Source organism: Pseudomonas sp. P7548 (assembly GCF_013386585.1).
GTDB lineage: Bacteria > Pseudomonadota > Gammaproteobacteria > Pseudomonadales > Pseudomonadaceae > Aquipseudomonas.
Genome location: NZ_JACARO010000075.1, coordinates 1 through 40,515, shown reverse-complemented (window position 1 = coordinate 40,515; position 40,515 = coordinate 1). Strand labels below are relative to the sequence as shown.

The following is a 40,515-nucleotide window of genomic DNA, read 5'->3' as shown; positions in this document are numbered from 1 at the left end:
GCAATACCTGGCCACCCTGCTCAGCCGCCCGATGGCCGGGCGCATGTCCGACAACGTCGGCACCAAGCGCGCCATCGTGCTGGGCCTGGCGGGCATTCTGCTCAGCGGTGTGCTGACGTTCCTGGCAACGCTGGTGCAAAGCGCACCGACCTTGAGCCTGGGTATCCTGATCGTCGCCCGCCTGTTGCTCGGCGTGGCCCAAGGCCTGATCGGCGTGGGCACCATCAGTTGGTGCATGGGTGCGGTCGGCGCCGAGCACACCGCGCGCTCGATTTCCTGGAATGGCATTGCCTCCTACGGCGCCATCGCCATTGGGGCGCCGCTGGGTGTTGTGATGGTGGCCGAGTACGGCTACACCAGCCTTGGCATCGCGTTGTCGGTGCTGGCAGCCTTGGGCCTGATGCTGATCCGCAACAAGCCGTCGGTGCCGGTGGTGCGTGGCGAGCGGTTGCCGTTCTGGGCCGTGTTCGGACGTATTGCGCCGTTCGGGGCCAGCCTGTGCCTGGCCTCCATCGGCTACGGCACCCTCACCACCTTTATCACGCTGTACTACCTCAACCGTGGCTGGGCGGGCGCGGCGTACTGCCTCACGGTGTTTGGCGTGTGTTTTATCCTGTCACGGCTGGTGTTTATCTCGGCCATCAGCCGTTTTGGCGGGTTCAGGGCGGCGATTGCCTGCATGACCATCGAAACCCTGGGCCTGACCCTGCTGTGGCTGGCGCCGTCCACCGGCGTCGCGCTGATCGGCGCCGGGCTGACAGGCTTTGGTTTGTCGCTGGTATACCCGGCGCTGGGCGTGGAAGCCATCAAGCAAGTGCCCAACAGCAGCCGGGGCGCGGGGTTGAGCGCCTATGCCGTGTTCTTCGACCTCGCCCTGGCGATTGCCGGGCCGTTGATGGGATTTGTGGCGCTGAACCTGGGTTACGGTTGGATCTTTTTCTGCGCTGCGTTGCTGTCGGTCACGGCATTGGCCGTGACCGTGCTGCTCAAGCGCCGCGCTTACTGATCGGCCGTCTGCAACCCAGCGCGGGTCGATTGACCCAAGGTGTGAGTGAAGAAGCGCCCGGCCTCTGATACCAGGTCGCGGTGGATGCCTTCGCGGTCAACCCCGTCGGCATCGGTGCAGATCGCCGGCATGGCGGCCAGTTGGTCGCTGTCACACGGCGCCATGAACACGAAGTGCCCTGCCCCGGCCAGCAGTTTGAAATCTGGCGGCTCCGGCAGTTTGCGCGCCAGGGCGGCGGCGTTTTTATCCACGGCAACCAATTTGTCGCCGTCGCCGCTGTAGAGCAGCACCGGCACGTGCACATCGGCCAGGGTGTGGCGGCCGAACATCAGGCTCAGCGGCGCCATCAGCATCAGTGCGTGAATGCGCGGGTCGGCTTGCGGTTGCAGGTCGTCACGGTCGACCACCAATTCGCCTTTGGTGGTGCAGGCATCTCGGTCTTCCGGGCGTTCCTGGCAATAGCGACGCAGGCGATCAAAGTCAGGCTTGGCCCCCGCCAGGATCAGCGCGGTTTCGCCACCGGCCGAATAGCCGATCACCCCCACCTGATCAACGTTGACGAAGGGTGAGAGCATCGGGTCGCCCAGGGTGGCGGTAATGGCTTCGGAAATCTGGATCGGCCGCCCGTACAGGTTGCTGACCGTGCCCAGGCGGCTGTGGTCCTTGTAGTTGTCGCCAGGATGCAGCACCGCCACCACCACAAACCCCTTGCGCGCCAGGGACGTGGCCAGGTCATGCAGGGCCAGCGGTGTACCGGTATTGCCGTGGGACAGCATCAGCATCGGGAAGCGCCCGATGGCGACCTTGGAGTCTTCAGTAGCCGCGACGTGGTAAGGGCCCAGTTGGGTGGAATGTTGATCGTCGGTGGACGGATAGAACGCGATGGCCTTCATCGGCTGCAAATCCAGCGGATCAAGGAACGTCATGCGGTGGAAGCCCACACTCCAATGCGGGTGCGGCGCTGGGGCGGCGTGCACTGAAATCAGGCCACCGAGCAAGGAAAGTACCAAAACAGCACAAAGACGCATCATGAGGATGTCCACCTTTGCTGCATTAAAACCGGCATGTCTGTTTGAAAAGTCCATGGTTCAAGGTGCTCGTACCGGGTGGTAAACCCATGACTGCATAACCTGGGCCAAAGTAGAGACAGCGGGTAAACGAAAAAACTCCGTACTCCGGTCGTGTTCAGGTGACCAGAATACAGAGTTTAGGCGCCCGGCTTCAGATTGAAACCGAGCAAAGGCGAAATTTACACAAGCCTTACGCGGCGGCGAACAATTGTTCGCTGATAAGTACGTTGGCGTCGCTCAGGGCTTTGCTGCGCACTTCATCACCGTAGGCTAGGCCTTGGGCGCGGACGAATTCGATGTCGGTGATGCCCAGGAAACCAAACACCAGCTTCAAGTACTCTTCATGGCCGACGTTGCTCGGCTGGCCAGCGTGCAGGCCACCGGCGGTGGACACGATGATCAGCTTTTTGCCACCGCACAGGCCTTCAGGGCCGGCTTCGGTGTAGCGGAAGGTCTGACCCGCCACCGCGATGCGGTCGATCCAGGCCTTGAGTTGCGAAGGCACCGAGAAGTTGTACATCGGCGCACCGATCACCACGGCGTCGGCGGCGATGAATTCGGCCAGGGACGAAGCGCTCAGTTCAGCCTCGTGCTTTTGCACGGCATCGCGCAGTTCGGCGGCAGTGCCCAGGGCGCCCAGGGTCAGACCGGAAAAGTGGCTGATACCTTCGTTTGCCAGGTCACGGTAAGTCACGCTCACACCTGGCTCTGCGGCTTGCCAGGCCTTGACCACGCCTGCGCTGAGCTGGCGGGACGCCGAGTTGTCGCCGAGGATGCTGGAATCGATGTGCAACAGTTTCATGCGGGATCTCCAAGTGAGGATCGCCACTGGGCGATCAATTGAGGTTGATCCTACACATGAACCCAATAAACGATTAGACCGCTCAAACGCGACTGTTTGTCCTGCCAGCAGGACAATCCGATTTCAACCCTGATTCAATCCCACCGGTTTATTGCCCAATCCTCTGCGGCGCTGGATTTCACTCGCGCCACGCGGCATTCTCGCCGCACATCTGCCAGCCACCGGGCCTGCCATGCACGCGAACTCCCCCGTCCTGACCAAGGGCCTGACCCTGCTGCTCGCCATCTGCTGCGGGTTTTCGGTCGCGACCATCTACTACAACCAGGCGATGCTGCCGTTGATTGCCACCAGCTTCGACGTCACCACCGCCCATGTCGGGCAGATCGCAATGCTCACCCAGCTCGGCTACGCCAGCGGCCTGCTGCTGTTTGTGCCGCTGGGCGACCGCATCAGCCGGCGCACGCTGATCCTGGCCGTACTGTGCCTGAACTTCATCAGCCTGCTGGCCTCGGCCTCGGCGCCCTCGTTTACCTGGCTGCTGGTGGCGAGCGGGCTGCTGGGCCTGTCAGGCATCAGCGCCCAAGTGATCATCCCCGCCGCGTCCGACCTCAGCGAGCCGGCGCAAAAAGGCGCGGTCCTCGGCTTGATGGTCAGCGGGCTGTCCGCCGGTGGTCTGCTGGCGCGGACCGTCAGTGGCGTGGTCAGTGGTTGGCTGGGCTGGCGCGGCATGTTTGCCCTGGCGGCAGCCTTGGACGTGCTGCTGTTTATCGCAATCCTGACGCGCATGCCGGTGTCCATCTCCACCAGCAAACTGGCCTACGGCGCCTTGCTCAAATCGTTGTGGGGCCTGGCCCGGCAGCACCCTACCCTGCGCCTGTCGGCCCTCAAGGCGGGCTTGGTGTTTGGCGCACTGAACGTGTTCTGGGGCTCGATGGCGGCACTGCTGGCCTTGCCGCCCTATGGCTTCTCCAGTGCGCAGGCGGGCTTGCTGGGGCTGTCGGCGATCGTCGGCATCCTCCTTGCCACCACCATCGGCCAACAGACCCGTCGCCACAGCCAGCTATTGGAATGGGTGGGCATCACCACCGTGCTGGTGGCCTTTGGACTGATCTACGCCTTCGGCCCCAGCGGCTGGTGGTGGCCGATCCTCATCGCGGCGACCTTCCTCGACCTGGGCAACCGCATCAACCAACTGGCCAACCAGACCCGCGTGCTGGCGCTGGAACCTTCGGCCACCAGTCGCCTGAACACCGTATTCATGGTGGTCTACTTCATCGGTGGCGCCCTGGGCTCCGCGGCCGGCGCCTTCGCGTCGCAGCACTACGGCTGGCAGGGCCAGGCGCTGACCGGCGCGGGGTTTGCCGGGCTGGCCCTGCTGATTACCCTTCTCAGTGGGACGACACGTAAATCGATGACGTCGTAGGCGCCGGCAGTGCGTAGGTGCGCTTCATCCACTGGATCTCGTCCAAGGGCGTTCGCCCGAAGAAGCGCTTGAACTCGCGACTGAACTGCGAGGCGCTTTCATAGCCGACCCTGGCACAGGCAGCGGCGGCCGTCATGTCGCTGCGCAGCATCAACAAACGCGCCTGGTGCAGGCGCGTGGACTTGAGGTACTGCATCGGCGACGTGTCGGTGACCGTGCGAAAGTGCGCGTGAAAGCTCGGCACGCTCATCATCGCCTCACCCGCCAGCGCTTCCACATCCAGGGGCTGGTGATAGCACGCATGGATCTTGCGGATCGCCCGCGCCACCTTACCGAACTGCCCCTGGCGATTGAGCGCAGCCCGCATCGAGCCGCCCTGCTCCCCCGTGAAAATCCGGTAGTAGATTTCGCGCATCAAGGTCGGCCCCAATATCTGCGCCTCCATGGGCACGCTCATCACCTCCAGAAAACGCAGCAATGACTCACTGAGTCGCTCATCCATGGGCGAGGAATACATGCCCCGGGGCTTGGCCTGCGGGAGTTCGGGGAAGTCATCCAGCGCCAGCATCAACTCGGCCGCCAGGGTGAAGTCCAGCCGCAGGTACACCGCCAGCATCGGTTCCGCTTCGCTGGCCTCGGTTTCCATGGTGAACGGCACCGGCACCGACACCACCAGGTAATGCTGGGCGTCGTAGCGGTAGATCTCTTCGCCCAGGTAGCCGCTCTTGCGCCCCTGGCACACGATCACGATGCCCGGGTCGTACAGCACCGGCACGCGGTGCAGCGGTCGATTTGAGCGTAGGAAACGCACGTCATCCAATACGGTCAGGTTATAGCCTTCAACAGGCGCCAGGGCGCCCATCAGTTCGACAATTCGCTGTGTACGGCCCACGGCGGCGGCTCCTCTGCAAAGCCACACAGTACTGCGCCAGAGGTGGCTGGCGCTACGCACTCATAGGAATAGGCAATCAGCACATTGGAATGGATATTCGCCCAGACCGCGCTTTTCCGTAGCCTGAAACAGCACTTTCAGCCCACGGAGATTCCCCCATGCTTATCGTCTACAACCCTGCAACCGGTGAAGAAATCGGCCGCGTGGCCAAGCACTCTGCGGCCGAGGTGAAGGCCGCCGTCGACCGCACCTGCGCCGCCTTCCCCGACTGGTCCGGCAAACTCGCCAAGGAGCGCAGCGACATCCTGCGCCGCTGGCACGACAGCGTGAAGGCCGACAAGGAAGCCTTCGCCGAACTGCTGTGCCGTGAAAACGGCAAATGCCTGAGCGAAGCCCGTGGCGAGATCGACTACGGCCTGGGTTTCATCGAGTGGTACGCCGAAGAAGCCAAACGCGTCTACGGCGACACTATCCCCACCCACGACCGCAACGCCCAAGTGATGGTCACCAAGGAAGCGGTCGGCCCGGTGGCGGCCATTACGCCCTGGAACTTCCCCTTCATGATGATCACCCGCAAGGTCGCCACGGCACTGGCGGCCGGATGCACCATGGTGATCAAGCCCGCCGAGGACACGCCGCTGACCGCCCTCAAGCTGCTGGAATACGCACGCAACGCCGGCATCGGCGAAGGCGTATTGGAAGTGGTGGTGGGCGACCCCAAGGAAATCGGCCCGATCCTCACCGGCGACCCGCGTATCCGCAAGATCACCTTCACCGGCTCCACCGCCGTGGGTAAGTTACTCGCCGCGCAATGCGCCGCCACCGTCAAGAAGATGACCCTGGAACTGGGCGGTAACGCACCCTTTATCGTGTTCGACGACGCCAACCTGGACGACGCCGTACACGGTTTGGTGAGCGCCAAGCTGCGTAACTCTGGCCAGGTGTGCATCTCGCCCAACCGCATCTTTGTGCAGCAGGGCATCTTTGAAGCGTTCACCGAGCGCCTGAAGCAGGCGGTCGCCGCGATTGAAGTGGATCAGGGCCTGCGCGAAGGCTTTGTGGTCGGGCCACTGGTCAATCAGCTGGGTTTTGACAAGGTGGTGCGCCTGGTGGAAGACGCCAAGGCTGCCGGCGCCACCGTACTCATGGGCGGCAAGCCTCACGCCAAAGGTGGCCTGTTCTACGCGCCGACGATCATCACCGGCCTGGGGGATGACTCGCCGCTGGCCACCCAGGAGATCTTTGGCCCGGTGTTCGCCCTCTATTCTTTCAACGAGGAAGAAGAAGTGATCGAGCGTGCCAACAGCACCGAGTTCGGCCTGGTGGCCTACGCCTACACCTGCGCGCTGGGCCGTTCATTGCGCCTGTCTCGCCGGCTCGAAGCGGGCATGGTGATTCTGAACTCGGGCTCCGTGGGCACCGCCTCGATTCCGTTCGGCGGCATCAAGCAGTCCGGTTATGGCCGCGAAGGCAGCTATTACGGGATCGAAGAGTACGTGCACGTGAAGTATGTGTTGATGGCCGGCATGTAGGGGCTGGATTTGCCCGTGCCACACGCGGATAGTTCGTCCCACTGACAGGACACTGGGTTGATCATGCAAGACCTCAACGACCTCTACTATTTCGCCAAAGTCGTGGAAGCCGGTGGCTTTGCCGCTGCCGGCCGCCTGCTGGGCATTCCCAAATCGCGGTTGTCGCGGCGCATTGCGGAACTGGAAGAACGCCTGGGCGCCCGCCTGCTGCAACGCACCACCCGTCAACTCACCCTCACGGCCGTCGGCGAACGCTACCTGCGCCACTGCCAGGCGATGTTGCTGGAAGCGGAGATGGCCGACGAGGCCGTGGCCAGCATGTCCAGCGAGCCCCGTGGACGGTTGCGGGTCAGTTGCCCGGTGGGTATGGCCCAGCACATGTTGCCGGAAATGGTCGCGGGTTTTCTCGCCGCCCATCCGCTGGTGCAGCTGGAAATGACCCTGGTCAACCGCCGCGTCGACCTGGTCGCCGAAGGCATCGACGTGGCTCTGCGGGTTCGCGAGCTGGGCGATGAAGACCCATTGCTGGTGACCAAGCGCCTGCGCCAGGCCCAAACCTTATTGGTCGCCAGCCCCGCGGTTCTAAAGGGACGGCAGATCAACACCCTGGAAGATCTCAAGCAACTGCCGGTGCTCGGCGCGCTGGAGGCCGACCGCCTGGTTCACCTGCGCCTGATCGACCCCCAAGGCAATGCCGAGGACTTGTCGATGGAGGCGCGCCTGGGCATCGACGACTTTATCGTGCGCAAGGCCTGCGCCCTCAAGGGCCTGGGGTTTACCGTGTTGCCGATGATGTACTGCGAAGAAGAATTGGCCAGCGGCGCGTTGGTACAACTGCTGCCCGAATGGTCGTCGCCGGGCGGCTGGCTGCAGGCGGTGTACCCACATCGCCGTGGCGTGCTGCCGGCCATTCGCGCGTGGATCGATTACCTGGAAGAGGCCTTCAAGGGCTGTGGAGATCGCTTGTTATGAAAATGACCGAGGCCCAAGTCGCGGCGTTCTGCCTGAGTTTGCCCGGTGCTCGGGAGGACTATAAATGGGGCGGTGTGCGGGTGTTTTCGATTGCTGGCAACAAGATGTTTGCCTTGCAGAACTTGCGGGGGGAGTCGTTGGCGTTCAAGGTGGACAAGGAGTTGTTTCTTGGGCATGTCGACCGGCCGGGGATTCATCCGGCGCCTTATTTGGCGCGGGCGCAGTGGGTGATTATGAATACGCCGTATCCGCTGGGGGCTGAGGAGTTGCGGGGGCTGTTGCAGCGGTCTCACCAACTGGTGGTGAGTAAGTTGCCCAAGCGGACGCAGGTGGGGTTGCGCCTGGAGTGAGGGGGGCTGACAGGCGATGGTTTTCCGACTGCCGCCCTGCGATCAAAAATGTGGGAGCGGGCTTGCTCGCGAAAGCGGGATGGCAGGCAATGTGGATTTTGGATCAGATTGAGTACATATCCGTTATTGGGGTAACGGCCGCTATTGGTTCCGCCCTTACGGCGGCTCACTTTTGAAAAGCCCAAAAGTAAGCAAAAGGCNNTTACCCCCCAAATCCCTGTCAGATTCCGGCCAGCGTGTTTGACGGGGCGCCTAAGATCAAAAGCCAGATCAAGAGCAAGAGCGGCTCGCTTCGCATCGTGGTTACGGTTGCGGTTGTGGTTGGGTGCTAGTGCCTAGAGGACTGACAGCAGCGTGCCGCCCAGGAACAGTTGGTCCAGCCAGAACACTTGGTGCAACAGCACGATCACCCAGAACAGCACTTGGTAAGACACTTTACGCGTCTTGTGCCGGAAGACTTGCTGGGCGAGCAGCGCGCCCGGCCAGCCGCCTGCTAGTTCGACGGCGTGCAGGATGTTTTCCGGGGTGCGGCGGCCTTCGGTCTGGGCCTTGCGCTTGTCGTTCCAGTACATCAGGAACGCCACCACGCTGACCACGCCGTAGGCCGCGAGCGGGATCAGCGTTTCGCCGCGATGCCAGAGCAAGGCTGAGCCCAGCAGCGGCGCGGCGCACAGCAGCACGAAGATCAGCGCCTTCAGGCGTGGGTGCTGGATGTTCATGGCTTGACCGCTGTCCAGTCGATCCAGCCGAACTGCCAGGTGGCCAGGATCACCAGGCCGAACGCGATGCGGTACCAGGCAAAGGCCGCGTAGCTGTGGCTGGCGATGAACTTGAGCAAGGCCTTGACGGCGATCATTGCGAAGATGAACGAGGTGACAAAACCAATGGCGAACACCGGCAGGTCATCGGGCTGGAACAGGTGGCGGTACTTGTAGCCCGAATACACGGCGGCACCGACCATGGTCGGCATGGCCAGGAAGAACGAGAACTCGGTGGCGGTCTTGCGCGACAGGCCGAACAGCAGGCCACCAATGATGGTCGCACCGGAACGCGAGGTGCCCGGGATCATGGCCAGGCACTGGGCAAAGCCCACCTTGACCGCGTCTTTCCAGGTGATGTCGTCCACGGTTTCGGCGTGTACCGCATGCTGGCGGCGCTCGGCCCACAGCATGATCACGCCGCCGACGACCAGCGCCGTTGCCACGGTGATCGGGTTGAACAGGTAGTGCTTGATCAGGTCGGCAAAAATCACCCCCAGTACCACCGCCGGCAGTACCGCGATGATCAGGTTGACCGTGAAGCGCTGGGCAGTGCGCTGGGTCGGCAAGCCGGTGACCACGTCGAAGATCTTGCGCCGGAACTCCCAGACTACGGCGAGGATCGCGCCCAACTGGATGATGATATTGAACGCTTCGAAGCGTTCGCCGCCGAAGCCGATCAGGTCGGCGACGATGATCTGGTGGCCGGTGCTGGAGATCGGCAGGAACTCGGTCAGCCCTTCCACAACGCCCAGTATCAATGCCTGTATGGCGGTCCAAATGTCCATGTTTCTCCCAAAGGTGGTGCGTATTTCTAATGATTCAAAGAGGCGAGCGCTTCTTCAGGCGCGGCGTTGATAATCAACGCCGGCGTGCAAAAATTGCGTGAAAAATCAGGCGGTACTCAGGTTTTCCGATTGCAGGCCGAAAGCCTATCAGACAAGCCGGAAATGTCGATGCAGCACCCACAATTATAAAAAGCACGGAGTGACAGGACCATGAACAGTTTGCGCAGCATGTCGATCAGCCGTCGTCTCTGGCTGATCCTGATCGTCGCCGTGTTGATGCTGTTGACCCTGGGCCTGCTGATGCTCAAGCAGATCCACGGCGACCTCTACCAGGCCAAGCGCCAGCAGACCCAGCACGTGGTGCAGACGGCCAGCGGCGTCCTCGCCTATTACCAGAACCTCGAAAAGACGGGCGTGCTCACGCGCGAAGCCGCGCAGAAACAGGCGTTGAGCGCCGTGCGCGGCCTGCGCTACGACCACGACGACTACTTTTGGATCAACGACCTCACCCCCGTGATGATCATGCACGCCGCCAACCCCAAGCTGGACGGCCAGAACCTCTCGGCCATCCGCGACCCGGACGGGTTTGCGGTGTTCAACGAGTTCGTGATCCTGGCCAAGGCCAAGGGCGCCGGCATCGTCAACTACCGCTGGCCGAAGCCGGGCGCCGAAGCGCCGGTGGAGAAAACCTCGTACATCCAGCTGTTCGAACCCTGGGGCTGGATCATCGGCTCTGGCGTGTACGTGGACGACGTGCAGGCCGAGTTCAAGGGCCAGGTGTGGAAAGCCTCACTGATTGGCCTGGGCATTGCGCTGGTCATGGCCTTGCTGGTGACAGTGATCGCCCGCAGTATCGTCAACCCGTTGCAGGCGGCGGTGAATGCCATGGGCAATATCGCCAGCGGCGAAAGCGACCTGACCCGCAGCCTGGACACCCACGGCAATGATGAGGTGACCCAGCTGTCCCGGCACTTCAACAGCTTCACCGCCAAGCTGCGCCAGGTGGTGGGCCAATTGCAGGTGTGCGCCAACGCCCTCGGGCAGTCCTCCACCGAGCTGGGCACCAACGCCAGCCAGGCCCACGACCGCAGCCAGCAGCAGTCGCAGCAGATGGAACTGGTGGCCACGGCCATCAATGAAGTGACCTACGGCGTGCAGGACGTGGCGAAAAACGCCGAGCACGCCGCCAGCGAAATGCGTGACGCCCAGGCCCAGGCGCAGCAAGGCCAGGTGAACATCGACGGCAGCCTGCAGCAGATCGACCAGCTCTCGGGCACCATCAGCCAGGCCGTAGAGGTAATCCGCACCCTGTCCAGCGAAAGCACACAGATTGGCGGCGTACTCGAAGTGATCCGCTCCATCGCCGACCAGACCAACCTGCTGGCCCTCAACGCCGCCATCGAAGCGGCTCGCGCCGGCGAGCAAGGCCGGGGGTTTGCGGTGGTGGCCGATGAAGTACGCCTGTTGGCCCAGCGCACGCAAAAGTCCACCGCCGAGATCCAGGTGATGATCGAGCGCCTGCAGGGCCACTCGGAAGCGGCGGTCAAGGTGATCAGCGACAGCCACAGCGCGTCGCAACTGACCATCGAACAAGCCGGCCAGGCCGGGGCCAGCCTCAATGCCATCGGCCAGGCGCTGCGCAACCTCAACGGCCTGAATGCCTCGATCGCCAGCGCCACCTTGCAACAGGCCCACGTGGTCGAAGACATCAACCAGAACGTCACCCAGGCGGCGGGCCTGTCCCACAGCACCGCGTTGGCGGCAGAACAATCGAGCGTCGCCAGCGCGCACCTGCGCGGCCTCAGCGAACAACTCGATGGCCTGCTGCGCCAATTCAAAATCTAATCTGCAGTGAGCGGGCTTGCCCGCGCTGGGCTGCGTAGCGGCCCCAAAAAAATGGGAGCGCTACGCACTCCAGCGCGGGCAAGCCCGCTCACTACAAAGCCAATGCCTAAGCCTATCTTCTTTGGTTACAATCAGCGCCCTCTTCGTCTCCCCTAAGGAACCGCCATGTCCGGGCTTGAACTGTTCGCCGCCGCCCTGGGGGTGATCGCTGTCTGGCTGACGGTCAAACAGAACCCCTGGTGCTGGCCTATCGGCCTGGTGATGGTGCTGCTCTACACCTGGATATTCTTCGACGTAAAACTCTATTCCGACATGCTGCTGCAAGTGGTCTATGCCGCGCTGCAGGTTTACGGCTGGTGGCAGTGGACCCGCGCCGGCGAGGTCAAGCAGGGTCGCCAGGTGACCAGCCTCGGCTGGCCGGCGATCATGACCAGCCTGGCCGTGGGTGCGGCCGGCAGCCTGTTGTTGGGCGCGGCCATGGCCCACTGGACCGACGCCGCTCAGCCCTGGCTCGACGCCGCCCTCACCGGTTTCAGCCTGGTCGCGCAGATGTGGATGGCGCAGAAACGCGTGCAATGCTGGCCGCTGTGGATCGCGGTGGATGTGATTTTCGTCGGCCTGTTCCTCTACAAAGGCCTGTACCTCACGGCCGCGCTCTACGCGCTGTTCACCGTGATCGCCGTGCAGGGCTGGCGTGAATGGCGCGCCGACCCGGCGCTGCGCGCATGAAGGTGGTGGTACTGGCCGGCCCCGAGTCCAGTGGTAAAAGCTGGCTGGCGGCGGAACTGCAAGCGCATTTTGGCGGCGTGATGGTCGGCGAATACGTGCGCCACTTCATCGATCAACATCAGCGCGACACCACCCTGGCCGACATCCCTGACATCGCCCACGGCCAACTGGCCTGGGAAGATGCCGCCCGCGCCAGGCAGCCCGGCCTGCTGATCCTCGACACGCACTTGCTGACCAACAAGCTGTGGAGCCAGACCCTGTTCGGTGACTACCCGAGCTGGCTCGACAGTGAGCTGCTGGCGCGGCACTACGACCTGCACCTGGTGCTGTCCCCCGAAGACGTGGAGTGGACCGCCGACGGCCAGCGCTGCCAACCGGAGCTGGCGGACCGCCAGGCGTTTTTCCAGGGCAGCCTGGACTGGATCGAGCAGCATCAGCAGCCAGCACTGGTCATTCGCGGCAGCTGGGAAGCGCGTCGCGCCACTGCGTTCAAAGCCGTTGAACAACTCCTTGCCGAGGCGCCTGCATGACTCACCCACTGCGTATCGCCATCGTCGGCGGCGGCCCTGGCGGCCTGACCCTGGCGCGTATCCTCAGCCGTCACGGTGTGGCCGTCTGCGTATTCGAACGTGAAAGCGGGCCGCTGGAGCGCCCGCAAGGTGGCACGCTGGATCTGCACGTGGAGTCCGGCCAGTTCGCGTTGCAACAAGCCGGCCTGGACGATGCCTTCAAGCGCATCGCCCGCTATGAAGACCAGGGATCACGGCTGATGGACCATCACGGCCAACTGCTGTTTGAAGACCCGAACCCCGAGGCGAAGGACCGCCCGGAAGTCGACCGCACGCAGCTGCGCCAGATCCTGCTGGATTCCCTGCCCGAGGGTTGCGCGAAGTGGGGCGTGAGCATCAACCATGCCAGCCAGGGCGATGACCAACGCTGGACGCTGCATCAAGGCGACCGCCATCACGGGCCTTTTGACTTGGTGGTGGGTGCCGACGGGGCCTGGTCGAAAATCCGCCCGTTGTTGTCGCCTTATCAACCGCAGTACAGCGGGTTGACCTTTATTGAATTCAACATCGATGACGCCGACCTGAGGCACCCACTCGCCGCTCGCCTGGTCGGTCGCGGCACGCTGCAGGTGGCCGGCGAAGCCCGCTCGATCATCGTGCAACGCAACGCCAACGCGCACCTGCGCGGCTATGCGATCTTCCGCGTGCCTACGGATTGGGCGGCAAACACAATTGATTTGTCCCACGCGCCTTCGCTGAAAATCCAATTCCAAGGCTGGCACCCAGACGTGCTGGCGCTGTTTGACGCCGCCAGCCCCACCCTGCTCGTCCGTCACATCCACGCCCTGCCCGTCGGCCATCGCTGGGCTCATCGGCCCGGGTTGACCTTGATCGGGGATGCGGCGCACTTGATGTCGCCGTTTGGCGGCGAAGGGGTGAATGCTGCGATGCTCGACGCTGCCGAACTGGCGCAGCACCTGCTGGAGACACCTGACGGCTCGAAAGCCGTGCAGGCGTATGAAAACCACATGTTCGAACGGGTGATGCCGGCAGCCCAGGGCAGCGCCGAGGGCGCCGCCCTGCAGCTATCCCATGACAGCGTGGCGCTGTCCCTGGCCCACCTGCATCAACACCTCACGCCTCAGTAACCCAGGGACAAGCCGGTGTTACGACGCGGGTCATTCGCACCGTAGAAACGGTTGTTACCCACCGGCTTGCCACCCAGGGACGGTGCGCCCACCAGGATCGCGGCCAAGTGGTTGGCGTCCTGCGGGCCGGCGAACTTGTGGCCCCAGCTTTCGAGGATCTTCTGGGTGTCCGGGCTGACCGCGAAGGTTTCCAGGTTGGTGGTTTCAGGCATCCACTGCTGGTGGAAACGCGGCGCGTCCACGGCTTCCTGGATGTTCATCTTGTAGTCGATGACATTGAGGATGGTCAGCAAAGTGGCTGTGATGATGCGGCTGCCACCCGGCGTACCCACCACCATCACGGCCTTGCCGTCCTTGGTCACGATGGTCGGGCTCATCGACGACAGCGGCGCCTTGCCCGGGGCGATGGCGTTGGCTTCGCCCTGGACCAGGCCGTACATGTTCGGCACGCCAACCTTGACGGTGAAGTCGTCCATTTCATCGTTGAGGATCACGCCGGTCTTGCTCGCCATCACGCCTGCACCGAACCAGTCGTTGAGGGTGTAGGTGACCGAGACCGCATTGCCCCACTTGTCGACGATGGAGTAGTGGGTGGTGTTGTTGCCTTCATGGGGCGACACGCCGGGCTTGATGGCTTGGGAATCGCCGGCCTTCTGCGGTTCGATGGCGGCGCGCAGCTTGGCGGCGTAGTCCTTGTCCAGCAGGTGGGCAATCGGGTTCTTCACGAAGTCCGGGTCGCCGAGGTAGCTGTTACGGTCCACGTAGGCGTGGCGCATCGCTTCGATCTGGTAGTGCAGGCCTTGGGCCGAGTGGTAGCCCAGGTCGGCCATCGGGTAGCCTTCGAGGATGTTCATGATCTGGCAGATCACTACGCCACCGGAGCTCGGAGGCGGCGCCGAAACCACGTGGTAGCCACGGTAATCGCACTCGATGGGCGCCAGCTCACGGGTCTTGTACTTGTCCAGGTCAGCCTGGGTGATGATGCCTTTGCCGGCTTGGCTGGAATCCACCAGCGCCTTCGCTACCCAGCCTTTATAGAAGCCATCAGTGCCCTTGGCAGAGATTTCCTTGAGGGTCTTGGCCAGGTCTTTCTGCACCAGCTTCTGGCCCACCTGCATCGGTTGGCCGTTGTGCAGGAAGATCCCGCGCATGTCCTTGTCTTTTTCGAACTCGCCGGTGGCGGTGTGCAGCAGGTCGATATCACCCTGCTCCAGGGCGAAGCCGTTTTCCGCCAGCTTGATCGCCGGGGCAATCACCTGGGCGCGCTTGAGGGTGCCGTATTTGCTCAGGGCCAGTTCCATACCGGACACGGTGCCAGGCACGCCCACGGCCAAATGGCCCTTGGCGCTCAGGCCGTCAATGACCTTGCCGTCCTTGTCCAGGTACATGTCGGCAGTCGCCGCCAGCGGGGCTTTTTCGCGGAAATCGAGGAAGGTCTTGCGCCCGTCGGCCAGTTGCACGGTCATAAACCCGCCACCGCCCAGGTTACCCGCCGCCGGGTACACCACGGCCAGCGCATAGCCCACAGCGACGGCCGCATCCACCGCGTTGCCGCCGGCCTTGAGCACGTCCACACCCACATGAGTGGCCAAATGCTGGGCAGTCACCACCATGCCATTTTCACCGGCCACCGGGGCCTGGGAAGCGGCTTGCACACCACTGACCGTCAACACCAGGGCAGTGGCAATCAAGGTACGGCTGAAGGGTTGGTATTTCATCCATGGCTACTCTATTTATTGAGGTGCACCAAAATAGCCCGTTCAGGATCCAATCCCCAGCGCAATGGCGTTTTTATTACAGAACTTGTCGGTCACAGAACGGCCGAAAAAATGCCCATGCTATATTTCGCGCCCTGACTGTCGCGCAAGGCGCTCCCCATGGTGATCAAGAAGACCGGCATTCGTGCCCAACAGGCGGACCAGACACGTGCACGCATCCTGCAGGCGGCAGTCAAGGTGTTCACCCGCGACGGGTATTCCGGCGGCCGTGTCGACAGCATTTCCAAGGCGGCCGACTCCAACGATCGCATGCTGTATTACTATTTCGGCAGCAAGGAACACCTGTTCGTCTGCGTGCTGGAACACATCTACGAGCAATTCAACAAAGCCGAAAGCAAGCTCAAGCTCGACCTCAATGCGCCAGTGCAGGCCTTGCGTGATCTGGTGGGGTTTATCTGGAACTACTACGTCAAGCACCCGGAATTCGTGGCGATCCTGAGCATCGAGAACCTGCACCAGGGCAAACATGCGCAGCAGTCCGGCGAGATGCGTCGGTTGTCAGGTGAGGCGGTTGGCGTGTTGCGGCCGATCATCGAGGCCGGCCAGGCGCAAGGTGTATTTCGCCAGGACGTGGACCTCAAGCACGTGTATCTGATGATTGCCTCGCTCTGCTACTTCTATAACTCCAACCGCCACACCCTCAGCTCGTTCCTCGGTGAGGACCTGACCGACAAGGGGCAGCAGCAGGATTGGCTGGCCTTCATCACCGACCTCGTGCTGCGCGGCGTCACCCCGATTTCCCTGTAGAAACCGAATCCAAATGTGGGAGCGGGCTTGCTCGCGAATGCGGTGTATCAGTCTCTGGAGCTGTTGACTGAACCGCCGCATTCGCGAGCAAGCCCGCTCCCACAGTATTAACCGCGGCGTGTCAGTGAGTGCCGGGATTGGCCCGCAGGTGCGCCACCTTCTGCTCCAACCCCTGCCACTGCGGCGCATTCGGCGCAAATTGCCCACGCAGGTACGCCGCCAGATCCGCCACCTGGCTGTTGGACAAGCTGTCCTTGAACCCCGGCATGTACCCCAGGTCCTTGGTCGCCGGGTTGCTGATGCCTTGCAGGATCACCTTGATCAAGTTGTCCGGCTGGTCGCTGTGCACGTTGGTGTTGGTGGCCAGTGACGGGCTCACCCCAAACAGTTTCGGCCCCAGGCCATCGGCGTGACAGGCCTTGCACGAACCTTCGAAAATGCGTCGGCCGCTGGGATTGGGCACAACCACCGCGGCGGCTTGCGCCTGGGCTGTCGCTTCGCCATTGAGCGACGCCAGATACACCGCCATCGCCCGGATATCCGCCTTGGGCAGTTTCGACAACTCACTCACCACTGGCCCCATCGGCCCGGCCGCCACGCCATGGGCGTCCGAGTACCCCGTACTCAGGTACGTGAACAACTGATCCTCGGTCCACGGCGTCGGCGCCTTGGACAACCCGGTCAAGGCCGGCGCCTCCCACCCATCGACCATGCCACCGGCAAGGAACGCCTTGCCGCCCTTCTCCGCGCCCATCAGGTTGCGCGGCGAGTGGCACGCCGCGCAGTGCCCCAGGCCATTGACCAGGTAATTGCCGCGATTCCATTGCTCACCGCGCTCCGGCTGCACGGTGATTTCGCCGCGCCTTAAATTCAACGCGTTCCACCCTGCCATCAACGGCCGGATATTGAACGGGAAGCGCATGGCATTCGGCGTCGGCGCCTGGCTCACTGGCGCTTGGCTCATGAGGTAGGCATACAGCGCCTGCATGTCGGCGTCGTTGATATTGCGAAACGCCGTGTAGGGAAACGCCGGGTACAGGTTGCGCCCATCGCGGCCAATGCCGTCACGCATGGCCCGCTCAAAGGCCGGGTACGACCAGGCACCAATACCGGTCTTTACGTCCGGGGTGATATTGCTGCTGTAAAGCGTACCAAACGGCGTTTCCATCGCCAGCCCGCCCGCATTGGTCGCACCACCCGGCGCCGTGTGGCACACCGCACAATCGCCAACGGCGGCGAGCAAGCGGCCGCGCTCCAGGGTGGCCTTGGACCAGGTGCCGGCAGCGGGCGGGGCAATCGGCGCGATCTCACTGTGAAAGGGCCAGGCCGTGGCCGCCAAGGCGCCCAAGGTGGCGAACAGCGCCCCAAACCACCACTTCTTGCGTTTCTCCGGCGACTTGGCCGGTTCGCCCAACGTGCCGGCATTCAGCGCCGCCAATACCCGTTCCGGGGTGATCGGCAACTCACGAAAACGAATGCCGGTGGCGTCATAGATCGCATTGGCAATCGCCGCCGCACTGGGCACCGACGCCGATTCGCCCGCGCCCATGGGCGGCTGGTCCTGGCGCGGCATCATCAGCACGTCGATCTTCGGCACTTCCGGAAAGGTCAGGATCGGGTAACCGCCCCACTCCTTGCTCGCCACCGTCGACTCTTCAAAGGTCACCCGTTCCTTCAGCACGCGGCTGGTGGACTGGATCACATTGCCGTGGATCTGATGCTGCACCCCTGCCGGGTTGATCATCATCCCCGAGTCATGCCCGATCACCACCCGCGTCACCGACACGTCGCCGGTGTGCTTGTCGATGGCCACGTCCGCCACCCAGGCCGCCCACGCCGCGCCAAACCCTGGGAACTTGCTGTGGATGTAGCGCGCATAGGCAAAGCCGCGACCGCGCAGCAGGTGGTCCTCGTTGGCGGTTTGCATCGGCGCGGTGCGCGGCGACCAGTTCGCACGCTCGGCGGTGGATTTCACCAGGTCGATGGCGCGCTCGTCCTTCAGATAGCGCAGGCGGTACTCCACCGGGTCGACGCCGGCGGCAAAGGCCAGTTCGTCGATATAGGATTCATGGGCAAAGGTATTGGGCAATGCCGACACCCCGCGCATCCACGACGCGCGCACGATGGGCGCCATGTCGTTGATGGTCACGCGCATGTTGTCGATGTCGTAGGGCGGGATCGAGGTGCGGTCGCCCATCTCGAACATCGCGGCCACGGGTTCGACGCGACCCGTGAGCAGCAACGCCAGGGTCGGCGCGCCGTTGGAGGGGTAGCTGGTTTCGAAGTCGTAGGCGGCGATGCTGCCGTCAGCATTCAGCCCGCCGTCCACCTCCATCAATTGCGCCGTGCCCTTGGGCTCCCACAGGTGTTCCTGTTCGCGGGTCAATTGCACGCGCACCGGTTTGCCGACGGCACGGGACAACAGCAAGGCATCGGCGCACACATCATCGGCGCAGTTGCGCCCATAGCAGCCGGCCGCTTCCATGCGGATCACGTCGATCAGCCCTTCCTCGCACTCCAGCAACCACGCCAGGTCGGCGCGCAACAGGTGCGGGTTCTGACTGCCCGACCATACCCGACTGCCCGCCGGCGAATAGTCCGCCACGCCGCAAGAGGGCCCGATCGAGCCGTGCATCTGATAGGGCCACAGGTAACTGCGCGGCATGCGCTGGCTGGCGCCGGCCAGTGCCTCGTCGACATTGCCCTGATCGAGCACCGTGCGGCGGACCCGTGGGTTGTCGCGGATCGCCTGCTCCACGTCGCTCATGTCCGGCAAGGCGTGGTTCCAGGGCTTCCAGTGCACCTGCAGTTCATGGGCCGCCTTGATCGCCTGCTCTTCACGCAAGGCCACCACCCCGACAAAGTCGCGGATCACCACCACGGCGACAATACCCGGAATATGCGCGATGGAGGCCTCGTCCACGCTCAGCAGGCTATTGCCGACAAACGCCCCGCAATCAAGCCCCGCATACGGCGGGCGCACCACGCGGCCGTGAAGCATGCCGGGCACGCGCATGTCGTGCACATAGGTCAGCTCGCCGGTGGCCTTGCCGGGGATGTCCACTCGCGCAGCGCCCTTGCCGACCAAGCGGTAATCCTCGATGGCCTTGAGTGGCGCATCACCGCTGATACGCAGTTGATCGTGCTGGCCGCCAACCAACTCGCCATAGGTGGTGGTGCGTCCGTCTGCGGCGTGGATCACACCGGCTTCAACCTTGAGACTGCCCGTGCTCACGCCCCAGCGCCCTGCCGCCCGTGCCAACAGAAAACGTCGTGCTTCGGCTGCGGCGTTGCGCAACGGGATGGCGGAAATCTGCAAGGTCGCACTGGCAATAGTTGCCCCCTGGTTGGGCACGCGCTCAGTGTCGCCGAGCACCATCTTGACCTGCTCCAGCGCCAGGTCGAGTTCTTCGGCAACGATTTGCGCCAGCGACGTACGAATACCGGTGCCCAGGTCCACATGACCGTTGAAGGCATAGACCAGGCCGTCATCGTTCACGGCGATAAACAGCCCCAGTTCCTTGGGCTTCACCGTCGGCGTGCCGCCCTTGGCCACCGGCCCCGACGGCGGCAACACGTCATCGACGATCAACAACACACCGGCCTTGGCCAGCCACTGGTCACGGGAAAGGGTCGTATCGGTCATGCTCATCAATCCACCGTCATGAGGCGAGCGGCACGCAGCACCGCACGCAGGATTTCGATATGGGTGCCGCAGCGGCAGAGGTTGCCCGAGAGTTCATTGCGCACCTCGGCCTCGCTGGGGTTGGGGTTGCGGTCGAGCAAGGCCTTGGCGGTCATGATCATGCCGTTGAGGCAGTAGCCGCATTGCGCGGCCTGCTCGTCGATAAAGGCCTGCTGCACCGGGTGCGGCGCGTGGCGTGTGCCCAAGCCTTCCAAGGTGACGATCTGGCGGCCCACCGCGCCCGACAACGGGAATACGCAAGCCCGTGCGGCTACGCCGTCGATGATCACGGTGCAGGCACCGCACTCGCCCAGGCCGCAGCCGTACTTGGGGCCGTTGAGTTCCAGGTCATTGCGCAGCACCAGTAACAGCGGGGTATCCGCCATGGCGCTGACTTCGCTTGTTTGGCCGTTGACCTCAAGCGCTACCGTGATGTGCTGGCTGATCATTCGCTTCGCCTGTGCCAATTGGTGAAGTGGTCACTACACGAAACAGCCAAAAAAAAGCGCCGCGGACCTGGGGCCTCGCGACACACTTGGCTGGTGAAGTGGCTACTACATCAACTCAGAGCAAAAACGGTGCCAGTACCGGCTTATTCCTGCGGGTCGTCGATCATTTTGCGCAGCAGGAACAGCATCGCCACCCGTTCGGCGGGGTTGAGGTTACTCAGGGTCAGTTCGCTGATCTGCGCGGCACGCGGCGCGGTCTGGCCCACCAGTTCGGCGCCGGACGCCGACAAGTCCACCACCACCTTGCGCTTGTCCTGGGGGTCAGGCTCCAGGGTAATCAGTTCCTTGGCCTTGAGCCGCTCGACGATGCCGCGAATGGTCGCCTGGTCGACGGCGGTGGCCTTGACCAGCTCGGTCAGCGAACTTGCACCGTGATCGCGCAGGGCACACAGGGTGACGAACTGCACGGCGGTGAGCTGGGAGTCACCGACATTCTGCTGGAAAATCGCCAGGTGGCGCTGGTAGGCCTTGCGCAGCAGGTGGCCAACTTGCTCGGAAAAGATGTAGGAATCAGGCACGGCGGGCTCGGAAGGTAGCGGGCGATGGGGAGGCATATTACCTCATACACCTGCCAGAACGCTTTTACTGTGGCGAGGGAGCTTGCTCCCGCTGGGCTGCGCAGCNNCGCTTCGCGCCCCAGCGGGAGCAAGCTCCCTCGCCACAGAAGCAGGGGGGATGTTTAGCGAGCCAGGGAGGCTGCGGGGGCGACGACGTCACCGGCGATTACCACGGCCTCGTCGTCCAGATACACATCGCAATGACGCAGCGGAATGTCCATATGGCACGGCGTCTTGCGTGTGCCGCCGACTTCAGTGTTCGGCCCGGTGGAGAACAGGAAGTTGCCATAGAACGCCCGCGCGTCCATGCACATGCCGTCGTTCTTGTCGTGCAGGCCCATGGCCGTCCACTGCGCCCGTGGCTGCAGGCCCCAGCCAATATGGGAGATGCCGTACACCTCGGGGTCGTTGAAGTACTTCATGTAGTCGCGCAGGTACTCAGCCTCGAAGCCGCCGTGGATCCTGGTGATAAAGCCCTTCTCGATCTCCAGGGTGATCTTCTCGCGGGTGTAGGTCTTGAACGGCAGCAGGATGTCGCCGATATCCAGCACCAGCACGCCCTCGGCGGTTTCTTCGTTGGGCCACGAGAACAGGAAGCCGCTGGGCCAGTGGTCCCAGCGCCCCGGCTCATCGGCAAAGCCGTACTCAGTTACCGACGGGTATTGCCCCAGGGCGGCGCGGAAATCACTGCCGGCGCGGGATTTGACGTGGATCGAGCGGGCCTTTTTCAGCAACTGCTCCGCCGCCAGAACGCGCACCTTGTCTTCCTCGGTGGGCAGCATGCGCGCCAGCACTTCCGGGGGCTCCACGGCCAGCAGGATGCGCGTGCCGGTCTTGAGGATCTGCTCCTGCTCCGGCGAGTGCAGCAACATCATGGTGTCGACGATCAGATCCGCCGCCTCCAGAGCACGTTGGGCGGCGAGGTTGCCGGTGAGCGCGGTGTCGCCGCAGTAAGCGGTCATGTCATTGCCCATCGCCTTGGGATGATTGAACGACGGCAGCTCCACCGCATACACCTTGGCCCCCAGCCGCTGGGCGGCGTCCATGGCGGCACGCACGGTGCGCGGGTCGGAGTAATGGCTCTTGAGCACGGCGACGCTCTGGGTCGGGTCGACCTTCGACAGCTTCAACACATGCTCGAACATCTGGGTCAGTTCGCAATCGCTTACCGGCATTTTCCTGTCTCCTGTGGGGCTGCACCAAGTTCAAGCACCGCGCTTCACTCTAGTGCACTTTTATAGCGTACACGCCAATTACTGACGATAAGACCTGAATTGCAGGCTGACTGCAAGCGCCGCGCCAAAACGTTACCAATCCACACAAACCCACTATTTAATGGCTACAACCCGTTACACAGGATAAATATGGCCAAAAAATAAATTTTCAGACGCGGGCTTCCCATTTCAAAAAATGAGCGTATACACTTTAAAAACCTTGCGGACAGACGCCGCCAAAAATCAAAAAGAGAGAGGATCACGCCCCATGGGAAGCACACAGAAAATCGCCATCGTCGGCGCCGGCCTTGGCGGTGCCGCAGCCGCCACCCTGTTGCAGCAAGCTGGCTTCGATGTGGACATCTACGAGCAGGCGCCAGAATTCTCCCGGCTGGGTGCGGGGATCCACATGGGTCCTAACATCATGAAAATCTTCCGCCGCATGGGCATCGAAAAGCAGCTGGACCTGATGGGCTCGCACCCCGAGCACTGGTTCAGCCGTTGCGGCGAAAGCGGTGATTACCTGTCACGCATCCCCCTCACCGGCTACGGTGCGTCCTACATCACCGTGCACCGCGGTGACCTGCATGCCCTGCAGATGTCCACCCTCAAGCCGGGCACCCTGCACTTCAACAAGCGCCTGGAAACCCTCGAAGAAACCGACACCCAGGTGCGCCTGACCTTCGCCGATGGCGAGGTGACCTACGCCGACATCGTGATCGGCGCCGACGGCATCAACTCCAAGATCCGCGAAGAACTGCTGGGCGTGGAAAAACCGCTGTACAGCGGCTGGGTCGCGCACCGGGCGCTGATCCGTGGCGACCAGTTGGCCAAGTACGACCTCAAGTTCGAAGACTGCATCAAGTGGTGGACCGAAGACCGCCACATGATGGTCTACTACACCACCGGCAAGCGCGACGAGTACTACTACGTGACCGGCGTGCCCCACGCCGAATGGGACTTCCAGGGCGCCTTCGTCGACAGCAGCCGCGAAGAGATGTTCGACGCCTTCAAGGGCTACCACCCCACCGTGCAGGCGCTGATCGAATCCACCGAAAGCGTGACCAAATGGCCGCTGCGCAACCGCAACCCATTGCCGCTGTGGAGCCGTGGTCGCCTGGTGCTGCTGGGCGACGCCTGCCACCCGATGAAACCGCACATGGCCCAGGGCGCCGGCATGGCCATCGAAGACGCTGCCATGCTCACTCGCTGCCTGCAGGAAACCGGCATCAGCGACTACCGCACCGCATTCCAGCTCTACGAAGCCAACCGCAAGGAACGTGCATCCCGCGTGCAGGCCGTGTCCAACGCCAACACCTGGCTGCGCACGCAAGAAGACCCGGCCTGGGTCTACGGCTATGACCTGTACGCCCAGGAGCTGAAATCGGGGGTGGCCGCGTGAGCACCTTCCTCTACGGCGGCAACGTCCAGGCCAATGGCATCCGCCAGCACTACCTGCGTTACGGCGGCAAGGGCCCGGCGCTGATCCTGATCCCGGGCATCACCAGCCCGGCGATCACCTGGGGTTTTGTGGCCGAGCGCCTCGGCGCGCACTACGACACCTACGTGCTCGACGTGCGTGGGCGCGGCCTGTCGTCCACCGGCCCCGAGCTGGATTACAGCGCTGAGACCTGTGCCGACGATATCGGCGCGTTTGCCCAAGCGCTCAACCTGGACAACTACCATCTGGTCGGCCACTCCATGGGCGCGCGCTTTGCCGTGCGCAGTGCGGTCAAGCACCCCCAAGGCGTGAACCGCGTGGTGCTGATCGACCCACCGGTGTCCGGTCCCGGCCGCCGTGAATACCCAAGCAAGTTGCCGTGGTACGTCGACTCCATCCGCCAGTCGCTGGTCGGCATGGATGCGGAGGCCATGCGCGCCTTCTGCGCCACCTGGACCGAGGAACAACTGCAATTGCGCGCCGAATGGCTGCACACCTGCTTCGAGCCGGCCATCGTGCGCGCCTTCAATGATTTTCACGACGTCGACTTCCATCAAGACCTGCCCCACCTCAAGGCCCCTGCCCTGTTGATGGTGGCCGGGCGTGGCGGCGTGATCCTCGATGAAGACGTCGCCGAGATTCAGGACCTGCAACCGGCGATCCACGTGGTTCGCGTGGCCAACGCCGGGCACATGATTCCGTGGGACGACCTCCAAGGCTTCTTCGACGCCCTGGGCGACTTCCTACCCACCGAACAATAAGGGAAACCATCATGCTCAAGCCTTACCGCATCGGCCAGATCGTGCCGAGCTCCAACACCACCATGGAAACCGAGATCCCGGCGATGCTCACCGCACGCCAGGCCATCCGCCCGGAGCGCTTTACCTTTCACTCCAGCCGCATGCGCATGAAGCAAGTGCGCAAGGAAGAGCTGGCGGCGATGGACGGCGAGTCCGACCGTTGCGCCGTCGAGCTGTCTGACGCCAAGGTCGACGTGCTGGGCTACGCCTGCCTGGTGGCAATCATGGCCATGGGCCTGGGTTATCACCGTAACTCCGAGCAACGCCTGCGCAAGGCCACCGCCGACAACGACGCCAACGCCCCGGTGATCACCAGTGCCGGTGCGTTGATTGAAGGCCTCAAGGTGATGGGCGCCAAGCGCATCGCCATCGTTGCGCCGTACATGAAGCCGCTCACCGAGCTGGTGGTGAACTACATCCGCGAAGAAGGCTTTGAGGTGGTGGACTGGCGCGCGCTGGAGATCCCCGACAACCTCGAAGTGGCCCGCCACGACCCGGCCAACCTGCCGGCCATCGTCGCTGGCATGAACCTGGAAGGCGTTGACGTGATCGTGCTGTCTGCCTGCGTGCAGATGCAATCGCTGCCGGTGGTGGCCAAGGTCGAGGCGCAAACCGGCAAACCGGTGCTGACCGCTGCCATCGCCACTACCTACGCCATGCTCAAGGCCCTGGACCTGGAGCCCATCGTGCCCGGCGCCGGCGCACTGCTCTCCGGCGCTTACTGAGGGGCTTTGTGATGAACGAACAATCCGCCGACGCCAACTACCAGGGCGTATGGGGTAATCGCATCGGCTTTGGCAAAAAGGCCGCGCTGCTGATGATCGACTTCATGCAGGGCTACACCACCGAAGGCGCACCGCTGTTTGCGCCAGGCGTGGTCAGTGCCGTGGCCGAAAGCGTGGAGCTGTTGGCCACCGCGCGTAAACATGGGATTGCGGTGGTGCACACCAATATCCGCTACCATCCCGGCCATTTCGTCGATGGCGGGATCTGGGTCAAGAAGGCCCCGGTCATGAAAGACATGGTCGAAGGCAACCCGCTCGCCGCGTTTTGCAGCGAGGTGTTGCCCCAGGCCGATGAAGTGGTGATCACCAAGCAGTATGCCAGCGCGTTTTTTGGCAGCAGCCTGGCCCCGATGCTGCACGCCCAAGGCATCGACACCGTGGTGCTGGCCGGCTGCTCCACCAGCGGCTGCATCCGCGCCACGGCGGTGGATGCCGTGCAACACGGGTTTCGCACCATCGTCGTGCGCGAGTGCGTCGGCGATCGACACCCGGCCCCCCATGAAGCCAACCTGTTCGATATCGACAGCAAGTATGGCGACGTGGTGAGCAAGCAGGAGGCGATGAGTAAGTTCAGGGAGCAATAAGACGCTATTAGGAACTGCGCCATAGAGCGTGGTCCTGAAAAAACTGAGGGCCCATTGGAATGCAATCTAATGTGGGAGCGGGCTTGCTCGCTCCCACACCGGATCACCTCCAGCAGGACCCCCTCAGTCTTCTGACACTGCCTTTGGAAGTCGCTTCTACAGCACTCCGAAGTGCTGGAACAAAGCGGCCGTATAAAAACCATAAGTCACCGCCAGGAGACACCCCAATGCCCATTGCGAATGCAGCGCCCGCGACCACCGTCGCCGACCCCGTCACCACGCTCTACCACAAGATCACCTGGAAGCTGATTCCGTTCCTGTGTTTCTGTTACCTCGCGGCCTACCTGGACCGTATCAACATCGGCTTCGCCAAGCTGCAGATGCTCGACCAACTGCACTTCAGCGAAACCGCGTTCGGCCTCGGCGCCGGGCTGTTCTTCGTGGGCTACATCATCTTTGAAGTGCCAAGCAACCTGGTGCTGGAGCGGGTGGGCGCGAAGATCTGGATCGCGCGCATCATGATCACCTGGGGCCTGCTGTCGGCCTGCACCATGCTGGTCACCTCCACCACCCAGTTCTACATCCTGCGCTTTTTGCTTGGCGCCGCCGAAGCGGGTTTCCTGCCGGGCGTGCTGTATTACCTGACCACCTGGTTCCCCACCCACCGGCGCGGGCGCATCATCGCGCTGTTCATGATCGGCCTGCCGCTGTCCAGCGTGATCGGCGGCCCGCTGTCCGGCTGGATCATGGGCCACTTCGACCAGATGGGCGGCCTGCGCGGCTGGCAGTGGTTGTTCCTGATCGAGGCTGTGCCCAGCGTGTTGCTCGGCGTGCTGACGTTCTGGGCCCTGCCCAACACCTACCAGCAGGCCAAATGGCTGTCGGATGAAGAAAAAGCCCTGCTGGAAAGCGAACTGCGCAAGGACGAGGCCGACGCCACCGGCAGCAAGCACAGTTTTCGCGACGGCTTCTTCAACCTCAAGGTGTGGATGCTCGGCGGGATCGACTTCTCGATCCTGCTCAGCGCCTACGCCATGGGTTTCTGGATGCCGACTTTCATCCGCAATGCCGGCGTGACCGACACCTTCCATATCGGCGTGCTCACCGCGCTGCCGAGCATCGCGGCCTTGCTGGGTATGCTGCTGATCGGCGCCAGCTCGGACAAACACCGCGAACGCCGCTGGCACATCATCGTGCCGTTCTTCATCGGCGCGGCGGCCATGGCCACCAGCACCTTCTTTACCCATAACGTGGCGGCCACCGTCGCGCTGTTCGCCATCGCCTCGGCCGCGATCATCGGCGCGGTGCCCGTGTTTTTCAGCCTGCCGGCCACCTTTCTCAAAGGCACCGCGGCTGCCACGGGCTTTGCCCTGGCCTGTTCGGTGGCGAACATTGCCGGCTTGGTGAGCAACTCGTTGATGGGCGTTGCGATCGACGTCACAGGCAGCAGCGCAGGTGCCTTGTGGTTTTTCGCGGGCTGCCTGATCCTCAGCAGCTTCCTGGTCATCGCCTTGCCGGCGAAACTGGTGAACCGTTGACAACAATAATTTTTCGGATGAATCACCATGCAAGGCTTCCTGAAACGCTGTGCGCTGCTCGTTGCGGTCGGTTTATGTGCCGGTACCGCGCAAGCTGCTGAAAAGGTCATCTTCGACACCGACTTCAACGTGCTCAACGATGACGGCCAGGCCTTCATCATGCTCGCCCAGCTGCATGCGCAAAAACGCATCGAGTTGTTGGGCATGACCCTGGTCAGCGGCAATGCCTGGGTCGACCAGGAGCAGGTTGACGCCCTCAAGGCCGTGGAACGCATGGGCGTGGAAAAAGAGGTGGGCGTCTATTCCGGCGCCGCCTACCCGCTGCTGCATGACTACGCCACCTACGAGGCAGAAAAAACTCTGTTCGGCGCGGGCTGGCCGGGGGCGTTCAAGAACCCTCGCCCTACCTCACCGTCGCAGTTGATCGCGCCACCGGACGGCCTGGCCACCCACACCCAACTGCGCAGTGAAACCGCCGCGCAGTTCATCGTGCAGAGCGTGCGGGCCAACCCGCACCAGGTGACGATCCTCGCGGTCGGCCCGCTGACCAACATCGCCCTGGCCATACGCTCGGCGCCGGACATCGTGCCGCTGATCAAACGCATCGTGTACATGGGCGGCGCGCTGGAGATCCCGGGCAACACCACGCCAGCGGCGGAGTTCAACTGGTGGTTTGACCCGGAGGCCGCGAAGATCGTGTTGCGCTCACCGATCGAACACGTGATTTTCCCCAACGACGTGTGCGAGAAAGTCACCTTCGACAAGGCGGTGTACCAGCGCGTGATCGCCAAGAAAGGCGCGATTGCCGACCTGTACAAGCATGAGTTCGGGCCACTGTTCGACAAAGACCCGGGCTACCACAGTTTCACCTGGGACAGCTTGCCCGCGCTGTATTTGGTCAACCCGCAGATCGTCACCGAATCCCGCGACCTGTGGGTAGACGTGGACGCCACCTTCGGCGCTGACTACGGCCGCGCACTGGGCTACAAGAAAGGCGCGCCGGTGGGCACGCAAAAAGCCAAAGTGGTGTTCGGCGTAGACCAAAAGCAATTCTGGGATGGCTACGTCAACCTCGTGACGCTGCCAACACCGGTCAAACACTGACCGGCCTGATCGCTCCCACCGGGCGTGGGAGCGATCTTTTTTTCAGCCTGCCGCCGCAAACCCGCGCTGCAAATCCTCGATCAATGCCGCCACGTCCTCCAGGCCGATGTGCAGGCGCACCACCGGGTTCAGCCCGCGATCGGCTGCACTGTCGCGGTCCTGGGTATCGGCCACGGTGACCAGGCTTTCATAGCCGCCCCATGATGCGCCCAACCCGAACAGCTGCAAGCCGTCGATCAACCGCTCGACGTACGCCGCGTCTGCATTGGCCAGCTCAAACGACAACAACCCATTGCTGCCGGTGAAATCCCGTCGCCACAACGCATGCCCTGGGTGCTCCGGCAACGCCGGATGGAACACTCGCTTGACCTGCGGTTGCGCCTGCAGCCACTGGGCGATCTCCACCGCGCCGCGCTCATGCACGTCCAGGCGTGACGCCAAGGTGCGCGCGCCCCGCAACACCAGGTAAGCATCGTCGGCACTCACCGCGTTGCCAAAGGTGTCACTCATCCGGCCCAACGCCGGCCAGGCCGCTGCGCTGGTGCACACGCTGCCCATCATCACATCGCTGTGGCCGCCGAGGTATTTGGTGAGGGCCATGATCGAGATGTCCGCGCCCAGCGCCAGCGGGCGATACAGGTAGCCCGAACCCCAGGTGTTGTCGACGGCCAGCAGGATATTGCGCGGTTTGCACAAGGCCGCAATGGCCGGCAGATCACACAGCTCATAGAGCAATGAGCCCGGCACTTCGGCGTAGACCAGCCTCGTGTTGGCTTGCAGTTGCGCTTCGAGCCCCTTGCCGTCCGGCGCAAAATAACTGACTTCAATGCCAAACGGCTGCAGGAACTCCCGGGCCAGCTTGCGCACCGGGGAGTACACCGCGTCGGTGATCAACACGTGATCGCCTGGGCGCAGATAAGCCAGGAATACCTGGGCTGCCGCAGCCAGGCCGGTGCCATAGAGACGCGTGCGATAGCCACCCTCCAACTCGGTGACCAGGTCTTCCAGGGCATGGGAGGTGGGGTTGCCCCGAGCACCGTAGGTCAGTACGCGTTCACTGTCGCGGCGGGCGCGGGCATCGCGCATCTGGGCGAAGTTGTCGAACAGCACCGTGCTGATACGCGTGACCGGCACGTTGACCGCACGGCCACCCTGGCCTTTTTCCGTGCGGGCGGCGTGGATCAACCGGGTACGCACACGGGACGTCGGCACCAGCGGCTTGAGGCTGGCGATTTCCGCCGGACTCATCTGTGCCAGCAAACCGATTTCCCAGGCCAGGTACTGGCGCGCGGCGTCCTTGTTGCCGCTGTGGCGGTCGTGGGTGAAAAACAGGAAGTCGATGCACTGCGCGTCCGGTGGGCTCTGCGGGTCTTCACTCACCGGCAGGCCGGCGGCAGCCCAGGCGGCAAAACCACCGTCGAGCAGTTTTGCGTCCAAGCCAAGGGCTGCAAACGCTGCCAGCGCCGGATCATCAGCCACCAGCACCAAAGGGCGCTGGTCGGCGTTGAGCAGTGAGCGGATCGACCAGCGCGAGCCTGGGATATGCCCCTTGCGGTACACCATGCTCGGGCGCAGGTCGATCAGGTTGACTTCACTCAGCTCAAAACCTTGTGCGCTGATCAGCGGCAAAGGTTCGTAAGCCACCGGCGCCTGCACCGGCAAGGCCAGGCCACTGTCGATCCCGCCGCTCAGCACATACGCCTCATGCCCCAACTGACGCAACCAACTGGCCACGATCGACGCGCGAATACCATCGCTGTCGAACAGCACCACCCGGGCCTGGCGCACGCCGATGTACAGGTCGGTGGACTGGACCAACTGCCCGCCCGGCGTGTGTTGTGCACCGGGCAAGGTGCCTGCGGCAAACTCCTCGGCGGTGCGCACGTCACACAGGAACAGGCTGCGCCCCGCGTCATCGGCCCATTGCCGCACCTGCTCCGCTGACACGCTCACCACCCCCGCCCGCTGTGCCAACTGCTGCGCGGCGTGGCGCTGTGCAGCCAGATCGCTGCTGACCGCGTCGGCGTAGCGTCGGGTGCTGCCGTGCTCCAGCTGGAAATCTTCCAGGTACCAGCCCTGGGTGCCGTTTTCCAAGGCGTAGACCGGGTTCTTCACGCCCAGGTTGATCAGCGTCTGCGCGCCGATGATGCTGCGGGTGCGCCCGGCGCAATTGACCACGATGGGTGTGCTGTCGTCCGGCACCAAGTCGTGCACGCGGTAGCCCAGCTCACCGTTCGGGCAGCAGATGGAGCCGGGGATGGTCATCTTGCGGTATTCATCGAACGGCCGCCCGTCCAGCACCACCAACGGCTCACCACGGGCCTGCCACTCGGCCAGTTGCCGCGCCGTGACGTGGGGCGTGTGGCTGGCCTCTTCCACCAACTCGCCAAACGCCTTGGACGGCACATGCACGCCCGCAAACAGCTGCAAACCCGCCGCCTGCCAACCGTCTGCGCCACCCTCCAGTACATGCACCCGGCGGTAGCCCAAGGCGTGCAGGCGCTGTGCGGTACGTGTGGCCACTTCGCCCTGGTCCTGATCGTAGATCACCAGGCGCACCTGGGGGTTCGGCGCCAAACGGCGCACTTCCAGTTCCAGGCGGCTATAGGGCAGGTTCACCCCGTGGAACAGATGGGCTTCGCCGTACTGCCCGTGTTCGCGCACGTCGAATACGGCGATTTCCTGCCCGTCGAACAGCCATTGCTGCAGTTGACTCGGGGTGATGGTCTGGCTCATGGAAGTCCCAACAAAGTATGAAATGAGTTACTGCAACGCCAACGAGCGCTCGCCCGCCGCCACGTCGCGGCCCTTGGCATAGGCGCGCTGCACCGCCGGCCGCACCTTGATGCGCTCACGCCAGGCCTGGATGTGCGGGTAGCTCGCCAGGTCCTGGCCTTGGCGCAGCGGCTGGATCCACGGGAAGATCGCCATGTCAGCCACCGAATACTCACCCGCCACGTAGGGCACTTCGCCCAGGCGCTGCTCCAGCACACGGTACAAGCGGGTGGCTTCGGCATTGAGCAGGTCGAGGGCGAACGGAATCGGCTCCGGCGCCTTCTCCTTGAACAGCTGCAACTGGCTCAGGTAGGGGGTGATGTGCCCCACCTGCCAGAACAGCCACTCCTGCACCTTCTGCCGCTCGGCAGTGCCGGCCGCAGGCAAGAACTGCCCGGCGCTGTCAGCCAGGTAATTGAGGATCGCGCCGGATTCGAACAGGCTCAGCGGCCCCTCGGGGCGATGGTCGACAATCGCCGGGATGCGCCCGTTGGCACTGATGCGCTGGAAGTCCGCGTGCTTCTGCTGGCCTTCACGGATGTTCACCGGCACCAGTCGGTACTCGACACCCAGCTCTTCCAGCAGGATGCCGACTTTCAAGCCGTTTCCCGTGGGCCAGTAATACAGATCAATCATAAAAACTCCCTCGGACGAACGCCGATCATGCTGTGGAAACGGGCTTTTGTGGCGAGGGAGCTTGCTCCCGCTGGGCTGCGCAGCAGCCCCAACACAGGCACCGCGTGTTTCCAGTTGAAAATCAATCGCAGGGTTCAGGGCCGCTACGCGCCCCAGCCGGAGCAAGCTCCCTCGCCACAGAAAGTGCTCCCACCGTTAATGGGTGGCATGCTTATCAATAGGCTTTGATGGACGGCGCCATTTGCGAGGCGTTGTAGTTGAGGATGCGTCCGTCCGCTTCCACGCCATACCGGCCGTTCAGCGATTCCAGCGGCAAGCCGTACAAGTGGAAATGCAGGGTCGCCTGCTCGCCTTCCACCTTGATGCCGTGCAGGTCTTCACCGAGGAACGAGATCGACGTACCGGGCTGCACGATCACTTCCTTCTCCAGGCTCAGGGTGGTGAAACCAGGCTCGCGACCTTCGTCACTGCGGGTGTAGACGTAGTTGATCTCCTGGCCTTCGATGGCACTGATGATCGCCCAGGTCTCGTGGTTGTGCGGGATCGTGCTTTTGCCCGGCAGCAACGAGTTGAGGTACAGGGTCGGCGTGTCGCCGTCGTCATTCAGGCGATAGCGAAAGGCCGTGCTGCCCTGCCCCGGCACCGGCGCGGGGAATTCGTCGAAGTTGAACAGGTCACGGCGTTCGGCCAGGGCTTCCAGCAGACTGACGATTTCCACCAGGGCCGCACGGTCTACGCCGCGCTGATTGATCACGCGGATCTGCTGCAAGAACGCTTCGATCACGTCGGCACGGTTTTCGGTACTCATCACGCATTTCCTCTTATCAGACAGACAGGCTGTATCGGCTCAAATTGGTCAACAGGTACGGGTCGTGGGCGATGGGGCCACGGCGCCCCGAATCGCCCAGGGCATGGCGCAGGAACGTCTGGGTGCGTTCGCTGGCCGGGTGCTGGAAGATCTGCTGCGCGCTGCCATGCTCGACGATCACGCCGTTTTCGGTGAAATACACCACGTCGCTGATCTCTTCGGCGAAGCGCATTTCATGGGTGACCAGCACGCAGGTCATGCCCTCTTCAGTCAGTTCGCGGATGACGGTCAGCACTTCGCCGACGGTTTCCGGGTCCAGGGCAGAGGTCACTTCGTCGAACAGGATCAGCTCCGGGCGCATCGCCAGGGCACGGGCAATCGCCACGCGCTGTTGCTGACCGCCGGAGAGCTGGCCCGGGTAGGCGTCGGCCTTGTGTTCCATGCGCACTTTGGCGAGCAACGCCCGTGCGTCTTTCTCGGCATCGGCACGGCTGCACCCCAGTACCTTGCGCGGGGCGATCACCAGGTTTTCCAGCACCGACAGGTGCGGGAACAGGTTGTACTGCTGGAACACAAAGCCCACGCGCTTGCGCAACTCGATGCGCTGGGCTTCCTGGGCCAGGGTGTCGACCTGGGTCTGACCCACGCGAATGCTGCCGCGCTGGGGCTGCAACAACCCGGTGATGCAACGCAGGATCGTGGATTTGCCCGAGCCCGACGGGCCGATGATCGACACCGCCTGGCCGCGCTGCACGTCCAGGTCGATGCCCTTGAGCACCGGGTTGGCGCCGAACGACAGGTGCACATCCCGCAGGCTCACCAAGGGTTCAATAGAAGGCATAACGGCGCTCCAGGTGTTGGGTCAGGCGGGAAATCGGGTAGCAGTAGGCAAAGAACAGCACCAGCAGGCTCAGGTAGATCACCACGGTGAAACCGGTCATGTTCACCGTGTTGCTGGCGATCTGCGCGGTGTCGATCACGTCATGCACGCCCACCAGCGAAGCCAGCGCGGTGCCCATGGTCACCACCGCATACAGGTTCATCCACGGCGGCAACATGCGCTTGAAGCACTGCGGCAGGATGATCGAACGGAACAGCTGGCCCCGGGTGAACGCCAGTGAACGCGCAGCCTCCCACTGGGTGCTGGGGATCGAGCCGATGGCGCCGCGAAAGATCTCCGCCACGTTGGCGCTCGCCGGCAAGGCCAGGCCGAGGGTGACCTTGACCCAATCGGGGAACGACACATAGCTGCTGCCAATGTGGATCTCGAACGGGAACACGTAAGTGGTGAAGTAGATCAGCACCAGCCAGGGCGCATTGCGAAACACCTGCACCCACAACCGCGCAACACCGCCCAACGGCGACAAGGCCAGCGCGCCGATCAACAGGCCGAGCACCGAGCCCAGCCCGATCGCCACCACGCTGATCAAGATGTTCTGGCCAAAACCGGCCACCAGTGCCGGCGACCATTGCAGCAATGCCGACAGCACCGGGAATGAATCAATGGCCATAGCCGGGCATCCTCAGGCGCGCTTCCAGCCAGCGCCCCACACAATTGACGGTAAAACTCAGCAAGCCGAAAAAGCTCAGGATCAGAATCATCAGCTCCAGCACGTTGTCACTCTGGGTCCAGATCATGATCGCCGCGTAGGTGATGTCGCCCACCGCAATCGCCGAGGCCACGGCGGTCATCTTCACCAGGTCGATCAGGTTGTTGATCAGCGACGGCAAGGCAAAACGCAGGGCCAGCGGTAACTGCACGTTCCATAGCAACTGGCGGTTGCTGAAGGCCAGGGAACTGGCGGCCTCCAGGGTTACGGCGGGCACCGCTTCAATACCGGCGCGCAAGGCTTCGGCATGGAACGCGCCCTTGTGCAGCGAGATCACGATGACCACCCAGGCGAACGGCGTGAGTGGGTTGGCGGCGCCGACGGCCTGGGTCAACAGCATGTTCAACACCAGGAACGCGCAGTACAGCTGCACCAGGGTCGGCGTATTGCGCGTCACCTCCACGAACACCCGCGCAGGCTTGGCCAGCCACGGGTTGCCCGACGTCAGCATCGCTGCCAGGCCGGTGCCCGCCAGCAGGCTGCCGATGATGGTGAACACACAGAGCAAGCCGGTGGTCCACGCGCCCTGTACCAGCGTACCGCGCTGGTAGACGTCGAGCAGGAAGTTGTAGTTCAGACCAATGCTTGCAGCCCAGTGGACGAACGCCTCCATCATTGCAATTTCCCGCAGGCAGCGGCGATGCGCCGCCCGGCTTCGGCCACGCTGTCGGTCGCGGTGGCAATGGACAGGCGAAACCACGGCGACAGGCCGTAGGCACTGCCCGCCACACCGGCCACGCCCTCTTCCAGCAGCCAGGCCACGACATCCTCATCGCTGTCGATGCGCACCCCGTCGGGACGATGGCGCCCCAGCAGCCCGGCGCAGCGCACGAACACAAAGAAGCCGCCCTGGGGTTCCAGCACCTCCAGACCTTCGACGGTTTCAAGGGTGTTGACCAAGATGTCACGGCGCAACTGGTAAGCCGCAACTTGCTCAGCGAGGAAACCCAGCCCACCGTTGTAGGCCGCCAACGCCGCCGCCTGCCCCACCGATGAAGCCCCGGAGGTGGATTGGGATTGCACCACGGCCATCGCGTCGGTGAGGTGCTTGGGCCCGGCACCGAAGCCAATGCGCCAGCCGGTCATGGCATAGGTCTTGGACACACCGCCCACCAACAAGCTGCGCGGCAGCAGGTCCGGCGCCACGTTCAACAGGCTTTGGGGTGGATGCCCGTCAAAGCGAATGTGCTCGTACAGCTCATCCAGCAGGACCAGCACCTGGGGATGGCGACGCAGTACCTGCGCCAACTCGCGCAACTCGGCTTCGCTGTACACCGCGCCGCTGGGGTTGCCGGGGCCGTTGAGGATCAGCCAGCGCGTGCGCCCGGTGATGTGCTGTTCCAACTGGGCCGGCCGCAATTTGCAGCCCTGCTCCAGCCCGCATTCGATGAACACCGGCTCGCCGCCGTTGAAGCGCACGCTGTCAGGGAACGACGGCCAGTACGGGGTGGGCACCAGCACTTCATCGCCGTCATCCAGAGTGGCGGCAAACGCATTGAAGATGATCTGTTTGGCGCCGTTGGCGATCACGATGGACGACAGCGGATAGTCCAGGTGGTTTTCCTGCGCCAGCTTGCGCTGCACCGCCAGGCGCAACGCCTTGACGCCCGGCGTGGGCGTGTATTTGGTCGCGCCCGCCGCGATGGCCGCATAGGCGGCCTGTTTGATGTGCTGCGGCGTATCGAAATCCGGCTCGCCGGTGGTGAGGTCGAGGATATCGCGCCCGGCCTCACGCAATTCGGTGGCACGGGACTTGGCGGCCGCGTTGGCCGACAGCGACACCCGCTGCACGCGCCGGGACAGGCGTACGGTCATGGCTGCACCTCAAGGACTTTGCCGGGATTGAGCAGGTTGTGCGGGTCGAGGGCCTGTTTGATGCGACGCATCAGATCCAGCTCCACCGGGCTTTTATAACGGCTGAGCATGCCGACCTTGCGCTGGCCGATGCCGTGCTCGGCGCTGATCGAACCACCATGGGCATGGGCGCTGTCGTGCACCAGGGCGCTCAGCTCGGCGTAGTGAGCCATGTGCGCCTCCACCGTCGAATCCAGCGGATGGGCCACGTTGTAGTGCAGGTTGCCGTCGCCCAAATGGCCGAACGTGAAGTTGCGCACACCGGGAAAATGTTGCTGCAGCAACGCGTCGGTATGCGCGACGAACGCCACCACCTGTGAAATCGGCACCGAGATGTCGTGCTTCATATTGCGCCCGGCGCGCTTCTGCGCCTCGCTCATGTTCTCACGCAACAGCCACAGGGCTTCGCTCTGGGCGAGGCTTTCGGCGATCAGTGCGTCGCTCAACAGGTTGTTTTCGAAGGCATCGCCCAGCACCCGCTCGAAGGCTTCCCGTGCCTGACTTTCGCCGTGGTTATCCGAGAGTTCGATCAAGGCGAACCAGGGTTGGCCGGCGTTTTTGAACGGTTGCGGGCCGTCGGGGAACTGCTCGCGCAGCAACGCCAGGCAGTCTGCCGTGAGCAATTCGAACGCCGTGAGGCTCGCGCCAAACCCCGCCCGGGCATGGGACAGGAACGCCACGGCCTGGGCCAGCTCATCAAAGGCCAGAAACGCCGTGGCCTGGGCCTTGGGCAGCGGGAACAGCTTGAGGGTGGCCGCCGTGATAATGCCCAGGGTGCCTTCGCTGCCGATGTACAGGTCACGCAGGTCGTAACCGGTGTTGTCCTTGCGCAAGCCACGCAGGCCGTGCCAGATCTCGCCTTCGGCGGTCACCACTTCCAGGCCCAGGGTCAACTCGCGGGTGTTGCCATAGCGCAGCACGCCGGTGCCACCCGCGTTGGTGCCAAGGTTGCCGCCCAGGGTGCAACTGCCCTCGGCGCCCAGGCTCAGCGGGAACAGGCGATCGGCATCACGGGCCACCTGCTGGACGTTTTGCAGGATGCAGCCGGCCTCCACGGTCAGGGTGTCGTTGTCGGTGTCGATGTTGCGCACGCGGTTCATGCGGTCGAGCAACAACAAGACCGAACGCCCGCTGGCATCCGGCGTGGCGCCGGCCATCAGCCCGGTATTGCCGCCCTGCACCACGATGGGCGCTTTCAACGCCACGCAGGCGCGCACCACCGCCGCGACTTCTTCGGTGTTGGCCGGATGCACCGCCGCGATCACCTGGCCGGTGTAGCGGCCTTGCTTGTCGGTGAGGTAATGCGCGGCCTCTTCAGAGGTTTGCACATGGGCCGCGCCGAGCAGGTGTTGCAAGGTGGCGAACAACGCGTCACTCATGGCTGTACTGCTCGTGCAAATCACGCAGGGCCTGGGACGGTGCCATGCCGGTACGCTCGCCCAGGGCGATCAGGAAACCGCTCTTGTGCCAGTCACGCACGATGGCATCGAGCTTGGCCTGGGTGTCGTGTTCGCCCTTGCGAATCCAGATCACCGATTTGGACGGAATCAGGTCCCCCGGCAGCGGGATCTCATAACCGGACCATTCGGCATCACTGAGCAACGCATGCAGGGTCGGGCTGACGTGCACCGCCGCCACGCACCCGTTGCCGCGCAACGACAGCAGCGATTCGGACTGGCTGCGGAACGCCTTGATCTGCGCGCCGTAGGTCTCTTGCAGCGGCTTAATGAAGTTGCTGCCCTGGGACACGCACACCGGCTTGTCCTTGAGGTCGGCCCACTGCGTGATCCCGGCGCCTTTGCGAATCAACGCCGCGCCGCCGACTTCTTCATAGGGCGTGGGCACGTAGTCGAGGATCTCGGCGCGCTCTTCGGTGAACTGCATGTTGGCGATCAGGATGTCGACCTTGCCCTGCTGCAGGAACTGCACGCGGTTGGGCGCCAGCACGGACACCGTCTTGGTCTCGACGCCCAGCGCCTGGCCGATACCCTTGGCCAACTCCACGTTGTAGCCCAGGTGTTCACCGGTCTTGGGGTCGAGGGTGCCAAACGGCGGGCCGCTGAGGATCACGCCCACGCTGATGGCGTGGCGCTGCTGAATCTTGTCGAGGGTGGCATCGGCGTGGGCGAAGCCGGCGCACAAGGCCAGGCCGAGTGCGGCGAAGGTTTTGAAGTGCATGTTCAGGCGCCCTTGAACTGTTTTTGCAATTCCACCAGCGCCGGCGACGCGGGGCTGATGCGGTTACGGGTCTGGGCTTCGATCAGCCAGCCGCTGCGGTGCAGTTCCTTGACGATCGGGTCGAGCCTGGCCTGGGTGTCGCTCTCCCCGCGACGGGTCCAGATCACCGACGGCGCCGGGTTCAGCTCCGGGCTGATGGCGCGGTAGTCCTTCCATTCCGGGCTGTCGTTGATCAGCGGGTTGACCAGGGTGGAGTCATGCACGGCGGCCACGCAGTTGTTGCCACGCAGGGCCAACAGCGATTCGGACGAACTCTTGAAGGCTTTGATCTGGGCGCCGAATTCGGTCAACGGCTTCACGTAGCTGCTGCCCTGGGACGTGCACACCGGCTGGTCCTTGAGGTCTTCCCAGCGAGTGATCTTGCTGTCCTTGAGCACCGCGGCGGTGCCCCCGATGCGGTAGAACGGCGTGGGCACAAAGCCGAGAATTTCACCGCGCTCGGCGGTCCATTCCATGTTGGCGATCAGCAGGTCGACCTTGCCCTGTTGCAGGAACTGCACGCGGTTGGCCGGCAGTACCGGCACCAGTTGCACCTGCGCCTTGAGCTGACGCCCCAATTCATTGGCCAGGTCGACGTTCAAGCCCTTGGGTTGCTGGGTGCTCGGGTCGATGCTGCCGAACGGGCCACCAGACAGCAGCACGCCAACCACCAACACATGGCGTTGCTCGATCTTGTCCAGGGTCGCATCGGCCTGCGCCGCCACACTCGCCCCCAAGGCCACTGCCGTGCCCAGGACCCTCGGCAACCATTTCTTGAACATCATTGGACTTCCCCCAGGCTAATGATCGGCGTACCCCGACCTGATGGAGGGGCATGCTAGGGAGAGTGCGGGGGCAACGGAAATGCAAATATCTCATATCGTTATAACTTGCCGTGTATGGGCAACCTCGTATTCAGGCATAACCCATGTTTTATTGGACGCTATAAAAAACCGCTTCAACAACACATTAAAATCTGTAATGTTTAACTTCACGCCCTTGATATAAAAACGCCTCTGGAAATGGCCATGTCGACCCTCGATCTCGAACTCCTGCGCACCTTTATCGCCGTGGTCGACCACCACAGCTTCGCCGAAGCCGGCACGCACTTGGCGCGCACCCAGTCCTCCGTGACCCAGCACATGCAACGCCTGGAACAGCAAGTGGGCGTGAGCCTGTTTGAAAAACGCGGCCGGCAGAAACAACTGACCGAACCGGGTTTGCAGCTGTTGCGGCATGCGCGGCAGATGTTGTCGCTCAATGACGACGCGTTGAATTCGTTGCGTGAGAGCAGCTTGAGTGGGGTGCTGCGTATTGGTTCGCCCCATGACATTGCCGACACGATTTTGCCGCCGATCCTCAGCCACATCGCCCGCTCGGCACCGCGCTTGCGGCTGGAGATTGATGTGGGGCGCAGTCCGTTTTTGATGGATGACTTGCACCGGGGCAAGGTGGACATGGTGATTTCTACGCGCTCGGATCCAAACCTTGAGGGGTTTGCGTTGAGGACCTCGCCGGTGTGGTGGATTTGTTCGGCGCAGTACATTCACCAGCCGAGTGAACCGTTGCCGCTGATTCTGGTGGATGAGCCGAGTATTTATCGGCGGTATGCGTTGGAGGCGCTGGAGCGGGCGAATATCCCGTGGCGCCAGGCCTATCTGGCGTCGAATTTGATTGGGATTAAAGCGGCGACTCGGGCGGGGTTGGGGGTGACGCCGCGGAGTATGGAGATGCTGGGGCCGGATATGCGGGTGTTGGGGGAGACGGATGGGTTGCCGCGGTTGCCGGAGGTCACGTATTACCTTTGGATTCGGCCGAATACGGCGAATCCGATTGCGCGTAAGGCTTATGATTTGATTCGGGGGAGTCAGGGGTTGTGATTGGGGGTATATCCGTTTCTTCGGTAACGGCTACTTATGGTTCCGCCCTTACGGCGGGTCACTTTGGAAAAGAGCCCCAAAGTAACCAAAGGGCTCTTGCCCCAACACTCGGCACCTCGCCTAGGCTCGGTGTGCCCGTAATCCGACAGTGATTTGGGGGGCCACCGCC

37 protein-coding genes are annotated in these 40,515 nt (G+C 63.1%); 17 read left to right on the top strand and 20 right to left on the bottom strand.

Going from position 1 to position 40,515, the window contains the following annotated elements; all coding sequences use genetic code 11:
• The coding region (locus HX803_RS25735) for an MFS transporter (protein ID WP_178924557.1) at positions 1 to 1,006 on the top strand (1,006 nt) is incomplete at its 5' end.
• On the opposite strand, the gene HX803_RS25730 is transcribed toward HX803_RS25735, so the two are convergent.
• Both HX803_RS25730 and HX803_RS25725 read right to left on the bottom strand, forming a co-directional pair.
• On the bottom strand, positions 1,000 to 2,037 hold the full coding sequence (locus HX803_RS25730) for a dienelactone hydrolase (RefSeq protein ID WP_178924555.1): 1,038 nt from the start codon (positions 2,035 to 2,037) through the stop codon (positions 1,000 to 1,002). The genes HX803_RS25735 and HX803_RS25730 overlap by 7 nt on opposite strands.
• 229 nt (positions 2,038 to 2,266) lie before the next feature.
• Positions 2,267 to 2,878 carry an FMN-dependent NADH-azoreductase gene (locus HX803_RS25725; protein ID WP_176998147.1) on the bottom strand — a complete coding sequence of 204 codons (612 nt, stop codon included), beginning with the start codon at positions 2,876 to 2,878 and terminating at the stop codon, positions 2,267 to 2,269.
• Positions 2,879 to 3,110: 232 nt separating this feature from the next.
• On the opposite strand from HX803_RS25725, the gene HX803_RS25720 reads away from it, so the two are divergent.
• Positions 3,111 to 4,301: an MFS transporter gene (locus HX803_RS25720; protein ID WP_178924553.1), complete on the top strand. Its 1,191-nt coding sequence runs from the start codon at positions 3,111 to 3,113 to the stop codon at positions 4,299 to 4,301.
• Here HX803_RS25720 and HX803_RS25715 read toward each other — a convergent pair.
• Positions 4,267 to 5,163, bottom strand: coding sequence for an AraC family transcriptional regulator (locus tag HX803_RS25715; protein ID WP_178924561.1), 897 nt, complete (start codon positions 5,161 to 5,163; stop codon positions 4,267 to 4,269). The genes HX803_RS25720 and HX803_RS25715 overlap by 35 nt on opposite strands.
• A gap of 188 nt (positions 5,164 to 5,351) precedes the next feature.
• Between HX803_RS25715 and HX803_RS25710 the strand changes: the two genes are divergently transcribed.
• The 3 genes from HX803_RS25710 (at position 5,352) to HX803_RS25700 (ending at position 8,047) form a co-directional block, all read left to right on the top strand.
• Positions 5,352 to 6,725, top strand: a complete 1,374-nt coding sequence (locus tag HX803_RS25710) for an NAD-dependent succinate-semialdehyde dehydrogenase (protein WP_178924552.1) — start codon at positions 5,352 to 5,354, stop codon at positions 6,723 to 6,725.
• Between the two features lie 63 nt (positions 6,726 to 6,788).
• Positions 6,789 to 7,697: a LysR substrate-binding domain-containing protein gene (locus HX803_RS25705; RefSeq protein ID WP_178924550.1), complete on the top strand. Its 909-nt coding sequence runs from the start codon at positions 6,789 to 6,791 to the stop codon at positions 7,695 to 7,697.
• Positions 7,694 to 8,047: an MmcQ/YjbR family DNA-binding protein gene (locus HX803_RS25700; RefSeq protein ID WP_178924548.1), complete on the top strand. Its 354-nt coding sequence runs from the start codon at positions 7,694 to 7,696 to the stop codon at positions 8,045 to 8,047. The genes HX803_RS25705 and HX803_RS25700 overlap by 4 nt, the downstream gene beginning before the upstream one ends.
• A 335-nt stretch (positions 8,048 to 8,382) precedes the next feature.
• Here the strand turns inward: HX803_RS25700 and HX803_RS25695 are convergent, their stop codons facing one another.
• The gene (locus tag HX803_RS25695; RefSeq protein ID WP_176998142.1) at positions 8,383 to 8,766 is read right to left on the bottom strand and encodes a DUF1294 domain-containing protein; all 384 of its coding nucleotides are present in this window, start codon (positions 8,764 to 8,766) and stop codon (positions 8,383 to 8,385) included.
• Positions 8,763 to 9,593 (bottom strand): undecaprenyl-diphosphate phosphatase, encoded by an 831-nt coding sequence (locus tag HX803_RS25690; RefSeq protein ID WP_178924546.1) that lies wholly within the window; start codon positions 9,591 to 9,593, stop codon positions 8,763 to 8,765. The genes HX803_RS25695 and HX803_RS25690 overlap by 4 nt, the downstream gene beginning before the upstream one ends.
• 210 nt (positions 9,594 to 9,803) lie before the next feature.
• Here HX803_RS25690 and HX803_RS25685 point away from each other — a divergent pair, with 210 nt between their 5' ends.
• From HX803_RS25685 to HX803_RS25670, 4 genes are all read left to right on the top strand, one after another.
• Complete coding sequence (locus HX803_RS25685) at positions 9,804 to 11,438, top strand: methyl-accepting chemotaxis protein (protein ID WP_178924544.1); 1,635 nt, start codon at positions 9,804 to 9,806, stop codon at positions 11,436 to 11,438.
• Between the two features lie 165 nt (positions 11,439 to 11,603).
• Positions 11,604 to 12,167, top strand: a complete 564-nt coding sequence (gene pnuC / locus HX803_RS25680; protein ID WP_176998139.1) for a nicotinamide riboside transporter PnuC — start codon at positions 11,604 to 11,606, stop codon at positions 12,165 to 12,167.
• Complete coding sequence (locus tag HX803_RS25675) at positions 12,164 to 12,697, top strand: AAA family ATPase (protein WP_178924559.1); 534 nt, start codon at positions 12,164 to 12,166, stop codon at positions 12,695 to 12,697. The genes pnuC and HX803_RS25675 overlap by 4 nt, the downstream gene beginning before the upstream one ends.
• Positions 12,694 to 13,824: an NAD(P)/FAD-dependent oxidoreductase gene (locus tag HX803_RS25670; RefSeq protein ID WP_178924542.1), complete on the top strand. Its 1,131-nt coding sequence runs from the start codon at positions 12,694 to 12,696 to the stop codon at positions 13,822 to 13,824. Before HX803_RS25675 ends, HX803_RS25670 begins: the two co-directional genes overlap by 4 nt.
• Here the strand turns inward: HX803_RS25670 and ggt are convergent.
• A complete protein-coding gene (ggt, locus tag HX803_RS25665; RefSeq protein ID WP_176998137.1) occupies positions 13,818 to 15,542 on the bottom strand; it encodes a gamma-glutamyltransferase in 1,725 nt (574 codons plus the stop codon). The genes HX803_RS25670 and ggt overlap by 7 nt on opposite strands.
• Before the next feature lie 159 nt (positions 15,543 to 15,701).
• On the opposite strand from ggt, the gene HX803_RS25660 reads away from it, so the two are divergent.
• Entirely contained in the window at positions 15,702 to 16,349 is a 648-nt protein-coding gene (locus HX803_RS25660; RefSeq protein WP_178924540.1) for a TetR/AcrR family transcriptional regulator, read from the top strand.
• Between the two features lie 121 nt (positions 16,350 to 16,470).
• Here HX803_RS25660 and HX803_RS25655 read toward each other — a convergent pair whose 3' ends face one another.
• The 4 genes from HX803_RS25655 to HX803_RS25640 form a co-directional block, all read right to left on the bottom strand.
• Complete coding sequence (locus HX803_RS25655) at positions 16,471 to 19,995, bottom strand: molybdopterin cofactor-binding domain-containing protein (RefSeq protein WP_178924538.1); 3,525 nt, start codon at positions 19,993 to 19,995, stop codon at positions 16,471 to 16,473.
• A 5-nt stretch (positions 19,996 to 20,000) separates the two neighbouring features.
• Positions 20,001 to 20,483 carry a (2Fe-2S)-binding protein gene (locus tag HX803_RS25650; protein ID WP_178924536.1) on the bottom strand — a complete coding sequence of 161 codons (483 nt, stop codon included), beginning with the start codon at positions 20,481 to 20,483 and terminating at the stop codon, positions 20,001 to 20,003.
• 143 nt (positions 20,484 to 20,626) lie between these two features.
• Positions 20,627 to 21,061, bottom strand: a complete 435-nt coding sequence (locus tag HX803_RS25645; RefSeq protein WP_178924534.1) for a MarR family winged helix-turn-helix transcriptional regulator — start codon at positions 21,059 to 21,061, stop codon at positions 20,627 to 20,629.
• Positions 21,062 to 21,222: 161 nt separating this feature from the next.
• On the bottom strand, positions 21,223 to 22,275 hold the full coding sequence (locus tag HX803_RS25640; RefSeq protein ID WP_178924532.1) for a 2,5-dihydroxypyridine 5,6-dioxygenase: 1,053 nt from the start codon (positions 22,273 to 22,275) through the stop codon (positions 21,223 to 21,225).
• Positions 22,276 to 22,582: 307 nt separating this feature from the next.
• Here HX803_RS25640 and HX803_RS25635 point away from each other — a divergent pair, with 307 nt between their 5' ends.
• The 6 genes from HX803_RS25635 to HX803_RS25610 all read left to right on the top strand — a co-directional run bounded on the left by HX803_RS25635 (position 22,583) and on the right by HX803_RS25610 (position 28,566).
• The gene (locus tag HX803_RS25635; protein ID WP_176998131.1) at positions 22,583 to 23,716 is read left to right on the top strand and encodes an FAD-dependent monooxygenase; all 1,134 of its coding nucleotides are present in this window, start codon (positions 22,583 to 22,585) and stop codon (positions 23,714 to 23,716) included.
• Positions 23,713 to 24,516 (top strand): alpha/beta fold hydrolase, encoded by an 804-nt coding sequence (locus tag HX803_RS25630; protein WP_178924530.1) that lies wholly within the window; start codon positions 23,713 to 23,715, stop codon positions 24,514 to 24,516. The genes HX803_RS25635 and HX803_RS25630 overlap by 4 nt, the downstream gene beginning before the upstream one ends.
• Before the next feature lie 11 nt (positions 24,517 to 24,527).
• Complete coding sequence (locus HX803_RS25625) at positions 24,528 to 25,280, top strand: Asp/Glu racemase (protein WP_122307871.1); 753 nt, start codon at positions 24,528 to 24,530, stop codon at positions 25,278 to 25,280.
• Positions 25,281 to 25,291: 11 nt separating this feature from the next.
• Complete coding sequence (locus HX803_RS25620; protein ID WP_178924528.1) at positions 25,292 to 25,924, top strand: N-carbamoylsarcosine amidohydrolase; 633 nt, start codon at positions 25,292 to 25,294, stop codon at positions 25,922 to 25,924.
• Positions 25,925 to 26,151: 227 nt separating this feature from the next.
• Positions 26,152 to 27,462, top strand: coding sequence for an MFS transporter (locus tag HX803_RS25615; RefSeq protein ID WP_178924527.1), 1,311 nt, complete (start codon positions 26,152 to 26,154; stop codon positions 27,460 to 27,462).
• A gap of 27 nt (positions 27,463 to 27,489) precedes the next feature.
• On the top strand, positions 27,490 to 28,566 hold the full coding sequence (locus HX803_RS25610) for a nucleoside hydrolase (protein ID WP_178924525.1): 1,077 nt from the start codon (positions 27,490 to 27,492) through the stop codon (positions 28,564 to 28,566).
• Between the two features lie 42 nt (positions 28,567 to 28,608).
• Here HX803_RS25610 and metC read toward each other — a convergent pair whose 3' ends face one another.
• The 10 genes from metC to HX803_RS25560 form a co-directional block, all read right to left on the bottom strand.
• The gene (gene metC, locus HX803_RS25605; RefSeq protein ID WP_178924523.1) at positions 28,609 to 31,302 is read right to left on the bottom strand and encodes a cystathionine beta-lyase; all 2,694 of its coding nucleotides are present in this window, start codon (positions 31,300 to 31,302) and stop codon (positions 28,609 to 28,611) included.
• Positions 31,303 to 31,329: 27 nt separating this feature from the next.
• Complete coding sequence (locus tag HX803_RS25600) at positions 31,330 to 31,977, bottom strand: glutathione S-transferase N-terminal domain-containing protein (protein ID WP_178924521.1); 648 nt, start codon at positions 31,975 to 31,977, stop codon at positions 31,330 to 31,332.
• Positions 31,978 to 32,191: 214 nt separating this feature from the next.
• Complete coding sequence (locus HX803_RS25595) at positions 32,192 to 32,785, bottom strand: cysteine dioxygenase (RefSeq protein ID WP_178924519.1); 594 nt, start codon at positions 32,783 to 32,785, stop codon at positions 32,192 to 32,194.
• A gap of 16 nt (positions 32,786 to 32,801) precedes the next feature.
• Positions 32,802 to 33,626, bottom strand: a complete 825-nt coding sequence (locus HX803_RS25590; RefSeq protein ID WP_178924517.1) for an amino acid ABC transporter ATP-binding protein — start codon at positions 33,624 to 33,626, stop codon at positions 32,802 to 32,804.
• Positions 33,613 to 34,296 (bottom strand): amino acid ABC transporter permease, encoded by a 684-nt coding sequence (locus tag HX803_RS25585; RefSeq protein ID WP_178924515.1) that lies wholly within the window; start codon positions 34,294 to 34,296, stop codon positions 33,613 to 33,615. The genes HX803_RS25590 and HX803_RS25585 overlap by 14 nt, the downstream gene beginning before the upstream one ends.
• A complete protein-coding gene (locus tag HX803_RS25580; protein ID WP_178924513.1) occupies positions 34,286 to 35,011 on the bottom strand; it encodes an amino acid ABC transporter permease in 726 nt (241 codons plus the stop codon). Before HX803_RS25580 ends, HX803_RS25585 begins: the two co-directional genes overlap by 11 nt.
• Positions 35,008 to 36,210, bottom strand: coding sequence for an aminotransferase class I/II-fold pyridoxal phosphate-dependent enzyme (locus tag HX803_RS25575; protein ID WP_178924511.1), 1,203 nt, complete (start codon positions 36,208 to 36,210; stop codon positions 35,008 to 35,010). Before HX803_RS25575 ends, HX803_RS25580 begins: the two co-directional genes overlap by 4 nt.
• Complete coding sequence (locus HX803_RS25570; protein ID WP_178924509.1) at positions 36,207 to 37,628, bottom strand: FAD-binding oxidoreductase; 1,422 nt, start codon at positions 37,626 to 37,628, stop codon at positions 36,207 to 36,209. The genes HX803_RS25575 and HX803_RS25570 overlap by 4 nt, the downstream gene beginning before the upstream one ends.
• Positions 37,621 to 38,427: a transporter substrate-binding domain-containing protein gene (locus HX803_RS25565; RefSeq protein WP_178924507.1), complete on the bottom strand. Its 807-nt coding sequence runs from the start codon at positions 38,425 to 38,427 to the stop codon at positions 37,621 to 37,623. The genes HX803_RS25570 and HX803_RS25565 overlap by 8 nt, the downstream gene beginning before the upstream one ends.
• Positions 38,428 to 38,429: 2 nt before the next feature.
• Complete coding sequence (locus HX803_RS25560) at positions 38,430 to 39,251, bottom strand: transporter substrate-binding domain-containing protein (protein WP_178924505.1); 822 nt, start codon at positions 39,249 to 39,251, stop codon at positions 38,430 to 38,432.
• Between the two features lie 243 nt (positions 39,252 to 39,494).
• Between HX803_RS25560 and HX803_RS25555 the strand changes: the two genes are divergently transcribed.
• Positions 39,495 to 40,346 (top strand): LysR substrate-binding domain-containing protein, encoded by an 852-nt coding sequence (locus HX803_RS25555; RefSeq protein WP_025858264.1) that lies wholly within the window; start codon positions 39,495 to 39,497, stop codon positions 40,344 to 40,346.
• The last annotated feature ends 169 nt before the right edge of the window (positions 40,347 to 40,515 follow it).

Excerpts from the sequence above, each read along its gene's own strand:
- HX803_RS25730 (WP_178924555.1), bottom strand. The coding sequence starts at position 2,037 with ATGATGCGTCTTTGTGCTGTTTTGGTACTTTCCTTGCTCGGTGGCCTG.
- HX803_RS25725 (WP_176998147.1), bottom strand. The coding sequence starts at position 2,878 with ATGAAACTGTTGCACATCGATTCCAGCATCCTCGGCGACAACTCGGCG.
- HX803_RS25720 (WP_178924553.1), top strand. The coding sequence starts at position 3,111 with ATGCACGCGAACTCCCCCGTCCTGACCAAGGGCCTGACCCTGCTGCTC.
- HX803_RS25715 (WP_178924561.1), bottom strand. The coding sequence starts at position 5,163 with ATGGGCGCCCTGGCGCCTGTTGAAGGCTATAACCTGACCGTATTGGAT.
- HX803_RS25710 (WP_178924552.1), top strand. The coding sequence starts at position 5,352 with ATGCTTATCGTCTACAACCCTGCAACCGGTGAAGAAATCGGCCGCGTG.
- HX803_RS25705 (WP_178924550.1), top strand. The coding sequence starts at position 6,789 with ATGCAAGACCTCAACGACCTCTACTATTTCGCCAAAGTCGTGGAAGCC.
- HX803_RS25700 (WP_178924548.1), top strand. The coding sequence starts at position 7,694 with ATGAAAATGACCGAGGCCCAAGTCGCGGCGTTCTGCCTGAGTTTGCCC.
- HX803_RS25695 (WP_176998142.1), bottom strand. The coding sequence starts at position 8,766 with ATGAACATCCAGCACCCACGCCTGAAGGCGCTGATCTTCGTGCTGCTG.
- HX803_RS25690 (WP_178924546.1), bottom strand. The coding sequence starts at position 9,593 with ATGGACATTTGGACCGCCATACAGGCATTGATACTGGGCGTTGTGGAA.
- HX803_RS25685 (WP_178924544.1), top strand. The coding sequence starts at position 9,804 with ATGAACAGTTTGCGCAGCATGTCGATCAGCCGTCGTCTCTGGCTGATC.
- pnuC (WP_176998139.1), top strand. The coding sequence starts at position 11,604 with ATGTCCGGGCTTGAACTGTTCGCCGCCGCCCTGGGGGTGATCGCTGTC.
- HX803_RS25675 (WP_178924559.1), top strand. The coding sequence starts at position 12,164 with ATGAAGGTGGTGGTACTGGCCGGCCCCGAGTCCAGTGGTAAAAGCTGG.
- HX803_RS25670 (WP_178924542.1), top strand. The coding sequence starts at position 12,694 with ATGACTCACCCACTGCGTATCGCCATCGTCGGCGGCGGCCCTGGCGGC.
- ggt (WP_176998137.1), bottom strand. The coding sequence starts at position 15,542 with ATGAAATACCAACCCTTCAGCCGTACCTTGATTGCCACTGCCCTGGTG.
- HX803_RS25660 (WP_178924540.1), top strand. The coding sequence starts at position 15,702 with ATGGTGATCAAGAAGACCGGCATTCGTGCCCAACAGGCGGACCAGACA.
- HX803_RS25655 (WP_178924538.1), bottom strand. The coding sequence starts at position 19,995 with ATGACCGATACGACCCTTTCCCGTGACCAGTGGCTGGCCAAGGCCGGT.
- HX803_RS25650 (WP_178924536.1), bottom strand. The coding sequence starts at position 20,483 with ATGATCAGCCAGCACATCACGGTAGCGCTTGAGGTCAACGGCCAAACA.
- HX803_RS25640 (WP_178924532.1), bottom strand. The coding sequence starts at position 22,275 with ATGCCGGTAAGCGATTGCGAACTGACCCAGATGTTCGAGCATGTGTTG.
- HX803_RS25635 (WP_176998131.1), top strand. The coding sequence starts at position 22,583 with ATGGGAAGCACACAGAAAATCGCCATCGTCGGCGCCGGCCTTGGCGGT.
- HX803_RS25625 (WP_122307871.1), top strand. The coding sequence starts at position 24,528 with ATGCTCAAGCCTTACCGCATCGGCCAGATCGTGCCGAGCTCCAACACC.
- HX803_RS25620 (WP_178924528.1), top strand. The coding sequence starts at position 25,292 with ATGAACGAACAATCCGCCGACGCCAACTACCAGGGCGTATGGGGTAAT.
- HX803_RS25615 (WP_178924527.1), top strand. The coding sequence starts at position 26,152 with ATGCCCATTGCGAATGCAGCGCCCGCGACCACCGTCGCCGACCCCGTC.
- HX803_RS25610 (WP_178924525.1), top strand. The coding sequence starts at position 27,490 with ATGCAAGGCTTCCTGAAACGCTGTGCGCTGCTCGTTGCGGTCGGTTTA.
- metC (WP_178924523.1), bottom strand. The coding sequence starts at position 31,302 with ATGAGCCAGACCATCACCCCGAGTCAACTGCAGCAATGGCTGTTCGAC.
- HX803_RS25600 (WP_178924521.1), bottom strand. The coding sequence starts at position 31,977 with ATGATTGATCTGTATTACTGGCCCACGGGAAACGGCTTGAAAGTCGGC.
- HX803_RS25595 (WP_178924519.1), bottom strand. The coding sequence starts at position 32,785 with ATGAGTACCGAAAACCGTGCCGACGTGATCGAAGCGTTCTTGCAGCAG.
- HX803_RS25590 (WP_178924517.1), bottom strand. The coding sequence starts at position 33,626 with ATGCCTTCTATTGAACCCTTGGTGAGCCTGCGGGATGTGCACCTGTCG.
- HX803_RS25585 (WP_178924515.1), bottom strand. The coding sequence starts at position 34,296 with ATGGCCATTGATTCATTCCCGGTGCTGTCGGCATTGCTGCAATGGTCG.
- HX803_RS25580 (WP_178924513.1), bottom strand. The coding sequence starts at position 35,011 with ATGATGGAGGCGTTCGTCCACTGGGCTGCAAGCATTGGTCTGAACTAC.
- HX803_RS25575 (WP_178924511.1), bottom strand. The coding sequence starts at position 36,210 with ATGACCGTACGCCTGTCCCGGCGCGTGCAGCGGGTGTCGCTGTCGGCC.
- HX803_RS25570 (WP_178924509.1), bottom strand. The coding sequence starts at position 37,628 with ATGAGTGACGCGTTGTTCGCCACCTTGCAACACCTGCTCGGCGCGGCC.
- HX803_RS25565 (WP_178924507.1), bottom strand. The coding sequence starts at position 38,427 with ATGCACTTCAAAACCTTCGCCGCACTCGGCCTGGCCTTGTGCGCCGGC.
- HX803_RS25560 (WP_178924505.1), bottom strand. The coding sequence starts at position 39,251 with ATGATGTTCAAGAAATGGTTGCCGAGGGTCCTGGGCACGGCAGTGGCC.
- HX803_RS25555 (WP_025858264.1), top strand. The coding sequence starts at position 39,495 with ATGTCGACCCTCGATCTCGAACTCCTGCGCACCTTTATCGCCGTGGTC.